This is a genomic window from Dactylosporangium sp. NPDC005572, assembly GCF_040605515.1.
Taxonomy (GTDB): Bacteria; Actinomycetota; Actinomycetes; order Mycobacteriales; family Micromonosporaceae; genus Dactylosporangium.
In genome coordinates this window covers 1-57,671 of sequence record NZ_JBEXCY010000029.1, presented here as the reverse complement: position 1 = coordinate 57,671, position 57,671 = coordinate 1, and the positions used below count along the sequence as shown (strand labels likewise).

Here is a 57,671-nt window from a genome sequence, read left to right as displayed (position 1 = left end):
TGGGCGGAGTTTCGCAAGCACGTGATCCTCGAGGACGACTCGATCCTGGTGCTGGACAAGCCGGTCGGCGTGTCGGTGATGGGTGAGCGCCACGAGTCCGACCTGGTGCGGATGGCCGAGGAGGCGGGCGAGCAGCTCTTCCCCGTGCACCGCATCGACAAGGTCACCTCCGGCGTCGTGCTGTTCGCGAAGGATCTCGCGGTACACGGGGGGCTCACCCGGCAGTTCAACAAACGGACGGTCGACAAGGCGTACCTCGCGATCACCCGCCCGGGTGGGCTGCCGCCCGCGGGCCGGATCGACCTGCCGCTCAGCGTCGGCCGGAAGAACCGCGTTCGTATCGCCGCGCCCCGCGAGAGCATCGTCGCCGACCTTACCGCCGGCACCTGGACCGTGCCGGCCGGCGAGGTGTTCGAGCACGTGCCGACGTACCCGTCGGTGACCACGTTCGAGGTCCGTTCGCAGACGGCCGCGACGGCGCTGATCGAAGCATATCCATTGACCGGGCGGCGCCACCAGATCCGGGTACACCTGGCCTGGATCGGCCACCCGATCGTGGGCGACCCGCTGTTCGACAAGCACGCGACCGGCCGGACGTACCTGCACTCGTGGCGTCTGGCCTTCGACCTGGGCGGCCGGCGGGTGTCGGTCGAGGCGCCACCCTCGGAGTCGTTCCTGGCGCCGATCGCCTCCGGTAACTAGCCTGATGTCCATGACTCCTTACAAGCTCGATGCTCGCGCGTGGCAGGAGAGCTGGGACCGCCAGCAGGAGGCGTACCTGCCGGACCGCGAGCACCGCTTCACGGCGATGCTCGACGTCGTGGACGCGGTGGCGGGCGACGCGCCGCTGCGGCTGCTCGACCTGGCCGGCGGGACCGGCTCGATCAGCCTGCGGGCATTGACCCGCTTCGAACACGCCGAGGTGACGCTCCTCGATCTCGACCCGGCGCTGCTGGCGATCGCCGCGGCGTCGCTCGGCTCGCGGGTCACCGTCGTGACCGCCGACCTGCGCTCGCCCGGCTGGGCCGCGCAGCTGCCGCACCGCTCGTACGACGCCGTGCTCACCGCGACGGCCCTGCACTGGCTGGACCCGGCGCGTCTCACGGCGCTCTACGCCGAGCTGCCCGGGGTGCTGCGCCCCGGCGGCGTGTTCGTGAACGCCGACCACATGCCGGACGCGTCGCTGCCGGCGCTGAGCCGGCGGATGGTCGAGCGGGCCGACGCGCGGCGGGAGGCGCGGTACGCGGCGGGCGCGGTCCTGCCGTGGCGGGCCTGGTGGGACCGGGCGGCGACCGACCCGGTGCTGGCGCCGCTGGTCGAGGAGCGGAACCGGATCTACGCGACGCCGCACTCCAGCAGCGAGTTCCTGCCGCCGGCCGCGTGGCACCTGGACGCCCTGGTCGCGGCGGGTTTCACGGAGACCGGCATCGTGTGGCGCGGTGGCGCCGACGCCGCCGTGGCGGGCGTTCGCTGACGCACTTGCTAGAGCCAGCTCCACCATGAGGGGTAGGGCTGGCCCTACCGCAAAGACTCTACTCAGCGGGCTGGGGCGCGGGACGCGGATTTCATAGCGTCTTGTCCATGACCGAGACGCTGATCCGCACTCGCGTCCCAGCGCCGCCGACCCGCCGGTTCGGCTGGCCCGCAACGCTCGCGCTGCACCTGCTGCCGTCCGGGGCGACGTTCGCCGCGGCGATGGCGCTCGGCCCCGTCATGCGCTCGCTCGACCTGCCACCGCAGTTCGCCCTGACGCTGGCGTTCGCGTTCGTGCTGACCCCGATCGAGCTGGCCGTCCTGTTCCACGCGACGGGCGCCCGCTCGGTGCGCGACCTGCTCCGGTCGCTGCCCTTCCAGCGCAGGCTCCCACTCCGCCTCTACGCGATCACCATCCCGAGCCTGATCGCCGTCGCGGTCGGCCTGGTGATCCTGCTGGAGCCGCTGGAGCGCGCGATCCGCTCGGTGTACCCGTCGGGTTGGTTACTCCCCGAGGACTCAACGGCGTTCCCGACCGCCATCATGGTCGCGACGCTGCTGTTCACGCTGCTGGTCGACGGCCTGGTCAACCCGGCGGTCGAGGAGCTGTACTTCCGCGCCTATCTGCTGCCCCGCCTCCCGGTCCGCGGCGCCCTGGCCGTGGCGACCTCGGCGGCGCTGTTCGCGGCGCAGCACTACTGGCAGCCGGAGAAGTTCCTGTTCATCTTCCTGGCCCAGCTCCTGCTGACGGCGGTGATGGTGCGTTTGAACAGCATCCGCCTGAGCATCGCGGTCCACTGCACCTCCAACTCGCTGGCCATCCTGCTCGCCCTGGCAGCGGTCCTCTCCTGACGGCACACAGGGTTGGGCCCGACCGGGGGGCGGGCCCAACCCGGACGCTCCCAACCCCGCCTACCGGAGTCGCTCGCGTCCGCTTTCGGCACGCTTGCTCTCGGTTGCCGCCGGCCTGGCCGCCCCGCACGCACCGCGCCTGCCCCTCGCCCACCTGGGTTCGCGTCCCTGCCCGCGCACACCGCGCTTGCCCCCTCACCGCCGACCCGAGCCCGCGTGCCGGTCCGCATGCGCCGCGCCTGACCCCTCGCCGCCGACCCGAGCCCGCGTGCCGGCCCGCATGCGCCGCGCCTGACCCCTCGCCGCCGAGCCGGGGTCGCGTGCCGGCCCCGGGTCGCGTGCCAATCTCGCTGGTCGGGCCACGTGCTGCTGGGCGATGTTGGTGGGCGCGGTGTGGGCGCCCTCCGCACCCAAACGGCGATCACCGCGCCACCCGCCCATGATCAAGGGAAGAATGTGGCTGTCATGGCAGCCAGATGTTTCCCATGATCATGGCGGCGGCGGGTCGTGGCCGGATTGCGGCAGGCGTTGGGCGAGTTCCCCGCAATCCGGAGCGCGCGAGGGTGGGCGTCTTCGGAGCGGCAGGCGGGTGGGTTGGACCTTGATCGATGGCGCGTGCTGGTTGCTATGGCAGCCAAAGAGCGCCATCGATCATGATGCTCGGCGGGCCAGGGACAGCAGGTCGTCCACGGACCACTGGTCGTAGGCGTGGTCGCCGTACTTTGACGCTTGGATCGTGCCGTCCGCAGCTATCAGGAAGTCGGCCGGCAGGCCCCAGCGGCCACCTTCGGGCATCAGCGTCGGTGGGCGTTCGCGGCCTCGCAGCAGGGCCCACGTGCTGCGGGACACCGCCCGGGCGATGTGGGGCCAGACCCTCGGGTTCAGCAGTGCGCGGCGGGAGGACTCGACGCCGAACTCCCGGTACAGACGCTTCGTGGGATCCGGGATCACCGGAAACGGCAGGCCCTCCACGTGCTCGCGCAGGGCGGCCGCCGTCGAGTGGAAGACCACCACCTCGCGGACGCCCGCCGCCTCGATCTCGGCGTGGCGGCGCACGATCGAGCGCAGGTGGAGGTTGCAGACCGGGCAGCCGGCGAAGCGGCGGAACTGGAGGTGCACCAGCGCGGCCGGGTCGGGGACCGCGACCTCAGCGCCGGACACGTCGTGCAGCAGGCGGGACGATACGGACAGCAAAGCCAACCCCCCGAGATCGTAAGCGTACAAGATACTCCTACAACCGTAAGCGTATCTTGTACGCTGTCAAGGCCATGCCGAGACCTCGTTCGCTGACGCCCCAGGGGATCGCCGCCGCGGCGCTCGCCGTCCTCGACCGGGACGGGACCGGCGGGCTCACCATGCGGGCCGTGGCCCAGGAGCTCGGGGTCAGCACGATGGGGCTGTACCGGTACGTCGCCGATCGCGAGGAGCTCGAAGGGCTCGTCGTCGAGCTGGTGCTCGGCGCCGTCGACCCGGTGCCCCCGGCCGGTGGCAGCTGGCAGGAGCGGATCGCCGTGCTGGTCGAGCGGGTGCGGGTGGCCGTCGGGGCGCACCCGGCCGTGGTACCGCTGACGATGACCCACCGGCACCGCTCACCGGCGATCCTGCGCTGGTCGGAGTCCGTCGCCGGGCTGCTGACCGAGGCCGGCACCGGGCCCCGGCAGCGGGTGGTGGCGCTGCGCGGGCTGCTGGCGTACGTGATCGGCGCGATCCAGCTCGAACACCTCGGCCCCCTCGCCGGGCCCGGCACGGTCGCGATCGCGGGGCTGGACCCCGCCGAGTTCCCCAACATGCGCGCCACGGCGCTGGAGGCGAGAACCGTGCCGCCGGACGAGGAGTTCCGCGGCGGCCTGGCGCTGCTGCTCGCGGGGATCGGATCATGACCGACGTGCGGGACGCCACCTGCGTCGCCTGTCCGGCGCAGCGGCTGGGGGTCGGGGCGTTCGACGTGAGCGACCGGCCTCGCGTCGAGAGCCGGTACGACCCGGACCTCGGCTACCGGGTCGACCGCGCGAGCGGCGCCCCGACCTGCGTGCACCCCTACCGGGTGGGCCTGCCGCCGGGCCGGTACGGGTCGGCCGGGGTGCCGCTGCCCACCGCGGACGACCGGCCGCAGCCGGCGCCGACCGACGAGGACCTCGTGCTGCCCGACGACGTCACGCTGCTCGAGGCGTGGTTGATCGCAGTGGTACGGCGGGCGCCCGCACCCGAGCTCGCCCGCGCACTACGGGCCGCCGAGGAGCGGGCCGCCGCCCGGTTCGGCACCGAGGCGACGGTGACCGCCCTCCGCCGCGTGCTCACAGCCTGACCAGCGCCTCACCGCCGGGGACTACGGCAATCACCAGCGCGGTGACGTTGTCCCGGCCGCCGGCCGCGAGCGCGTGGCCGACGAGGGTGCGCGCGTCGTCCAGCGGGGTCGGGCCGCGCAGCCGGACCCGCAGGTCGTCGGCGCTCGGCAGGTACCGCCAGAGGCCGTCGGTGCAGAGCAGCAGCGTGCCGGGCACGTGCGGGCGGTGGCTGTGGACCTGGGGCCGGGGTGGCGGGGCGCCGGCGCCGAGCCACGCGGAGATCGTGTCCAGCGTGCCCGTGTCGTCGTCGGTGAGCGCCATGCCGGGGCCGGTGGACGGCAGCCAGTATGCGCGGCTGTCGCCGACACCGGTGGCCCAGATGCCCGCCGGTCCGGCGATGCCCGCCACATAGGTGCAGCCGGGCCCGTCCAGGGCAGCGACCGCGGCGCCCGCCCGTACCGCCGCGTCCTCCAGTGCCTCTTCGGGCAGTGCCCCGGCGGTCAGCCGGGCCGCCAGCCGCTCGGCGCCGCACTCGGCGGCGACCTGGGCGGCGCGCTCGGGGCGCGGCGTCATCGAGATGCCGTCGGTGACCACACCGACGGTCCAGGGGCCGGCCGTGGTGAGGGCCATCGCGTCGGCATTGACCCCGCGGCGCAGGCCGCGGTCGGTGACCGCCGCGGCGCCGTCGAGCGAGGTCTCCAGGCGGGCCCGGTGCAGCGGCTGGGCCTGGCCGCAGTCCCAGCAATAGCCGTCCGGTGCGACGGTCCCGCCGCACCGGACGCATGCCATGCGCGAAACCTACACCCCGTAGGTCTCGCAACGGTTGCCCGCGTTGGTGTTGTTGCCCTTGCCGACGTAGGCGCCGTCGGTACCGGCGCCGCAGTCGACGGTGTCGTTGCCGCTGCCGGTGCCGATCCGGTCGTTGCCGGCGCCGGCGTTGATCGTGTTGTTGCCGTTGCCCGCGTCGATGATGTCGTCGCCCGCGCCGGTCACGACGGTGTCGTTGCCGGACGCGGTGGTGACGACGTTCGCGCCGTCGCCGGCGTTGATGACGTTGTTGCCGCCACCGGCCGCGATCCGGTCGTTGCCGGCGCCGGTGGTGATCGTGTCGTTGCCCGACGCCGCGGTGATGACGTTGTCGCCGGCGCCCGCGGTGATGACGTTGTTGCCGCCGCCCGCGTCGATCCAGTCGGCGCCGTCCGCGGTGGTGATCGTGTCGTTGCCCGGGCCGGTGGTGATGCAGTCGGTGCCGCCCTTGCCGGCGACCACGTCGTTGCCGCCCCGGCCGAGGATCAGGTCGTTGCCGGCGGTACCGGAGAGCTGCTCGTTGCCGGTCCCGCCGATCACGACGTTCTGGATCGCGATGCCGGCACACGCGTCGGCGGGCTGGCTCGCGGCGCGGATCGCCACCGGGCCGGCCGACTGGATGCCGGTGAGCGCGTTGGTGTAGGTGACCGAGCCGCCCGCGGCGACCGTGATCAGGATCGGCGTCGACTTGACCGGGACGGTGACGACGGCCGGTCCGCCGGCGAGCGTGGCGAGCGGCGCCTTGACCGAGTACGCGCCCTCGACCAGGGCGATCGTCGCCGTGCTGCCGGTGAGCTGGAACAGCGCCGGTTCGGCGCCCGGGCCGACCGTGACGGTCAGGTTCGCGTCGACGTGGATCGCGCGGCCGTTGCGGTTGACGATCTTGCCGCCGGTGAACGTGTCGTCGCCGGTGTCGACCAGGTCGTCGATGCCGTCGCCGTCCGAGTCCGGCACCGTGCACGGCAGGGTGCCGGCGCGCAGCGCGTGGCCCTCGTCGTTGGAGTCGTCGGCGTACACGACCGGCTTGCGGCCGGCGACGCACGCCGACTGCGGCGCGATCGCGAAGCCCTCGTTGTTGTAGTTGGGCATGCCGGCCGGCCGCTCGTAGAGGTTCGTGAGCGAGTATCGGCCGAAGGCGTCGAGATCGAAGGTCGCCGTGCGGCCCTGGCAGGTGTCGTCGCAGACCACCCACAGGTGCGCGGTCTCCGGCTCGAACTGCAGGTCCATCACGCCCGCGAAGCCGCTGACGATCGTGGCGACCCGGGTGAAGGCGCCGCCGGCCTGGTCGAGCGCGTAGCCGTAGACGGTGCCGTTGGCCTCGACGCCGACGAAGAAGATGCCGCCGCCGTGGTTGGGGTAGGTGGCCGGGTCGTACTTCGCGCCCGTGTGCTCGTCGACGAAGCCGCCGGCGGTCAGCACGGCGTCGGGCACGAACGTGATGCCCTCCAGCCCGAGGTTGGCGCCCACGACCGGCAGGTCGGCGGTGAGGTTCCACTCGGCGGTCGCGTTCAGCGACGAAGCGCCGTCCACGACGGCGAAGCGCTCGATCGCCGGCCGGCTGACGCCGCTGTTGGCGTTGTTGCGCTCGGTCGAGACGAACACGCCGTTGTCCGTGACCGTCACGCCCTCGGCGTCGAGGTCACCGGTGCCGTCGCCGTAGTGCAGCGCGGCGGTGAGCGTCGGGGTCCACCTGGTGCCGTCGAAGGCGAGCCGGTACAGCGTGCCGGGGCCGTTCTTGACGGCCCAGAGGGTGCTTCCCTGGTACGTCAGGCCGCTCATGTTGCCGCCGAAGACGTTCGCGTCGTCGACGGTCGTGATCTCGCTGCCGCCCGGCCAGGGCGACGCGGGCGTCTGCCCGGGGCAGGCGTTGGCCGCGCCCTTGGTGGGGGCGGTGGTCGTGGTGAACCCGGTGCCGCAGCGGCCGTAGGTGGTGGTCGCGTGGGCGGTCCACGAGTAGGAGTCGACCAGCGTCACGCCGTCGGCGAGGAAGAGGCGGGCCGAGTCCGCGCCGCCCAGGCCGTACGACACCTCCACGTCGAACGCCGCGAACCCGCCGGCGGCGAGCACGGTGCCGGCCGGGATGGCGAAGACGTGGGTGTCGTCGTTGTCCTTGAGCACCCAGCCGGACACGTCGGCCGGGGTGGCGCCGGTGTTCGCCAGCTCGATCCAGTCGCCCGGCGTGCCGCCGTTGGACTCGACCTCGTTGATGCGCACCGGCACCGAGCAGTCGTTGACCGCACCCTTGGTCGGCGAGGTCGTGGTCGTGAACCCGGCGCCGCAGCGGCCGTAGGTGGTGGTCGCGTGCGTGGTCCACGAGTAGGAGTCGACCAGCGTCACGCCGTCGGCGAGGAAGAGGCGGGCCGAGTCCGCGCCGCCCAGCCCGTACGACACCTCGACGTCCAGGGCGAGGTAGCCGCCGCCGGCGATCGTGGTCCCGGCCGGGATCGTGAAGACGTGGGTGTCGTCGTTGTCCTTGAGCACCCAGCCGGAGACGTCGACCGGCGCGCCGCCGGTGTTCACCAGCTCGACCCAGTCGCCGGGGGCGCCGCCGCTGGACTCGACCTCGTTGATGCGCACCGGGACCGAGCAGTCGTTCGCCGCGCCCTTGGTCGACGACGTCGTCGTGGTGAACCCGGTGCCGCAGCGGCCGTACGTCGTCGTCGCGTGTGCCGTCCAGGAGTACGCGTCGACCAGCGTGGTGCCGTCGGGCCGGAAGAGGCGAGCCGAGTCCGCGCCGCCCAGGCCGTACGACACCTCGACGTCCAGGGCGAGGTAGCCGCCGGGCGTGATCGTCGTTCCGGAGGCGATCGTGAAGACGTGGGTGTCGTCGTTGTCCTTCAGCACCCAGCCGGAGAGGTCGACGTCGGCGGGGCCGGTGTTGAGCAGCTCGACCCAGTCGCCCGGGGAGCCGCCGTTGGACTCGACCTCGTTGATCACGACGCCCGAGGCGTCCTCCGCCGCGGCGGGAGCGGCGGTGCCGAGTAGCGGCAAGGTGAGCGCGGCCAGTGCCGCGACGAGTAACCGTGGTGTGCGCACCTCAGGAGCGTCGGATACATCGGCGACCTCGGCGTGAACAGATCACGAACACCATGGATGTACGCCGGAGATATATACGCGAGTTATACGCTCGGGGTATGGTCGAAACATGAGCGTTCCTCTCACGCTGCTCGGCCTGATCGAGCGCGAGCCCAGCCACGGGTACGACCTGAAGCGCGACTACGACACGTTCTTCAGCCGCGGCAAGCCGCTGCCGTTCGGGCAGGTCTACGCGACGTTGGGGCGCCTCGCCCGGGACGGGAAGGTCGTCATCGGCGAGGTCGAGCCGGGGGTCGGGCCGGATCGCAAGCGGTATGTCATCACCGAGCTCGGGGCGACCGAGGTCGACGCCTGGCTGACCGAGCCGGTCGAGGCCGAGCCCAACCTGCAGTCGGTGCTGTTCACGAAGGTCGTGCTGGCGCTGATGCTGGGCCGGCCGGCCGAGGAGTACCTCGACAGCCAGCGCGCCACCCACCTCAAGCGCATGCAGGAGCTCACGACGGTCAAGCGCGGCGGCAACCTCGTCGACGCGCTGCTCGCCGACCACGGCCTGTTCCACCTGGAGGCCGACCTGCACTGGATCGACACCACGATCGCCCGGCTCGACGCGCTCCGGAAGGTGGTCCAGCGATGATCGAGGCCCGCGAGGTCGCCCTGTCCTTCGGCGAGACGCCCGCGTTGCGCGGCGCATCGCTCCTGGTCGAGCCGGGTGAGATCGTCGCCGTCATGGGCCCGAGCGGCTCCGGCAAATCGACGCTGCTGCACTGCCTGGCCGGCATCCTGGTGCCCGACGCCGGCGAGATCCACTTCGACGGCCGCCGGGTCGACACGCTCGGCGAGACCGAGCGCAGCGTGCTGCGCCGCGACCGGTTCGGGTTCGTGTTCCAGTTCGGCCAGCTCGTCCCGGAGCTCACCGCGGAGGAGAACGTCGCGCTGCCGCTGCTGCTCGGCGGCGCGAAGCGCCCGGCCGCGCTGCGCGAGGCCCGGCCCTGGTTCGAGCGGCTCGGCCTGGCCGGCCTGGAGCGGCGCCGCTCCGGCGAGCTGTCCGGCGGGCAGGCCCAGCGGGTCGCGCTGGCCCGCGGCCTGGTCGCCCGGCCCGGCGTGCTGTTCGCCGACGAGCCGACCGGGGCGCTCGACTCGCTCACCGGCGAGCAGGTCATGGACCTTCTCGTCGCCTCGGCGCGCGAGCAGGGCACCACCGTCGTGCTCGTGACGCACGAGGCGCGCGTCGCCGCGTACGCCGACCGCCAGGTCATCGTCCGCGACGGCAAGGTGAACGCGCTGGTGCACTCATGACCCGGTTTGCGCTGCGGTTGTCGCTGGCGGGAGGACGAGAGGCTGCGACCCGGCTGGTCATCATCGCCGCCGCGGTCACGCTCGGCGTGGGCATGCTGCTGGCGACACTCGCGGGCATGAACGCGGTCGGCGCGCAGAACCTCCGGTACGCCTGGCTGAACACCATGACCGCGCCCAGCTCCACCCAGGGCTCCGGCGCCGAGCTCTGGTGGCTCGCGCGCCAGGACTACTACCACGGCGAGACCATCGGCCGGATCGAGGTCGCGGGGCCGGCCGCCGATTCGCCGGTACCGCCGGGAATCCCCCGCCTGCCGTCCGACGGCGAGTACTACGTCTCCCCCGCGCTGGCGAAGCTGCTGGACACGGCGCCCGCCGCCGAGCTGGGCGACCGCTTCCCCGGCCGGCGGGCCGGCGTCATCGGCGACGAGGCGCTGCCGTCGCCCGACTCGCTCATCATCGTCATCGGCCGGCCGGCGGCGACGCTGGAGCAGCTCGGCGCGGTGAAGGTCAACCAGATCATGACCACCGACCCGAGCGACTGCACCCGCTGCATCGTCGGCATCAACCAGGACGGCATGACGCTCATCCTGTCTGTCGTGGCCGCCGCGCTGCTGTTCCCGGTGCTCATGTTCATCGGCACCGCGACCCGCCTCGCCGCCACCCGCCGCGAGCAGCGCTTCGCCGCGATGCGCCTGATCGGCGCCACCCCGCGGCAGATCGCGCACATCTCGGCCGTGGAGTCGACGATCGCCGCGCTCGTCGGCACGGCCGCCGGGTTCCTGCTGTTCGCCGCGGTCCGCCCGGCGCTCGCCCTGGCCCCGTTCACCGGCGAGCGGTTCTTCCTCGGTGACCTGTCGCTGACCCCGCGCGACGTGCTGCTGGTCGCACTCGGCATCCCCGCCGGCGCGGTCGTGGCGGCCTGGCTGGCGCTGCGCCGCGTGCAGATCTCCCCGCTGGGCGTGACCCGCCGGGTGACCCCGAAGCCGCCGGGCGCCTGGCGCCTGGTCCCGCTCGTCGCCGGGGTGGCCGAGCTGGCCTGGTTCATCGGCCGCCGGCCGGACACGTCGAACGAGCAGATCCTCGCGTACCTCAGCGGGTTCGTGCTGATCCTGATCGGGCTGGTGCTGGCCGGGCCGTGGCTCACCATGCTCGGCGCGCGGGTGCTCGCCGGCCGGGCCCGCCGTCCTGCCGCGCTCATCGCCGGGCGCCGGCTCGCCGACAACCCGAAGGCGGGCTTCCGCTCGGTGAGCGGCCTGATCGTGGCGCTGTTCATCACCGCGGCGGCGACGGGGGCGATCACCACGTACGTCGCGAACCGCGGCCAGCCCCGCACCGACTCGATCGCGGCGACGTCGCTGTCGGTCACGTTCTGGGCGGAGGACGGCCCGCAGCCGACCGCGGCCGACGTCCCGGCCGGTCTCGCGAGCATCCCGGGCGTCAGCAGCGTCACGCTGGTGCGCCAGGGTCCGGACGTCCCCGGCCCGACCGGCCTCGTCACCTGCGCCGAGCTGGACCGCCTGCAGGTGTTCGGCGCCTGCCCGGCCGGCGCGACGGTCGCGTCGGTGTGGCGTGACCTGATCGGGCCGCGGGCCTTCTCGCTCCGGGACGACGTCGTGTGGGAGGCGTCGCCCGTGCCGGCCGCCGAGTTGGAGCGGCTGCCGGTCCAGTCCGTGGTCGTCAACACCACCGACCAGGCGGCGTTCGAACGAGCGCGGACGATGCTCATTCGCGCATTCCCGGCCACCCCGTGGTTCCCCGCCTCGGTCGGGGAGTGGGAGGCCGACTCGGCGCGGCTGCTCGTACAGTTCCAGCAGCTCGCGAACGTCATCATGCTGTGCAGCCTGCCGATCGCGGGCTGCAGCCTGGCGGTGAGCGTGGCCGGCGGGCTGAGCGATCGGAAGCGTCCGTTCAGCCTGTTGCGGCTCACCGGGGTACAGCTGAACACCCTGCGCGGCGTGGTGGCGCTGGAGACGGTCGTGCCGCTCTTCCTGGTCGCCGCGGTCGCGATCGGCATGGGCCTGCTGGCGGCGCACCTGTTCCTGCGCGCGCAGCTCGACTACACGCTGCTGGCCCCGCCGCCGTCGTTCTACGCGATGGTCGCGGGCGGGCTGCTGGTGTCGCTGGCGATCATCGGCACGACGCTGCCGCTGCTGCGGCGCATCACCGGCCCGGAGACGGCACGCAACGAGTGACCTACCAGACGTCGCCGTCGCGCCAGTCGCACGCGATCAGCTGCGTGACGTCGATACCGGTCCCGGCCTCGACCGGCAGCACGTAGGTGCTGTCATCGTCGTCGGGGGTGCGGGTGAGCCCGCCGGGAGCCAGGACCGCGGTCGGTCCCTCCCAGCGGACCCACCCGCGCCTCCGGTAGAACTCGCCGGCGCCCTCGGACGCCGACAACGCGCCGATCATGTACGCGCCGCGGACGATTCGCTCAACCTCGTGCATGACCCGCGCACCGTAGCCGTGTCTGCGCGGATGCGCGGCGACCGCCTCGACGTAGCCGGCGCGCAGCGCCCGGCCCTGGTGGAGCAGCCGCCGCTGCACGACGGCCCCGTGCCCGACGAGCAGGCCGTGCTCCTCGACGAGCACGTGCAGCCCGCCGAGCGCATGCTCCAGGTCGTCCTCGCCGAACTCGCCGTCGAATGCTGTTTCGAGCAGTTCGCGGATCCGGCGGTACTGCTGAGGCGTCAACGACGAAGTGTGCACAACGCTCACCATGGGAACCTCCGCTTCGTCGGCGCGGCGACCCGCGTGCAGTAGGCAAGGTTCCCACGGGCGGTCACCGTCTCCGGGTGCCGGTGGCCCAGCAGGCGCTCGTACTGGGCGACCACCTGAGCGAACAGGTCACGGGCCCGGGCCGCGTCCCCCTCCTTGGCGGTGCACAGCGCGAGGGCGTTGCGGGCGTCCACGGTCCTGCGGTGCTCCGGGCCCAGCGTCCGCTCGAACGACCCGACCAGCGCCGCGTACTCGTCCCGCGCCCGCCGCGTGTCGCCGGTCTCCGCCGCGGCGTACGCGAGGTGGGTGCGGGTGCCCACGGTCTGCGGATGGTCGGTGCCCTGGACCCGCTCGCGGACCGCGAGCACCTCGGCGTAGAGGTCCCGCGCCGTTGCCTGGTCACCGGTCTCGCTCACCCAGTAGGCAAGGTTCTCGCGGATGTTCACGGTGTCGGGGTGCCCGGCGCCCAGGACCCGTTCGCGCACCGGCAGCAGCGCCGCGATCATCTCCCGCGCCCGCACCGGATCCCCGGCCTTCCCGACGCAGGTGGCCAGGCTGGCCCGGACCGCCAGCGTGCCCGGATGCTCGGGGCCGTGGACCCGCGTCTTGATCGGGAGCAGCGCGACGTACAGGGCCCCCGCCCGGGCGACGTCCCCGGTCTCCGCCGTCCAGCGGGCGAGCCCGCCCCACGCGGTCAGCGTGTCCGGATGCTCGGGGCCGAGGACCCGTTCGCTCACCGGGAGCAGCGCCGCGAACAGGTCCCGCGCCCGGGCGGCGTCGCCGGCGGCACCCACGCAGGCGGCCAGGTTGTTGCGCAGCAGCAGCAGGTGCGGGTCCTCGGGGCCGAAGACGCGCTCGTACGCGGGGAGCAGCGCCAGGTACATGTCGCGGGCCGCCGCGTCGTCGCCGGCCTCGCTGGTCGCGGCGGCGACGCTGTTGCGGGTGGTCAGGGTCTGCGGATGCTCCGGGCCGTAGATCCGCTCGTACACCGGGAGCAGCGCGGCGTACATGTCCCGGCCCAGCGCGGAGTCGCCGGCCTCGCCCGTCAGGTGGGCGAGGTTGCTCCGGACGGCAAGGGTCAGCTCGTGCTCGGGGCCCGCGGCGCGCTCGCACACCGGGATCAGCGCCGCGGCCAGGTCGCGGCCGAGCTGCGGGTCGCCGGCGTCGCCCGTCTTGAGGGCGAGCTGGTTGCGCGCCGCCAGCGTGTCCAGGTGCTCCTCGCCCAGCCGGGCGGTGTGGGCGTCCGCGAGCTCCTGCCAGACCGCCCGGGCCGTGGCGGTGTCGCCGTCCTCGCCGATCGCCTCGGCGAGCCGCCACATCGCGGGGTCGAGGAGGTCGAGCACGGCCAGGGCGTGCGGCAGCAGCTGCACGCAGGCCCGCCGGGCGGCCGGCCCGGTCACGTTCTCCGGGACGGCGGCGCGGACCAGCGCGGCGGCCGTCGCCTTCCATCGCCCACGTTCGTCCGGGTCGAGCTGGTCGAGCGTGAGCGCCTGCACGAGCCGGTGCACCGAGACCGTCGCGCTGGGCGGGCCGATCAGGCTGTGCCGGCGCAGTCCGGCCACGGCGTCGTCCAGGGCGAACCGGCCCGCCAGCTCGGGCGGCCGCCGCTCCTCGAGGAGCAGGCGGTACGGGATGTCCTCCGGGGCCAGGCACGACAGCAGCCGCAGCAGCGTGATCGATCCCGGGCTGCTCGCCCGCAGATCCTCGAACGCGAGCGTCCAGGTCGCGATCACCGGCGTCCGGTGCTCGCTCGGCGCCCCGCGGCCGAGCAGCCCGGCGCGGTCCTCCCGCAGCAGCGTCAGGTACTCGGCCAGGCTCCGCCCGGTCGCCGCCACGTACCCGCCGGCCTGGGCCAGCGCGAGCGGCAGCCCGCCGAGCTCGTCGGCGAGCGCCCCGGCCGACACCAGGTCGTACTCGCCGGCCTGGTTCAGCAGGAACTGCGCCGCGACGCTGCGCGGCAGGCCGTCGAGGTGGATCGCCTGCGCGGCCGGCCAGTGCCCGTCCCGGGTCGTGACCAGCACGTGGCCGTTGCCCTTGGGCGGCGGCAGCCACCGCCGGGCGGCGGCGTGGTCCCGCACGTTGTCGAGGATGAGCAGCCACGGCTTGTCGCGCCGGGCCAGCGCGCCGTGCACCCGGGCGACGGGGTCGGAGCGGTCCAGCAGTCCCGCCGGGTCCAGGAGCTCGGCGAGCTCGTGGTACTGCTGCTGGAGCGACGTCGCCTCCTCGGCGTGGAACGTCCAGACGAGGTCGTAATCGGTGAGGTGGCGATACGCGTACTCCAGCGCGGTCGTGGACTTGCCGATCCCGCCCAGCCCGCTGAGCGCGACCAGCGGGAGACGCTGCTCGATCTCCGCCAGTACCTCGTCTCGGCCCACGACCGCGCTCGGGCGCGGGTCGAGGCGCAGCGGGTCGCCGGCGCCGACCCGCTGCTGGTAGAGCAGGGTGCCGACGGCGACGCCGCCGCGGTCGGCGGTGATCGCGGTGCCTATGGCGTTGCCACCGGGGACGGTCAGGCCCGCTCCGTGCCCGGCACCGGAGGGTTTCCGGTGGTCACCGCACCCTGGATCGTGCCGGCGGCCACGCCGCCGTGCGAGGCCTGGATGTGGATGTCGCCGCCGGCCGCGACGGCGGACCCGGTGGCGGTGACGGTTGCGTCGGCGAACAGCTCCCGCAGCGCCTCGGCCGCGTCCGGGTCGGCCCGCAACAGGTCCCGCAGCCGCGTGGTCCAGGCCGCGGCGACGTCCCGCCGGGTGTCCGGTGTCAGCGCGGCCGCGTCCTCGTCGAGCGTCTCGAGCGCGATCTGCTCGGCCCGCGCGTCACCGCGCCCCAGCAGCCGCGCCACCCGGCCTCGTACGGCCTGCCACCCGTCGGCGGCCATCGCACTGACGAGCGCGGAGGCCGCACTCGTCGCCAACGCCACCAGCCCAGCATCCACGCCGTTGCCTCCCGTCAGCCGCCGTCCGCCTTCACGGTAGCGGCCACGATCAAGCGGCTAGACTTCCGTCATGGCGCCCACCTGCATACGCAGCCCCTTTTCCGAGGGGTAGTAGCTCAGCTGGTGAGAGCAGCGTCCTTATAAGACGCCGGTCGCGGGTTCAAGCCCCGTCTGCCCCACCCTTTTCGGTTCATCGCGGCGGCCGTCTCCTCGTGGTCGCTCAGGTCGCCAGCGGGGCCGCGCCGAACGACACCGAGAAGCGTTTGCACCAGATGGTGACGCTCTTGTACTGCCGGAGGTCGGCCGAGGCCGGGATCGTGTACGTCTGGTCGCCGCGGTTGCCCTTGAGCCTGCCCAGTTCGAGCCATTGGCCGTCGTCGAACACGGTCCATCCGTCGCGGCCCTCGGTGACCGGCTGGTCGGTCAGCCAGACGCGCAGGTCGGGGCCGTCGGAGGTGTCGAGGCCGGCGATCTCCAGGCGGTGGGTGCCGTCGGGGAGACGGATGATCCGGGCGGTACCGCTGGTCCGGTGCTCGTGGGTGACGAACGCGCCTTCGGCGAGCAGGAGCGGCCCGTCGGCGGCCGCGCTCGTGGGCCCGCTCGTGGCCTCGGCGGTGGCCGGCACCGATGTCAGGGCATCGTCGATCGTCGTGCTGGTCAGCAGGCGCCACGGCGCGAACCAGTACAACCCGAATGCCAGGGCCACCGCGAGCACCACAGCGGCGCCGGTCAGCGCACGACGTCTCATGCCTTCGAGTGAACCGATCGCTCGGCCGGGTGGCCAGATGCCGGACCCTTACCGGCCGCTTACGGACGGCGAAGCCGGGTAGGCGAGCCGCCATGACGACGACCATGCCGATGCTCGAAACGTACCCACAGCCGATCGACGTCGACCGCAACGCGCTCGCGACCGCGATCGACGTCATCGCCAACTGCAGCCAGACGTGCACCGCGTGCGCTGATGCGTGCCTCGGCGAGGAGACCATCGAGCGCCTGGCGAAATGCATCCGGCTCGATCTCGACTGCGCCGACGTGTGTGCGGTGACCGCGCGGATGCTCAGCAGGCACACGGGCGCCGACGTCTCCGTCATCCGGGCGCAGCTCGAGGCGTGCGCCGCCGTCTGCCGGGCCTGCGCCGCCGAGTGCACCAAGCACGCCGCCATGCATCAGCACTGCCGGATCTGTGCCGAGATGTGCCGGCGCGCCGAGCAGGCCTGCCGGGACCTGATCTCGCTCGCGATGTGACGTCGCGGTCCGAACTCGCTCGCTATGTGACCTCGCGGTCCGAACTCGCCGGCGATGTGAGCGAGAACGCCCGGTGAACCCGTCGGCCGCGGCATAGGCTGGGCCGCTGTGGCCGACGGGGCGACTGGAAGCACCACCCTGTGGCGGCGCGATGTGACGGCGCCGCTGCGCGCGTTCGTGCGCACCGAGGCCGGCAGCGCCGGGGTGCTCGTGACGGCGATCGTCGCTGCGCTGGTGTGGGCGAACGTCGATCTCAGCTCGTACAACCAGTTCTGGAGCACCCAACTCAGCGTCCGGCTGGGCCGGATGGAGCTCGCGCTCGACCTCCGCACGTGGGTCAACAGCGGCCTGATGACGCTGTTCTTCCTGGTCGTCGGCCTGGAGGCGCGGCGCGAGTTCGACCTGGGCGACCTGCGCGACCGCCGCCGCTTCCTGCTCCCGGCGCTGGCCGGCGTCGTCGGCATGCTCATCCCGGTGGGCACCTACCTGGCGGTGAACGCGGGCGGCGACGGCCTGGTGGGCTGGGGCGTGGCGATGTCCACCGACACCGCGCTGGCGCTCGGCCTGCTCGCGCTGCTCGGTCGCGGCGTGCCCGACCAGGTCCGGGTGTTCCTCCTGACGGTGTTCGTCGTCGATGACCTGATAGCGCTGGTCATCATTGCCGTGGCGTACTCCGAGGACATCTCGCTCACGCCCCTGCTGCTCGCGGTCGCCGTCTTCGCCGCGGTCCTGGCGCTGCGCGCGCTGAGCGTGCGGCGCGCGTCCGCGTACGCCGCGCTGGGCACCCTGCTCTGGCTGTGCCTGACGGAGAGCGGCGTCGATCCTGTCGTGTCCGGCCTGGCGATGGGCCTGACCGCCACCGCGTACACGCCCGCGCGCAACGCGCTCGAAGCGGCGAGCGGCCTGTTCAAGCTGTTCCGCGAGCAGCCGACCGCCGAGCTGGCCCGCACGGCGAGCCTGGGCCTCACCCTGACGCTGTCGCCGAACGACCGCCTGCAGCGCCTGTGGCACCCGTGGAGCAGCTACCTGATCGTCCCGCTCTTCGGACTGGCCAACGCCGGCATCGCCATCGATGGATCGTTCCTCGCCCGCGCGTTCACCTCGCCGATCACCCTCGGCATCATCGCCGGCTATGTCCTCGGCAAGCCCGTCGCCGTCGCCGGCACCTCCTGGCTGGTGTCGGCGATGTCCAGCGGCCGGGTGCGCCCCGCCGTCGGCTGGGCCGGCGTGCTGGGCAGCGGCACCATCGCCGGGATCGGGTTCACGGTCGCGCTGCTGATCGCGAGCCTCGCGTTCGAGGACCGGCCGGACGAGCTCGCCGAGGCCAAGATCGGCGTCCTGACGGCCGCGGTGCTCGCGTCGACGCTGACGTGGCTGGTGTTCCGCATCACGGCGCTGCTGCCGAAGCACCGCCGTGCGCGAGCCCTCCTCGGCGACGTGGAGCAGCTGGTGGACCTCATCCCGGCGGTCGACCAGGAGCGCGACCACGTGCGCGGCGCGGCGAGCGCTTCGGTGACGGTGGTCGAGTACGGCGACTTCCAGTGTCCGTACTGCGGGCAGGCCGAACCCGCCGTGCGCGAACTGCTCGCCGACGCCGACCTGCGGTACGTGTGGCGCCACCTTCCGCTCACCGACGTGCATCCGCACGCGCAACTCGCCGCCGAGGCGTCGGAGGCCGCCGCCGCGCAGGGCGAGTTCTGGGCGATGCACGACCTGCTGCTCGACCGTCAGGAGGAGCTGCGGCCGGCCGACCTGCTGCGCTACGCCGACCAGCTGGGCCTGGACTCGGACCGCTTCCACGAGGATCTGATGCGGCACGTCCACGAGCCGCGGGTGGCCCAGGACCTGGAGTCGGCCGATCTGAGTGGCGTGAGCGGCACGCCGACGTTCTTCATCAACGGCCGCCGCCACTACGGCGCCTACGACATCACGACCCTGACGGCGGCCGTGAAGGAAGCTCGCGTTCGAGCGCTGCTGCAAGCGCATCCGGCTCGTCCGCGTAGAAGCGGATGACTTTCTCGTCCACGGTGGCGACTTCGACGTTCGTCTGTCCGGAGACGACGAAGGACGTCGTTGTCCCCTCAACGAGCCGCATCTTGTTCTCGGCGTGGTACCGCTTGCCGACCCGCACTGTCGCGACGTTCTCCCACGGTACGAACTCCTCGACGAAGAACGCGTGCCGCACCCGGATCCCGTCGGCGTCCACGGTGTGCGGGTTGACCTTGTACCCGGCGAGCACCCCGAACATCCAGATCAGCCCGTAGACGGACAGCACGTCCACGACGAGGCGGACCACCGGCCACGGCAGGATGAGGTGCAGGGCGACGGTCTCGACCGCGGACACGATGATGAAGGCCCAGAGCACCGCGTTCAGCGGCCTGATGTAGGTGTACCCCGGGTGCGGTGTGCGGCGGATCCAGCGGTACAGGCTGAGCCACATGCGTCCCTCGTAGGCCATCCACTTGCTCACAGTGCCCCCTTGATCCTGCGGACGATCTCGTCCAACCCTTGGGTGAGCGATTCGAACTGCGCTTCCGGCATCCCGTCGAAGAGCAGGTCGGTGAACTCGCGCTGTTCCTGTTCGAGCCGCTCGACGACGGCGGTTCCGGCGGCGGTGAGCTCGACGAGCGTGGCCCTCCGGTCGGTCGGGTGCGGCGCTCGCCGGACAAGTCCGGCGGTTTCGAGCCCGTCGACGAGCCCGGTGATGTTCCGTGGCGTGACATTGCGGGCTTCGGCCAGTTCCCGCTGGGTGATCGGCCCGCGCTCCCGGATCGCCCAGAGCACGCCGGTCCGGCCGACGCTGAGGTGGTCCTGCTCGAGCCGCTTGCCCATGTCCTGCTCGAGCAGCACGACGAGCTCCAGGACGAGCCCGAGTGCTCGTTCGCGATCGGCCTGACCACTCATGTTTTCGTGAGCCTCCTACATGATGCAGTGACTTCACTATACGGTACGACCGCGGCAACCTTTCGGCTGTGGGCCTCCGTCCCCTGAGTAGGAACATCGAGGAGGCATGCGTGAACGCTGACCAGGAAGCGGAGTACCAGGCGTTCGTGACGGCGCAGCTGGAGCCGCTGCGCCGCACGGCGTACCTGCTCTGCCGCGACTGGCACACCGCCGACGACCTGGTGTCGATCACGTTCGGCAAGCTGTACCGGCACTGGCGCCGGGTCAGCGCGGCCGAGAACGTCAACGCGTACGTGCGCGGGGTGCTCACCAACGCCTGGCTCGATGAACGGCGCCGGCCGTGGCGGCGCGAGGACTCGGTCGAGACCCTGCCCACCGAGCCGGCGCTGCCGGGCGCCGATGCCGGCGTGACCGAACGACTCACCCTGTTCGAGCTGCTCGAGCGCCTGCCGGGCCGCCGCCGCGCCGCCATCGTGCTGCGCTTCTACTGCGACCTGTCGATCGAGGAGACCGCGGAGATCCTCGGCATCAGCGCCGGCACGGTGAAGAGCCAGACCTCGAAGGGGCTCGACGCGCTGCGCCTCCTTGCCGCCTCCGACCGCATGCTTAGGGAGACCTCATGACCTATCGCAGCATCTTCGACGAAGCGATCTCGGCCGAGCCCGGTCCTCCGTCGAGCGTGGACTTCCAGGCGATCGTCGCGCGCGAACGCCGCCGGCGCCGACGGCTGGTCCTCGGCGCCGGCACCGTCGCGTCGGGCGCCATCGCGGCCGTCACGGCCGTGGTGGTTGCCGGTGGCCACCCGCCGGCCACCGGCGCGGCCGCCCCGCCGCCGCCTTCGGTCATCGCCAGCACCACACCGACGTTGACAGCGGATCAATGGAACGCACGGGAGGCGGCCCGCCTGACGACGGTGGTGGAGGCGAAGCTCCGCGCGCTGCTGCCACCCGGCGTCACGTTCCTCGACAGCGGGGTCAACGGCAAGGCGACCAACCCCTTCGAGGTGGTGCCGTACCCGCCCGACGACCTACCGCCCAACACGTACGCCAACAGTTTCGTCGTCGGCCCGAACATCCGCGACGCCGCCGGCACCGGCAACGTCATCGTGTACATCCACAAGCAGATGACCGCGACCCTCAAGGGCCGTTCGCCGCAGCCCCAGACCTCGTGCATCCCCGAGTTCGTGGCCGCCGGCTGTCACGCCGAGACCGGTCCCAACGGCGAGATCCTGCTCATCACGCCCCGGTTCCACGACGAGCACGGCTCGAAGATCGCCCGGATCGACGTCACCAAGCCCGACGGCACCGAGATCACCATCGACGTCCGGAACTGGGCCGACGGGTCGGTCGAGGGACAGATCGGCGCACCACAACGACCGGACCTGCCGCTCACCGTCGAAGCGCTCGTGGAGCTGGCGCTCGATCCGGGCCTGGTGATCCAGGCCTGAGCAATCCGTGGGGGCGGGCATCCTTCATCACTGGAGGTGCCCGCGCCTGGTCCGCGGCGTCGTCGGCGTGCGCCGCGGCGGGAGCAGACGCACGACGCGGCGCCGCAGCCGCAGCGCCATCGACACGGCGAGGGTCACCGCGGCGGCCGGCGTGGGCAGCCCCGCCGCGGTGCGCACGCCGGGGTCGAGCAGCGCCGCGACCACGGGCCGGACCAGCGGGCGCAGCAGCGCCGGTACCCGGCCGCGCGCCATGGCCAGGGTCCGCTCGCTGCACAGTCGCCCGGCGTCGGTCGGAGCGAACCCGGCCTCGCAGCCGGCAAGGTGGGCGGCCAGCGCGTCGTACGTGCGGGGCAGGTCCCGCACCCCGATGCGGCGGCCCAACTCGGCGTAGAACGTGACCAGCGCCGTCCGCTCCCCGCCGGTGACCGGCCGCCAGCCATACCGGTCGAGCCAGCGCACCAGCGTCACGGCCAACGCGGCGAGCGCAAAGCCGTTGTCCGCGGCGGTCACCGGCGTGCCACGATGGCCCCGGTTGACGAAGCGCAGCACGTCACGCCCACGCGGCGCGTCGAAGCCGTGCTCGACCAGGTCACCGAACGCCAGCGAGGTGACTTCGGCCCGGTTGAACAGCGCATCGGTACTGCCGACGACCGCGGCGACGGGCGGGTTGGCGTACAGGTGCCAGATCATCAGCCGACCGGCCATCCGCACGTCCCAGGGAAACTCGTGGAACATCAGCAGCCTGGTGATCTCGGCGTAGTCGCGCACCGGATCGAGCCCGGCGATGCGGTCCCGGATGGCAAAGCGACGCACGCCGCCGAGGATAGGCACCTCGCCAAAACGCGGCGCCGCGAGTTAGCGGTCGATGAGGTGTTGGACGGCCGCGCCGTAGCGGCGGATGACCTCGTCCGGTTCCGCGGCCACTTCCGGGGTGTCGAAGACCCGGATGGCGGCGGCGAGGCCGGTCAGCGCGGCCACGACCAGTTCCGCTCGGAGGCGGGCGTCGGCGTCGCCGCCGAGGTGCTCGGTGAGGGGTTCCAGGTAGCCGGCGATGAACTGCCGGCGGACGCTGTCGGGGTCGGGGGCGGACAACCGCAGGACCAGTGCGCGGGCGAGCGGTTCGATGGCTTCGCGCTGTGACCGGGTGAGGAGGTCTTCGACGAGGCGCGGGCCGAGCTCGGACCGGGGGACGTCGGGCAGCGGCGGCGGGATGATCCGCGCGGAGCGCAGGAACAGTTCGTGTTTGCTCCCGCCGCATTTCATGACCATGGCGGGGGACAGGCCGGCGCGCGCGGCGATGTCGCGGATGGTGACCTGGTCGTAGCCGCGTTCGGCGAACAGTTCGGCGGCCGCGGCGAGAATGGCCTGGCGGGACGTTCCCGGTGCCGCGTCGTCGCTCATCGGACACCTTCCTGGGGTACCGCTCCGGTGGCTTCCCGGCGGGCCTGGGACGGGCGGAGCGATCCATTGTCCCGCCCGGTCCGCAGCCGGACGTCGACCACGCGCTCGGCATCCCAGACTGTCACGGCCCGCGCCTCGGTCGTGGCCCACGGTGTCACCACGGTCAACACGTAGCGACCGCTCGACGGTAGCGGCATCTCGTACCGCCCGTCGACGGCGGTCTGGGTCGCCTTCACCACCTCGCCGCTGAGCCGGGTCAGCGCCACCGTCGCGCCGCCGACCGGGCCTTGGCCGTCGGAGACCTCGCCGGCCAGGGTGAGCCGGTCGTTGAGGACGACGGGTTCGATGTCCTGCCCGGCCTGCAGGTCGGCCAGCCGCGACTGCGGCGCCAACCCCTCGGCGGCGGTGACGACGAGGTAGGGCCCGGCGCAGGGGATCGCGAGCGAGAAGCGCCCGGACGCGTCGGCCTCGCTCCAGTCGACCGGCTGACCGGCCGGCGTGAGCAGGGTGACCACGGCGTTGCGGACGGGGTTGCCGCAACCGTTGACCACGCGGCCGCGCACGACGGCCTCGTGGCTGTGGTCCTCGGTGGCCTCGTGATCGAGGGGCTGTTCCGCCATCCGGAACAGCGGCAGGGTGAGCAGCCCGGCCAGGATCGACGCCCCGGCCGCAATCCAGAACATGGTGGCGAACGCGCCGGAGCCCGGGAACACCCCGCCGTCGATGCGGATCACCACCGTCGTGGTGACCGCGGCCAGGGCGGCGCTCGAGGTGGACGTGCCGACGGAGCGCAGCAGCGAGTTGAAGCCGTTCGCCGACGCGGTCTCGCTCGCGGGGACGGCGCGCATGATCAGGCTCGGCATCGCGGCGAACGTCATCGATGTACCCACACCGACGAGCATCGAGCCGGCCACGATCTGCCACAGCTCGTGGCTGAGGAAGACGCGGACGACGTACGCCCCGGCCATGGTCAAGGCGCCCGCCAGCAGGGTCGTCTGCGCGCCGAACCGCCGGGTGATCGACGCCGACGCGGGCGCCATCGCGCCGAAGACGAGCGCGCTCGGCGCCATCCACAGCCCGGCGTGGAGGATGTCCAGGCCCAGCCCGTAGCCGGTCTTCGTCGGCTGTTGCAGCAACTGGGTCGTACCGAGCATGTTGGTGAACATCGCGAAGCCGGTCAGGACCGAGGCCGTGTTGACCAGGAGCACCGCCGGTCGCGCGGCGACCCGGACGTCGACGAGCGGGCTGCGGACGCGCAGTTCGACGGGCAGCCACACCGCCACCAGGGCCAGGCCGGCCAGGGCCAGCAGAATGGTCTGGTAGGACAGCCAGCCCCAGTGGGAGCCCTTCGACAGCGTGAGCAGCAGCGCCGTCACCGCGGCCGACAGCAGTACCGCTCCCAGGTAGTCGAACGATCCGCGGGTACGCAGGGAGGATTCCGAAACAACCAGCGCCACCGCCACGAACAGGGCGGCGCCGACGGCGACGCTCACCCAGAACACCGCGTGCCAGTCCATGTGCTCGACGATCAGCCCGGACAGCGGCAGCCCGGCCCCGGCGCCGATGGCGAGCGTCGCGCTCATCACCGACACCCCGAGCGGCAGCTGCTCCCGCGGCAGCTCGTCGCGCATGATGGCGATCCCGATCGGGATGAGCGCGACGCCGACGCCCTGCAGGGCCCGGCCGGCGATGATGAGCGGCAGGGCCTGGCTGACCGCGCCGAGCAGGGAGCCGGCGACCGTGACGGCCAGCGCCACCAGCATCATGCGCTTCTTGCCGAACATGTCGGCGAGCCGCGACAGCGTCGGTGTGGCGACCGCCCCGGCCACCAGCGTCGCGGTGACCAGCCACGACGCGTTGTCGACCGTCGTGTTCAGCAGCCGCGGGAAGTCCGGTAGTACCGGCAGCACGAGCGTCTGCTGCAGCGACACGGCGGTGCCGCACAGCGCCAAGGTACCGAGGACGACCGCGCCGCGCGTCCTCCCGGCCGCGTTGCCGTCCGAGGTGGGGATGGGCCGGTCCACAGACACTCCTCAACCCGCAAGCGCGGTGAACGGGTGTTCACGCAGGTCGAGTCAATCATTGACGCCCGCGGGTGGCCAGGCCCGGCGGACGCGAAGTCCGCCACACATGCCGCCGGCGGCAACGTGTCCATCACCGTCCCGGGCAGCCGCCGGTCCTGGTCGTGGTGGCGGCCAGCGGGTTCTGCGCGATCCAGTCCGCGACCATGTCCTTGACGACGGCGTCGTAGAGCGCCTTCGCTCGGTCCGGATCGGGCATCACCACGCTCTCCTTGTTCACCATCGCCGACCCGCGGTTCGGGCTGACCAGCATGGTCAGATCGCTGCTACCGAGATTGCGGAACGCGAACGCCGTATCGGCGAGGGAGAAGTCCTTGTCGACGGTGATGGCCTTCGCCACCGACTTGAGAAACGCGTTGAGCTTGATCGGGTTTCGCAACGTGTCGGTACTGATCGCCTTGTCCAGCAACGCCTTGAGGAACTCCCGCTGGTGGCGCATCCGGGTGAAGTCGCTGTCCGGGAACTGCTGGCGCTGGCGTACGTAGTCCAGTGCCGCCGCGCCGTTGAGGTGGTTCACGCCCACGGGGAAATGCCGGTAGGGCTCGGCGATCGACGTGAAGGCGCAGTCGTTGTTCAGGTCGACGCCACCGAGCGCGTCGGTCACCTGCTGGAACCCGGCGAAGTCGACCAGGATGACATGGTCGATACGCACCGATGTGTACGCCTCCACGGTGCGCACCGCGAGCGGCACGCCGCCCCACGCGAACGCCGCATTGATCTTCGCGTCCTTGTTGCCCAGACGCGAGTTGGTCGGGCTCTGCGGAATGTGCACGTACAGGTCCCGCGGCAACGAGATCAGGTACGCCTTGCCGTGGGCCGCGTCGATGTGCAACAGGATGATCGCGTCCGTACGCCCCATTCCCGCGCTGCCCCTGCGGTCCGGGTTGTCGGGATCGCGCGAGTCGCTGCCCAGGAGCAGGAAGTTCATGGCGCCGACGACCTCGACCTGCGGTCGGGTCGCTTCCTGTTGCGCCTGCTCGGCTTGTGTCTGGCCACTCGTACCGAATGCGTCGGTGCGCCGGATGTCCGAGTCGATGCTCCTGTAGTACAGGAACGTTCCGCCGGCAATGAGACCGAGGAGCAATGCGATCGTCGACCCGATCACGATGAACATCAATCGACGGCGGTTACGCCGCTTCGGCTTGACCGGCCGTCCGTCGTCGCCACCGCCGCGCTGATCCGGCACGACAGCCTTCTGGGCGGGTACTTTGGCGCGGCCGATGCTGTACGTCTTGCGCTGTGTCTCGTTGGCCATCGCGCTGCACTACATCGCCGGCTCGGTGGCGCCGACCGCGGAAGCCACAGCGGGTCCGGGCGAGTTCGGCGTGACCGACGCGGGAGTCGGATTCCTGCGTTGCATGTTGCTCCTCTTTCGGTGGTGCCGTCTGGTTGCGCGCAGGCCCGACCGGACGTGGATGGCCCGCATGACGTCACTGGATGAACGCTCGGGCGAGAAGATCGTTGAGCCGCCCGGCACCCTGCGGTATGGCTGATCGCCAGCCAGTCAAAGCAGACCATTGCGGATGGAGGGGTCGACCCACCCAATCGGGATGAACGCCAGTTGAACGGCGCTTGTCGCCTCACGCCTGTGCCACGACCACAGGCGGGCCGTCAGCAACCGGGCACCTCACGGCCGGCCTCACTGCACCGAACCGGACGAGGCCATCGCGGCTCAAGCTGTCCTTGACGGCTCGGCGTTGAACACGCATCGTCGTCGTCAGCAGTCACATAGACACATTTGCCGAAACGGGAACGGGCAGCGGCGCACAGCGTGTATCAAGGTTGCCGTCAACACACCGACACGCGTCCTTGCTGCCGAACTCGGCAGCGAAATATACTCCGGCGAGGTCGGCACCCGGCTCGCCTACGGCAAAGCCGGCGTCGGCGGCATCTTTCCCCGACGAGCCGACACATTCGCCGCACCACCGGTGACCAGCATCTACGTCGTGCTCACGCATCGTACTGAACTGATCGCCGGATTCGGCCCAATCGCCATGATCTCGAGAATCTAAGTCAATCATAATGGTTACCTGTTGATGGCTTAACGAAAACGCGAACGCAATTCACCTGGTTCGCGGCGCGCCGGACGGTCAGCTTGACCATATCGACGCGGGTCGCCCATACTTGGCGTCAAATTGTTACCGGGCGCTTCGGCGCCGCACAGCGGGGACGGCGCGACGTGCGGCTCCGCAGTACGAGAAATCGGCAGGCGATGGCGGGCAAACATTGGAGGCCGAATACACGGTCGGCATCCGGGCGGCTTCTCAACGTGATGCAGTATGCGCGTCGGGCGTCCGAATGGTGGCGGGGTTTCGAGGCACGGCGCCAGGCGGCCCTCATCGATGAGATCCAGCCGCACATCTCCGCCGCCCGCCGGCTCGCCTACCTGCTGTACGGCGACTGGTTCGCCGCCGACGCGGCCCTGGGTCGCGCGGTGCGCCGGCTCGTGCCGCCGTGGCGGCGCTGGTGGCATCGTGGTGTCGACGTCGACACGTTGCTCGGCGACGACCTCGTCCGCCGGTACGTGGTGGAGCGAGGCTCCCGTTTCATCGAACTCCGGCGGTGGCTGCCCCGACGCCGGGTGCAGGTCACGCGCGCGCATGATGACCCCGCCGTCACCCAACCGCTGCTGCTCGCCACGCTCGAAGAACTCACCGCGCGGCAGCGGGCGGTGCTCGTGTGCCGGCACTACCGCGGAATGGACCCTGCCGTGACGGCCGGGCTGCTGGGCAGCAGCGAAGTCGACGTGGTCACCGACCTGATGACCGCCAGCGGCATCGTCACCACCGCGTTCCATCCCCACGCCGCCGGATCCGGCAAGACGGAACCCGTCGTTCTGACCGGCGAAGTGGTCGAGGAGAGCGGAGTAGCCGGTGGCCGACGATGAGAAACTGCGACGATTGCTGCGCGACGTAGCGTCCGCCCCACCGCCGGCCGTCCGGTTCCCCCTCGGAACCCTGATTCGGGCCGCGTGGCGGCGGGTGCTGCTCGTCGCGCTGCTCGTGGCGCTGGTTGTGGTGATCGCCGTGGTCGTCTGGTGGTGAAACGGCGCGGCGCCGCCGCGGCCCCGGAGGACGGCCGCCTATGTTCGCGTACGGTCGTCTGGCAGCATCGCAGCCGATGCAATCGGATCTCGTACCCGCGGCGCCCCGGCCCGTGAGATGGCGCAGGCTGGGTTCTGCCTTCTTCACCATCGTGACGCTGTGCGCGGCCGCGGCGCTGCTGTCGTCGCCGTTCTCGGCGCCACCGGAGCTCGTCGGGGACGGTATGCCGACGGGGCGTCAGCAGGTCGGGCTGAACGCGGATTGGCGGTTCCTCCAGGGCGACCGGCCGGGTGCCGACGGGATCGGTTTCGACGACGCGGGCTGGACGCCGGTGAGCGTCCCGCACACCTGGAACGGCTCCGACGGCCAGGACGGCGGCGCGGACTACCACCGCGGCACGGGCTGGTACCGCCGGCACTACACGCCCGCGGCGGACTTGGCGGGCAAACGGCTGTGGCTGCAGTTCGACGGCGCGAACAGTGTGGCCGACGTCTGGGTCAACGGAACTCACCTCGGCCAGCACCGGGGCGGCTACGCGAGGTTCAGGTTCGACGCCACCGGGGCGTTGGTGCCGGGTCGGGACAACGTCATCGCGGTACGGGTGAGGAACACCCCCGACCCCGATGTGCCGCCACTGAGCGCCGACTACACGTTCTTCGGGGGAATCTATCGCGAGGTGCAACTGTTGGCGACGGACGCGCTGGCCGTCGACCTGCTCGACAGCGGCGGACCGGGCGTGTACGTGCGACAGCGCAGCCTCGGCAGCTCCGCGAAGGTCGACGTGTCGGTCCGCGTTCGCAACAGCAGTGAGCAGCGGCGCGAGGTCATCGTCCGGACGACCGTCACACGCACGGACGGCGTCGCGGTCGCCGGGGCCACCAGCACAATCCGGCGGGTCGCCCCGGGCGCCGTCATCCGAGTCGTCCAGCCGATCACCATCACCTCCCCGCGGCTGTGGCGCGGCCGCGCCGACCCGTATCTCTACCGAGCGAACGTCGAGATTCGCGACGCTGCGACCGGCAACGTGACGGATGCCGTGACCGAACGGTTCGGGCTGCGCACCGTGTCCATCGACCCCGACCGCGGCCTGTTCCTCAACGGCGAACACCTGGCGCTGCACGGCGTGAACCGGCACCAGGACCGGCTCGGCCGAGGTTGGGCGCTGACCAGCGCCGATCACAAGCTCGACTTCGACATCATGGACGAGATGGGCGTCAACGCGTTGCGAACCGCGCACTACCAGCAGGATCAGAAGGTGTACGACCTCGCGGACGAGCGCGGCTACCTGGTGTGGACGGAGATCCCGCTGGTCGACTCGATCACCGACAGTCCGGCCTTCAAGACCAACGCCGAACAGCAGCTCCGTGAGCTGATCCGGCAGAACTACAACCATCCGTCGATCATGTTCTGGGGCATCGGCAACGAACAGCATGCCGACGACCCCGCGACCAACCGCGTCCTCGCATCCCTCGCCAGGCTGGTTGCCGCCGAGGACCCGGACAGGCTGTCCGTGTACGCGCACAGCACCGCGGTCATCGACGGCGGCCTGACCGCGCACTCGGCCATCACCGGATACAACCGCTACTACGGCTGGTACTACAGCTCGGTCGACCAGCTCGGCATCTTTCTGGACAACCTGCACCGAGAGCAGCCGGAACAGCGAATAGCACTGAGCGAGTACGGCGCCGGCGGCAGCATCGTGCAGCACGAGGCCGACCCGCCACCCCCGCAACCGACCGGTGCCTGGCACCCCGAGGAGTATCAGGCCCTGCTCCACGAACGGTACTGGGCGCAGATCAGCGCCCGCCCGTATCTGTGGGGAAGCTTCGTATGGAACATGTTTGACTTCGCCGCCGACCAGCGCGGCGAGGGCGACACCCCCGGACGCAACGACAAGGGTCTGGTGACCTATGACCGGGCCACCCGCAAGGACGCGTTCTACTGGTACAAGGCCAACTGGACCGCGACGCCGTTCGTGTACATCACCAGCCGGCGCTGGGTCGACCGGACCGACCCGGTCACGAGCGTCAAGGTGTACGGGACGGCCGACAGCGTGACCCTGAAGGTCAACGGCGTCCAGGTCGGCGCAGCGACCCCGCTGACCGGTCACGCCTTCACCTGGCCCGACGTCACGCTGGCACCGGGCACCAACACCATCGAGGTGACCGGCGCCTATGCCGGAACGGCGTACACCGACACCGCCACCTGGACACTGACAGTTCCGTGATCCTGCTCGCCGGGCAGCACCCGGGCATGAGCCACACCGCCGCGCCCGGCTCAACCCGCCCTTCGCGCATCGAGCGGCGTAGCGCGCGTCTCGTGTCGACATCCTGACGGCCGAGTCGGGTGACACCGGACCGGCCGTAGCATCATCGGATTCCGCAATCGTGGACCGGAGGCCGGGTGTGCCGCGCTGGGACGGCTTCTTCGCCAATCTGACGGGCGCGTTGATCGACCTGGTGATCCAGATATTCGCGACGTTCCTGACCGCGGCCGGGGCGGTGGCGATCCTGCGCGGCCCGGCCGACGGCCTCCTGCTGTCGCTGCTGCTCCTGGCCGGCGGGCTGGGCCTCCTGGCGGTGCTGATCACCCGGACCGTGCGCGGTACCTACGTCATGGGGGTGCGCGGCTTCGGCTCGGTCGACCTGGGGGTGAGCACCGTGTCGGTGCCGTACTTCGTCCTCGACCTCGGCTGGCTCGTCTTCGGCGCGCGGTGGCTCCACGCCTCCCTCACCGATCCTCCCGCGCCACCGGACCCGTACTTCGACCTCGGCGGGCCGGCGACGATCCTGTCGGTCGAGGCGGTCCTGCTCGGCCTGCGGATACGGAGCCGGCTCCGCGATCGGTGAACGGGCTGCGATCAAGCGTTACGCGCGGAGCAGCTTCCCGGCGGTGACGGCGTACCAGGCGAAGGCGACCGTCGCGAGGGTCCGGTTGACCAGGCCGCCGATGCCGGCCGCGGCCATGGGCGACGCGGGGTTGAGCACGAAGAACGTGGCGATGAACAGCGCCACGGAGACCACTCCGGTCCAGGTGGAGTAGCGGGCCAGGCCGCGCCAGCCGGGCACGCGACGGAACACCCGGCCGCCGTAGAAGGCGGCCACCACCGCCGACACCATGACGATGAGGAACCCGAACAGGAAATGGAACAGCCCGGTGGCCGGATTGGCCGGGAACACGACGGCACCCACTGTGCCGACGGCGCCGGCCCCGATGGCGACGGCTCCCCAGCTCGCGGTGCCGGCGCCGACGAGGGGTGCCATCGCCTGGCGGAACCCGACGGCGTACCCCAGAAGCAGGATGCCGAAGAGGAGGAAGTTGGCGTTCTGGAGCCAGGCGTTCTCGCCGACGCCGAGGTCGCTGATGGCGTCGGTCCGGGCCGAGTAGCCGGGACGGAGCCACCCGGCCAGGGTCGCGATGGTCAGGAAGAGGATCGGACCGGCGAGGCCGGCGGCGAGCAGAAAGCGCGAGGTTCGCATAGTTAGTCCTCCATTGTGGATAGGGCGAACCGCCGGGCGCGGTCGTGCAGTGCCGGGTCTCGCAGGTGGGGTGGGAGTGGCTTCGTCGTCCCCTTGCTTTCGTAGAGCCGGCCGGTGTCGGTGGGATCGAGGGCCAGCCGGGCCGGGGTCCGGGCGGCCTTCTCGGGCGAAGCCTGGCGCTGCATCACGCGTACCAGCGGCCAGATGTAGCGCCAGGCCGGCACGGCCTGCGGGGTGAGTGCCTGGACGCCCGGAGTCCAGGCCATGCCCGGGTTGACCGCGTTGACCCGGGCATCGACACCGAACTGCCGGGCGAGGCTCATCGTGGCGAGCAGGCTCAACTGTTTGGCCTGGGCGTAGGCCGCGATCGCGGTGTAGCGGGCCGGCCCTGTGAACGGGTCGCCGGTGTGCATCGTGAACGCACTCGACACGACCTGGACGATGTGCACGTCGGAGGCAAGGGCCGGCCGCAACGCCTGGGTGAGGACGACCGGACCGAGGTAGTTGAGGGCCAGGGTCGCCTCGTGGCCCTCGTCCGTCAGCACCCGCGTTGCGAACGCGCCGCCGCCGACGTTGTTGACGAGCACATCGAGCCGGGGAACGTCCTCTCGGAGGCGGCGGGCCAGGTCGAGGTTCCCGCGGACGGTGGCGTGGTCGGCGGGCAGGAAGGTCGCGCCGAGGTCGGCCGCGACCGCCGCGCCACGCTGCTGGTCGCGTCCGGTGATGAGGACGGTCGCCCCGGCGGCGCACAGCTTGGCCGCGATCTCGCGGCCGATGCCGGCCGTGGCCCCGGTCACCAGCGCGATCATGACGATCGGGGGCGGCTGGCCGGCAGCAGCAGGCTGACCGCGATCAGCCAGACCAGCCCGCCGAAGCGCGCGATCGGCAAGGTGGGCGCGGCAGCCAGGGTCAGCAGGGTCAAGGTGGACAGTTCGGCGACCGCGGCCAGTACCACCCCGGCGATCGCGACCGGCCGGGCGATACCGAGCAGCAGCATGGGGATGCTGACGCCGGCGAACAGCAGCCCGAGGAAGGCCACGAAGCCCGGCCCGCCCGTGGCGAACGCGAGATCTCGCAGCGCCCCGGCCAGGGGTGGACTGTCGGAGGTGCCGGCGGCGGTCCAGCTCACCAGTCCGGACAGCGCGGCCAGGCCGCTGGCGAGCACCCCGCCGACCAGCGCGATGGCCGAGCCGGGTGCGGTGATGCCCAGCGCACGGAGCCGCCGGTAGGCCGCGGCGCTCCAGATCGCCAGTGGCACGGCCGCGCCCAGACTCAGGAATGCCGACAGCCGAAGGGCGCCCGCGTGGGCCTGTACGTAGGCGAGAACGTCGGCATCGGCCGCGTCCGGCCGGGGGACGCCGGCCGCGACGGCGATGCCGGCGATGGTCAGAACGGTGAAGGCCAGGCCCGGGATGATCAACGGAGGGCCGGACTGCGGTCGCGACATGTGGGCTCCCTAATTGATGTACGCATAGGTACCATATACGAGTGTGTACGATTTACCAACCGCTAGGATAGGCCGGTGCCTGACCGAGAAGATCGATCGTGGGGCGGCGCAGCGTTCCTGCTCGCGCAGTTAGGCGCCCACGCCACAACGGCGTTCGCGCAACGCGTGGCCGAACTGGACCTGACACCGCCTCAGGCCGGGCTGCTCCGGATGCTCGCGCAGGTGCCGGGCCAGAGTCAGCAGACGTACGCAGAGCGACTGGGCATGCCGCCCAGCCGGTTCGTCACCCTCGTGGACACCATGGAGCAGCGCGGTCTCGTCGAGCGCCGACGCGGCGAGCCCGACCGCCGCGCGTACGCCCTGTACCTGACCGACGACGGGCAGGAGTTGAAACGCCGCCTGGACGCGATCGGCAGGGCGCACGAGGATGACCTGTGCGCGGCACTGACCACAGTGGAGCGCGCCACCCTGCGCGAGCTGCTGACGCGGATGGCGCAGCAACAGAACCTCACCGCCGGGGTCCACCCCGGCTACCGGCAACGCCGGGGCTGAACGGCGGTCGACCGAGGCGCTGCCCTACGTCTCATGTGGAGATTCGCCGACCCGCCCGTACAACCCGTCCATCCTGACCCGCAGGACAGCGGCCTCGGCGTGGCCCAGCTCGGTCATGATGCTCAGGGCGTGCCGCCACGCCCGGCGGGCCGAGCGGTGGTCCCCGGTCGCCAAGTGGGTGTCGCCGAGCCGGGCCAGGGTGGCCGCGGTCGCCGACCGGTCACGCAGCCGCCGGTGTCCGCTCACGGCCTGCTCATAGCAGCTGACCGCCCGCCGGTGGTCGCCAAGCCGGTGGTGGATGAACCCGATGCTGTCCCACGCGTTGGCCTCACCGATCTGGTCGCGCGCCTCCCGCAACATCGCCACGGCCCGCCGGCAGTTGGCCAGCGCCTCGTCGTAGCGGGCGAGCCTGGCCTGGCTCCACCCGACGCAGTTGAGCGCTCGCGCGTACCCGACCTGGTGGTCGAGCGCCCGGTACAGGTCTCGGGCCCGGCCCGCGTGGCGCAGCGTGGCGGTGTAGCGGCCCTGCCGGTCGTAGGTCCAGCCGAGTCCGAGATGGGCGCGCGCCTGCCCGGCCCGGTCGCCGGTCTCCGCGCACAACCGTAGGGCCTGCCGCAGGTGCTGGCGGGCGCGGTCGTAGTCGGCCAGCGCGGCGTGGGCACGGGCCAGCCCTTGGTGCGCCTGCATCCGCGCCACCTGGTTGTCGAGGCGGACCGCCGCGCGCAGTGCGGTGGCATGGGCGGCGGCCAGGTCATCCCAGCGTCCGCTGCGCAGGTAGGCCTCCTCCAGGGTCCACGCCAGACGCCACACGTGGCCGTCGAAACCGAACCGCTCGGCCAGGCCCGCCGAGGCGAACAGGCAGGCACCTTCTCGGGCATACCAGGACTGGGCCTGCTCGGCGTCGGCGAAACCCTCGGGCTCCACCCCGGAAACGGGATCGTCGGTGTGGATCGGATCGCGGTTGGGGTTGACCAGGGCAGCCGCCGCCTGCCCGGAATGCAGTTGGTGGTCGAGCAGGCGGTGGACCGCCGCTAGCCGCTGCGCCTCGGTCTCCGCGGCGCCCACGAGTTCGCTCGCGTAGGCCCGCAGCAGATCGTGGCGGGTGAACCGGCCCGGTGCCTGCTCCGTGACCAGGTGCGCGTCCGCCAGCTCGCGCAGCAGGATCTCGGTGTGCGGCCGTGCGGCCCCGGCAAGGCTCGCTGCGGCCGCCACCCCGACCTCCGGACCGGGATGCAGCCCGAGCAGCCGGAACAGCCTCGCGGCCGGTTCGCTGAGGGTCCGGTACGACCAGGACAGGACCGCCCGGAGATCGGTGGCCGGGTCGCCGGCGGTGAACCGTGCCAGGCCGCCGCTCGCCTCACGCAGCTCCGCGGCGAGCGCGCTGAGCGGAAAGGCGGGATGGGCTGCGGCCCGCGCCGCCGCGATCGCCAGCGCCAGCGGCAGCCTCGCGCACCTGGCTACGATCTCCCCCGCCGCCTTCGGCTCACCGGCGACCCGCTCACCGCTGAGGCGCCCGCTGAGCAGCTCACCGGCCTCCTCCTCGGTGAACAGCGCGACCCCCACGGGCCGCGCGCCTTCGATCGCGATGAGGCTGAGCAGCGGATTGCGGCTGGTCACGATCGTCAGTGACGCCGCGCCGGGCAGCAGCGGGCGGACCTGCTCGGCGTCGCGGGCGTTGTCCAGGACGACGAGCATGCGCCGGGTCGCGAGCAGGCTGCGGTACAGGCCGGCCTGCGCCTGCGGGTCGGCCGGGAGGCGCCCGGCCGGGACGTGCAGGGCGTCGAGGAAGCCGCGGATCGCGGTGGCCGGGCCCATCGCCTCGCCCGGATCGAAACCGCGCAGGTTCACGTACAGCTGGCCGTCGGGGAAGTGACCGCAGACCCGATGTGCCCAGTGCACGGCGAGGGCGGTCTTGCCCACCCCCGCGGTGCCGTTGATCGCGGCGATCCCCGCAGTCCGGAACGGCTCCGGACCGGTCGGCGTGATCATCGAGTCGAGCAGCGCCAGCTGCTCCACCCGCCCGACGAACGGGACGACATCGGCGGGCAACTGCCGGGGCGGCTCCGGCCGGTGGACCACCTCCCGGGGCGGGGCGGGCTCGGCCTGTCCCCGCAGGGCCAGCCACTGGGCCCGCCGCAGATCGGGTCCCGGCTCGATGCCCAGCTCGGTGACGAAACGCTGCCGGACGGTGCGGAACACCTCAAGGGCGTCGGCCCGCCTGCCGCAGCCCTGCAGCGCCGTCATCAGCTGCCAGGCCAGGCGCTCCCGGAACGGATTCTGGGCGACCAGCGGGGACAGCTCGGTGACCACCTCGTTGTGGAGCTCGAGGCGCAGGGCGTGGTCGATCCGCGCCTCCAGCGCCGCGAACCGCTCCTCGGCCAGACCCGGACCCACCGACGCGGGCAGCCAGTCACCGGCGACATCGGCCAGGACCGGGCCGCGCCACACCGCCAGAGCGGCCCCCAGCAGCTCGTACGCCTCGGCGGGCCCGGCGCCGCGCGCCCGGTCCACCAGCGACCGGAACCGGTGCAGGTCGATCAGGTCCGGGTCGGCGGCCAGGAGGTACCCGCCGCTCGACGTCGTGATCCCGGCGCCGCCGACCTCGGCGAGCAGCCTGCGCAGGCCGGCCACATTGCCCTGCACGGCGTTACGAGCCGAGGCGGGTGGACTGTCCCGCCACAGCGCCAGCTCAAGCCGGTCGACCGGCACCAGCCGGCCCACCTCCAGGGCCAACATGGCCAGCACACAGCGCTGCTGCGCGGTGGTCGGGCCGAGCAGGCGGGTGCCGTGCCACACGCCGACCGGGCCCAGCAGACGGATCTCGGTGCCGGTCATCCGTGTCCCCTCCCGGTCGGTCGCTGATCAGCAGGCTGACCTGCCATTTCATCGCGATCTCAGGACGATCTCAGTCCGCGTGGCGAGTATGCCTCACATCATCATGATCATCTGCCGGGCCTCGGTACGGCGGATGTGCATCACCATCTCGACGCGACCGATGCGGTCGTAGCGAAAGGACAAGTTGTGAAGACCCTCCTGCGCAGGTCGATGGTTCGCCTCGGCCTGGTGGGCCTGGTGACCGCGCTGGCGCTCACCCTGGCCCCGAACGCGGCCGTCGCGGCCTACCCGACCAACCCGTACAACGCCCAGAGCGCCTGCGGCGGCACCGGCTGGACCCAGCTGGCCACCAAGCAGCTGACGTTCTACTACTACGGCGTGGTCCGCAACGCCGCGAAGATCTATGTCATGTACCGCGCGGGCTACAACTGCGTGGCCACCATCGTGCAATGGGAAGCGGGCACCGCGTCGCCCGTCGTGGCCGAGATCGACGTCGAGGGCGACGGCAAGGGCTGGATCCAGGACAGCGGCGAGTTCAAGTACTACGCCGCGGTCAAGGCCTACGCCGCAGGCAAGTGCATCCGCTGGGGCGGGGCTCACAGCCCCGAATACCTCGTCCAGTCCCAGTCAGAGTTCCGCCAGGAGGTCTTCACCTTCTGCGGCTGAACCCCGCATGGTGGCCCCGGGCGAACCCCGGGGCCACCGTCGGTGCAAGACGGGCCGATCGGCGCCATCGCGGTGCACCACCCGCATTCACCCGGACAGGAGAATCTGGGCGAAACCTTCATGTTCGGGTTCGGGTCCGCCGCAGAGGTTTAAGGATTCCTCAGTAAGGCCGGAGTACGAGAGGAATCCATTGTGACCACGGACCTCAACCGTTTCGATGCGATCGAACTCGCCGAGCTGATCCGCACCAGGAGGGCTTCATCTGTCGAGGTGGTTCAGGCGCACCTCAACCGCATCAAGGCCGTGGATTCGAAGATCAACGCTGTCGTCACGGTCGTGGACGGTGCACTGGACGCCGCGAGGGCGGCAGACGAGAAGCTCGCGGCGGGTGCGAAGGTAGGGCCGCTGCACGGTGTGCCGTTCACGGTCAAGGACTCGTTCGACACCGCCGGCGTGCTCACCCAGCGGGGTTCACCGATCTTCGCCGGACGTATCCCGGATACGGACGCCACCAGCGTGGCGCGCATGAAGCGCGCGGGTGCGATCCTCTTGGCGAAGACCAATCTCCCGGAGTTCGCGTACTGGATCGAGTCCGACAACCTCCTGACGGGCCGGACGAACAACCCCTGGGACCTCAACCGCAGCGCCGGCGGTTCGAGCGGCGGGGAATCCGCGGCGATTGCGGCTGGGATGTCACCGCTCGGAATCGGAAGTGACCTGTCCATCTCGGTACGCGGGCCGGCGGCCGACACCGGTATCGCGGCCCTCAAACCAACGCACGGACGCATACCGATGACGGGGGTCTGGCCGCGGGAGCCGCGTCGTGACTGGCACGCCGGCCCCATGGCCCGCACCATCCGCGACCTCGCACTGGCGTACTCGCTGCTGTCCGGTCCTGACGGCGCCGACGGCTTCGCGACCGTACCGCGCGAGTTCGACGCCGGCGTGGGCGCCTCGCCGGACCGGCCCGTCCGCGTCGGCTGGCTGGTCGACTCGGGACTCGGTCCGATCGACGCCGAGGTCGCGGCAACTGTTCAGCAGGCCGCGGATGCCCTGCAAGGAGCGGGGATCCGAGTTGATGCCGTGAGCATCCCGGCGCTCGAGCGGGACAACCCCCTCGAGCTCTTCACCCGGCAGCACGTCATGGAGATGAAACCGGCGATGCGGGAGGTCACCGCGGGTCACGAGGACCAGATGTTCAGGTACTCGAGGACCATGCTCGCCACACCCGACACCTCCGTGAAGGACTACGTCTCGGCCGAACAAGGCATCGAGCGGCTCCGGGACGGTTTCGCGGAGTACTTCCAGCAGTACGACGCGCTCCTGCTCCCGGTCACGACGATCCCCGCGCACGCGCACGGCCTCACGCAGTTCACCCTCGACGGCCGGACGATGGAGGCCTTCCACGTGAGCTCGACGACCGTACCGTTCAACCTGACGGGACTCCCGGCCCTGTCCATGCGATTCGGCACGAGCAGCGAGGGCATGCCGATCGGTGTGCAACTGGCCGCCAGCTGGTACTCAGAGTCGACCATCCTGTACCTCGCCACGCTGCTGGAATCCTTGAGCCCGGTCCGCGACCAGCACCCCACGCTCTGACGGCCGGCCGAGGTGGTCCGCTGAGGCCGCAGTGTCGGTAACGGCTGACGGTGCCGCGCGCTTGTGACGGGAGTTCGTTTGTCGTGACTCGCCTGTCGACGTGCGCGTACCGACTACTTCGTTGCCGAGCGGGCTCGAGCGTTGACCCTCGTCGAGTGGGGCCCGGAAGGCACAAATCTACCTTGGGTGCTCGGCAGCCAACTCCGAAAACATTGTCATCCGTGGATGGGGGGTACCCGCTTTGCTGCGCCATCCATACGATGCGCCGAGCCATGGGTCTTCCGGGGCGCGACCCGCAGGGTGGTTACGGCAACCCGCAATGGGTATCCGAGGCCCTGGAGATACGCGAACCGCAGAAGCTTTACGGCCCTGCGCTGACACGTAGAATTCACGGAGGGGTGACGATGGAGATCCGACAGGCCGACACTGCGGTTGTGTACACAGATCCTCAGAACGACGTACTGAGCGAAGACGGAACAAGTTGGGCGGCGGTCGGGGCCAGCGTGACGGAGAACCGGACCGTCGAAAACATGGAGCGTATCTTCAAGGCCGCGAAACAGCACGACTACAAAGTGTTCATCTCACCCCACTACTTCTATCCCCCGGACCATGCCTGGCAATTCAACGGCCCGCTGGAGACCGAGGAACTCGAGACGCGCACCTTCGACCGGCCCGACCCACTCGAATTGACCGGATTCGCGAATTCTGGAGCGGACTGGCTGGATCGTTTCAAGCCCTACATCGAGGACGGCAAGACGGTCGTCGTCAGCCCACACAAAGTGTTCGGACCGCAAAACAATGACCTTGTACTGCAACTGCGCAAGCAAGGCATCAACAAAATCGTCCTCGGCGGCATGCTAGCGAACATGTGTGTCGAATCGCATTTGCGCGAGTTCCTCGAACAGGGCTTTGAGATCGCCGTCGTCAGGGACGCCACCGCGGGCCCTCGGCATCCGGACTGGGGCGACGGCTATCAGGCTGCCGTCATCAACTACCAGTTCCTTGCCCATGCGGTGCTATCGACCAATGAGGTCGTCGACAAAATGGCCCGATAGCGCTGGCGAAGAACCGGCTCAAGCGCATCCGGTACCGCCCCGCCCTCCGGCCGGCTTCGTCACTCACACCGGCCCGACCCTCGACCCCGAACCGCCGTAACCCTGACCATTCAACCTCTGTAGCAGCGGATTCGACCTGTCAAGCAGGGACGACGAGCAGAAGGTCTCCACGTACGTCACGTACGTAGTCAACATCTGGCGCAACGGCGCAAGCAGCCTCCATCCGATGCACGACGCCATCGGCCGACACCGGCAGCAACGGCCCGCGTGCGGCCGCTGCGCGGGGCCGGTCAGCCCGTGGCCGCATGCCCGACGGTGTTGACGGGAACCGCGGTGAATCCGGTCCGGGCGGCGCGAGTGTAGGAGTCGGAGCCCGGAACCTCGGCGAGCCTTCCGGTGAAGGGCTGCCCTTCCGCGCCCCAGCAGCCGGCGTTGCTGAGGATGACCTGCTGGTCGACAAGCGGCGCGACCCGCAGCGTCGTGCCGGTCGGCCAGTTGGTCAGCCGCTGCGGCCAGACGATGCCGAACAGCGCGCCGGCGTCGGCGCCTGGGATCGGACCGGACGGTCCCCTGGCCGCGGACAGCCAGACCGTGGTGCGGTCGGCCACCGGTGGACCGGCGAGCGTTTCCACGCCGTCGAGCACCATCTCCGCCTGTACCTCCGGATCGGCAGTGCTGCGTCCGGTCAGCGTGCCATGCGCAAGGACAATTGAGGCTCCGGCCTGACGCGCTCGCGCGAGCGTTTCGGTCAAGGGCATGGCGCCGCAGCCGTCGGCGGCCGCAGGGCCGGTTGGCAAGGACGGTGGAGATGACACGTGTTCGGCGCCGGTCTGCGCGGCTTGCGTGGTGGGCGCTTGCGGCGTGTCGGCCGACCAGGCCAACGCGGTCACGACCACCGCGACGGCGATGCCAGAGACCGCCCCGCCGAGGACCATCCGACGTCTGCGCTGGACCCGCTGACACGATCATGGCGGTACGCGCGCGACCTGCCGTTTCATGGCATTCGAAACGTTGGTTACCGTCGCAGACGCGGGTTCGTGTGCTCGATGGGCACGACATCATTCTATGCCGATAGATTTCCTGCTGTGGGCTGCCCGCGCATCGCACGATCCCCACTGTTGCCTGGTCTTTCCCACGACGGCAGTGCAGCCGCGGGATATCCCATCGATGCGGTCTTGGCGCGGCGGCAGACAGGCAGTGTCATGCAACATTGAGTGGCCAGAGCAGCCGAGATCCCCTGCGTGCCACTACACGACGAAGCCTTCTCAGGAAGCCTCAATCGAGCGGACGTACTCGAACGCGGGACCTACGGGTTAAAAGTCCGAAGTGGACGATCAACTGGCTAAAGTTCAAGCACAGCCACGAAAATTCCGTGCAGGACACAGGGCGCCCGAGTTGATCCGGCGACGTCCGTGCTGGTCAGCGGGCAAAGCTCTCCGCAAACACCGAATCCCACTTTGCATCGCAGGCGAAATTCCTGCAATGTCCGCTTCGGTCCGCACCAGGTCGCGAACATCCGAGCAACCGGCGAGCAACCGATCATGTAGAAGCCACTGCCGAGTCGCACGCTCATGTTTGATATGCAGGTGAAGTCCGGGCATGCCTTGTCGGTGACCGGGTGCGCGACCGGTGGACGGCCGTGAGAATGACAGGCAATGCGCTGCGCCGCCGCGTGCCAGACCTCGTCGTCCTCGACGGGTCGTCGCGCAGCCCGGCCAGCCAGCGGCCGTGCGAGCGAGACGTCCAGCCGTCTCTGCCAGGTCGATGATCGGAGTGCTGCTTCGCATGACATACCAACTAGCGGCAGTCGCCTAGCTCTGAGAGGTCCGGTCCGATCGGGTCAGTGGACGTCAGCAGCTTTAGCGGCAAGCAGGTCTGAACCCGGTAACGCGTCCGCGACGGGAGACATCAGACGCGTTACCGGGTTCGCCGTGCTAGGGCCGTTTGAACTGCGTCAGCGTCACCGGTGCGGGGGCCAACTGGCTGCCGGCCGCCGAGGACGAGGACGAGGACTGGTAGAAGGTTCCGACCACGTCCACGACCACGTCGCAGTAGCCGCCGGCGTTGAAGATGTTGAACTTGTCGTCCGCGCCGATCATGGTCTGCACCGCGTTCGGCACGACCGATCCGGCCGTCGGGTTCAGGTTGGACGTACCCGGCCTTGCCGCTCCGGACGGCCAGACCGTCAGGTACGTGGCCGAGGTCGGCTGCACCGCGGTCACATTCGTCGCCAGCGCCCACGTGTCGACGGTCGCGATCAAGGCCGGGGGCTTGATCGATGCCGTGGCGCCCGGCCCGAGCCGCGACGGCCAGCCACCCCCGCTGCGGGTGTCCACGATCCGGGTCGGCACGATCGGCGTGAACCGCAGCCCGCCGGGCAGCGTACCGTCGTCGTAGAACCCGACGATGTCGACGATGATGTGCGCGTTGGTGCTGGTGTGGACGCCGATCGACGGCAGCCCGCTGGCACTGCCGCAGTTGTTGCAAGGCGTGGTCGGGACCACCGCGAAGTTCGGCACGGTGGCGTTCGCCGTGTAGTTCAGTGTCGACGTGTTGGGCAGGCCGCCCGTGTACCCGTTCCAGGCCGTCAGGTAACCGCCCCCGGTCGGGTCGGTGGCCGTGACGTTGACCGCGAACGCACGCACGTGCGGGTCGATGCTGCTGTCCCAGGAAGCGACGGAGTTGATGTAGTTCCCGGCCGGGACCCGGCCGATCCCCCAATCCCGGGTATCGGTCAGACGGACCGGCTGAGCCAACGGGTGATACTGCCCGCCCGAGTAGACCGAGCAGCAGTCGTGGCCCTTCGTGTAGTAGCCGAAGACGTCCGCGATGATCTGCGCCGGGCCGCCAGCGTTGTACAGATCCACCTTGCCGTTCGCGCCGACCTTCACGGTGACCGAGTTCGCCCCGGTCCAGCCCTTCGCGTAGTTGATCGACGAGGCCGTCGGCCGGGCCACACCGGACGGGTAGACCGTGACAAATCCCGGGCCGGTGGGCTCGGTGACCGTCACATTCAGCACCACCGTCGAGGCGTCGGTGGGCACACCACCCGCACCGGTGATCTGCAGGCTCACCGTGCCGCCGTTGCCAACCGCACCCTTCGGCGCTCCCACGCCGGAGCGGGTGTCCATGATGCGGTACGGCGACATCGGGTAATAGGTGTCACGATCATTCAGCACCGTAGGCGGCTTCGGCGCCGAGGGGTTGATGGGCTGCCAGGAGGGAAAGCCCCAGCTCGAGGCGAGCCAGACCGTCTCGGTCTTGGCTGCGATATCGAAGATCTCCGTGCCCTGGCCGGAAGGCCCGCCGTTGCTGTAGTACGCGATGCGAGTGCCCGACGGGGACCACACCGGAACCGCATGAGTCTTTCCCCCCGCGGCTCCCGTGGTGGTGAGCTGGGTGACTCCGGAGCCGTCGATCGCAGACACGAACAGATCGGTCCCGTACGTGGACGTGCGTCGACTGAAGACGATCTTGGTGCCGTCCGGCGAGATATCCCCGTCGGATGCGTTGTCGAGCACCTTGTGCGCAGTACCGGCCGTCTTGTCGTAGAGCCAGACCTGCTTTGGCGACGAGGTGCATGAGCGCGTGAATGCGATCAAGTTTCCGCGAGCGAGCGGACGAGTGTCAGCGCATCCCGTGTCCGTTGCGAACAGCGGGGTCTTCGACCTGCTGCCGAGCACCGACGCGACGTAAAGCTGTTGATAGCTGGTGGTGATGCTCGAATAGTCATCGAACACCAGCTTGGTGTTCGAGTCGTACCACGTGGGACTCTCTGAGAAGGCGGTGTCCGGGATCCACACCTGGTTGGTGCCGTCCGGGTCGCTGACCACGAGACTGGCGGTTCCGGCGCCATTGTGCCAGGCGATGCGGCTGCCGTCGGACGACCAGGTCGCGAATAGCGCCGAGGACAACGCAGTCGGCACGTGCTGTCCCGTTCCGTCGGCGTTGCCAATGTACGTGCCGGCGTTCGATGACGTCGCCAGAAGACCATCGGTCCCCGGCTCCGTGGCGTACGCGGTGAGGGGCTGAAAAGCAACGAAACTCCCTGTCACCGCGAGCACGGACAGGGCGATCGCAGTGATGCGACGTGAACGCATTGTAATGAAACCCCCGCTTGAGGCGAATGTGCGGCTGCCGCGCGTCCCGCGCATGAGCAGCCGCCTGAATCTTGCGACCTGCACCGCGCGACGTCAATGTCAGCCGACATGGAGAGCCCGACAGGCCACTCTCGCTTTGCTGCCTAGGAGTATTCGTTAATCAGTCCATTGAGGACATCTCTGCCGTGCGACGCCCTCCTCGAAAGCGAAGAAGGCGCCGCCTGGGGTCACGGACCGATCTGGGGCGTGCCGGCCGTCGGGGCCGTCACCGTCGGGAAGTTCATGCCCGCCAGCGGATCGAACGTCCCGGCCTCGTCCACCACGACGTTCGTCGAACCCCCGGTGTTGTACACGTTGAATCGGTTGCCGCTGCCGAGCCCGGTGATCGCCGCGTTGGCGCGGATCTCGCCGGGGTTGAGGTTGAGGGTGCTGGACGTCGGACGGGTTGCGTCGGCCGGCCACACGCTCAGGTACGTGTTCGTCGTGGGCTGGACGCCGGCGATGTTGAGCGCCACAGCGTGCGAGGCGGGGCCGGTGACCGTGATGAAGCTCGCCGAGCCGATCGCCTTGCTTTGGCGCCACGAGCCAGGGCGAGCGGCAGCAGCACGCCGATCGCGGCGACCGCCAAGGCCTCGCCCACCGGCCGCTCGCTGGCCACCAGGTAGCCGGCGCTGTTGCCGACGCATCCCGCGGCGCTCCGGAGAAAGTCGGGTGATTTCGATCTGATCCATGATCCATTGGGTGATGGGTGGGAACTTGCTGCTGCGCCTGGCCTACCTCGCTGCGACGATCACCTTCACGCTGCTGCGGCTCCTGCCCATGAGCGACCGTGACAAGGACACCGAGATCCTCGCCCTGCGCCACCAGCTCCTCGTCCTGCAACGCCAGGCCGGCAAACCCGCGTTCACCGACGCGGATCGTGTGGTGCTCGCCGGCCTGCTCCACCACCTCTCCAAGCAGCGGCTATCCCAACTCCTGCTGCTGGTACGGCCGGACACGGTCCTGCGCTGGCACCGTGACCTGCTCAAGCGGCGCCATGCCGCGACCTGCGCACCGAAGCGGCGCGGACGCCCGCCCACGGTCCGCTCGATCCGCGCCCTGGTCCTGCGCCTGGCCCGCGGAAACTCCTCATGGGGCTACCGCAGAATCCGCGGTGAACTCGCCGCCTTGGGCATCAAGGTCGCCGCCTCGACTGTCTGGGAAATTCTGCGCGAGCACGGCGTTGCGCCCGCGCCGCAACGGCAGAGCACGACCTGGGCCGACTTCCTGCGCAGCCAGGCGGACGCGCTGCTGGCGTGCGATTTCTTCGAGACCCGCACGCTGACCGGGACGCGTCTGTACGTCTTCGCGGTCATCGAGCACGCCACGCGGCGCATCCGGATCCTGGGCGCGACCGCACATCCCACCGCAGCATGGGTGGTGCAGCTCGGGCGCAACCTCGTCATGGGCCTTGAAGACGTGGACAGCAGGGCCAGGTTCCTGGTTCGTGACCGAGACTCCAAGTTCACGCAGGCCTTCGACGCTGTGCTGACCGATGCCGGACTGCGAGTCGTCAAGAGCGGTGTCCGGATGCCCCGGATGAACTCCATCATGGAGCGCTGGATACAGACCTGCCGACGGGAACTGCTGAACCGCACCCTCATATGGCACCAGCGCCATCTGCTCCACGCCTTGCGGGAGTTCGAGTCGTTCTACAACGGGCATCGACCGCACCGGGCCCTGGATCAAGCCGCTCCGCTGCGCCCGCTGCCCGAACCGATCACCGAGCGAGGGCGGATCCTGCGCCTGAAGGTCCATCGACAAGGTCGACTTAACGGAACCCTTCACGAATACCAACACGCCGCTTGAACAGGGCGAATGATTTATCGGCACCCGCAAAGTCCGGCAACAACTGCGACAACACCAACTCCGCCGACGCAGCATTCCCCTGATACTTCGCCATGCGGTCCATCACCGCCAAACCAAGACCAGACACATCGATCAACCCGCCATGATGGCCATAGATCGCTACCGCCAGACGACCCAACCCACGCTCGGACGCGATCCGACAACCCAACGCCTTGTGATCAATCCCAACCGGCTGGTCGGTACCACCAACAGCCTGCAACTTCAGCTGCCAATCACACCCCGCCTTCCCCACATCGTGCTGGCGGTAGCCGAGGTCGAGCGCGCCCTGCCGGCGCCCGGGCCCGCCGAGCGGGAGCGAGTCTGGTTCGCCGTGGTGTTCGGCGCGGCCGGTCTGCTCGTCCGGCTGGTGGTCACCGGCGCTTCGGCCCGGGCGGATCGTCGCGGCCGGCACCCACGCCGAACTCCCGCGCCAGGAGGGCCGTTACGCAGATTTCCGGCGTCTGCCGGACTCGTCGGTCGGGGCACACGCCGGGCGACACCGGTGGTAGAACACATTTATGATCTCCAACTTCGCCCGCGGTGTAGCCCGCGGGGCGTTGACACTGGCGGTGACGGCCGGCACGGTCGTCGGCGCCGCATCCGCGGCCCAGGCCGCGGAAGCCACGGCCGGCAAGCTGTCGATCTCCGCCCTGTCGTTCGCGCAGCCGACTGTGAACTCCACCGCCGGAGCCGTCGCCGACGACCTCACCTTCACCGTCAAGAACCAGAACCAGCACGCGACGACGGTCGTAGGACACGTGACCATCCGCATGCACGATGTCGCCCAGAATGCGTACATCGGGCACGAGCAGGTGGTCCAGTTCTCCTACGGCAACACCTGCTGCGGCCCGGTCCGGTACGTCTCCGGCACCCCGCAGGAGTCTACCTACACCTACACGTTCGTGGTGCCGCAGTATGCCAGCTCGTCCGCGGTGACCTGGGACGTCACCAAGATCACGCTGGACGACGGCATCGGCGACTCAGCCACGTTCGGTGCGGCCAAGCTCCAGCCCTTCGGCGCCTCGATCGCGACGACCGCCCTGCCGGACACGAGCGGCCCGTCCCTGCAGTCGGTCTCGCTCTACCAGAACAGCGCCCCGATGCGGCCCTTCGTCTACGTGGGTGCGGGCAGCGCCGAGGTGGTGTACAGCTTCGACGTCCAGGACTGGCAGTCGGGCTTCTGGAAGGGCAGGATCAAACTCGCCGGGCCCGCCGGTCAGAGCGTGACCACCCAGTTCGAATACACGACGAGCGACTGGAGCACGGGCGCCTCCTGCGGCATTTTCAGCGGCGGTAGCGCCCCGTACCAGTTCCAGTGCGGCATCGTCTCGACGCTGCCAGCCGGCGCGGCCGCGGGCAATTGGCGGGTCGCGCAGATCACCCTGTTCAGCAACTCGGGCGCACAGTCGACCTACAAGAACCCGCAGTCCCAGTCGGTCACGGTGACGTCGGACACGACGCTCAGCGCGAGCGGCTTCAGCGTCAGCCCCAACCCGGTCGACAACTGGCGCAACGACGTCACGAGCACCCTGACCTTCACGGTCACCGGGGCGACGAAGGGCATCTCCGCGGTATACGTCGACACCGACAACGGGTGCCCCCAGTGGGGCGCTGCCTCGGTCGCGGCCGACGGCACCGTCTCCGTGCCGCTGCGGATGTACACCTCCAGCGACGGCTGCACCATCACCGGCATCGCCATCGTGGACGGGGCGGCGAACGCGGCGGTCTACGGCAGCCGCTACCTCAACGCGCCGGACCCGGGCCTGAGTATCTCCCGGATTCCGGACACGACCCCGCCGCACGCGACCAGCGCCACGCTCAGCCAGACCTCGGTCCCGTTCAGCCAGCTGAGCTCGACCTATGTGCAGCTGACCATTCACGCCGACATCCTGACCGCCCCGATCAACGGGGTCGGCTACTACATGTACGACGCGAACGGCAACGTCGTCAGCCAGGCCTTCGGCGGCACCGGTCAGCTCGCCGACGGCAGCGTCACCACCTCGCTGTGGCTGCCCTACTGGCAGCTCACCCCGGGCGTCTACACCATCGGCTTCGACCTCACCGACGCCGGCGGCCTGCGCAGCTTCTACGGCCTGATCGGCGACCCCCGCAGCCAGCCCGTCCCGGGCGGCCCGCTGGTGTTCACCATCACCGACGACTCCGCCGCCGCCTGACCCGACCGACGAGCCCGGCCGCGTCCCTCTGCGGGGCGCGGCCGGTCCCGTTTCACGGCCGGACCCGCCGGACCGCGAGAGCAGCCGGACGGGCACGCCGCGCCGCTCGGCGCCGTCGGCGAGTTCGTCGACGAACCTGTGGGGCTCGTAAATTCGGTTCGGAGCTGTGACGTGCCGTTTCAGCGCGAGGTCCGCCCCGCCGTGAGCGCCACCATGGAGGCATCCTGTCGACCGAACGGGCCGATTGCACGGCCCCCTTGCTGGGCGGGCAGTGGGGATCTGGGCGACCCTTGCCGCCTTTGCCCTGGAATCGGATGACCCACTGGCTGCGGCTCTGCCCGGCCTGGCGGCGGCCAGCGCGGCGGCCCGCCGATGAGTCGATGGGTTGGTTGCGCTTGCGGCAGGTGACCAGGCGCGAGCCTGCCCCGGACATCTGACTCCGCATCAACGATGCCGTGGCTGAGTCCGGCAAACGGACATCGGCTGACCGGCAATATGAGCTGTCAACACCGGCGGGTGGCGTTACGATGATCTCTGCTGTGCTCGGAAAGTGCTCGGTGAGTCGATGGCACCGCTTGGTACCGGTTGACACCGTCCGGTACTGGTTGGTACCGGCCCCATCAGCCGCGGATCCGTGTGCTCCATGTGTGCTCCACCGGTCGCCGCCATCGGCGTTGTCAGCCGCTGGTACCGGGTGGGACGCCCTGTCATCCGTTGGTACGCGCTGGCAGGTACCCTGGTGACTCGCGCCCTCGTAGCTCAGGGGATAGAGCAACGGTTTCCTAAAACATGCTTCTGGCGGGCGGTCCGGACGCTTGAGCTGCCGCTTCACAGTGCGCAAGCGGGTTTCTACAGTCGCAACTCCGCATTGTCTGATCGGCAAACTGAACATCGGTAGATGTCGATGTTCACTGTGTCGGCACTCAGGTCGACCCGCAGAGGCCGGGACGGCGCGATGAGCGATGAGCGATCATGGTCGGATGGATTTGCGCCTGACCATTCCGTCGCCTTGCTGGGCGACACCGATGAACACCCAGGGCTCCGGCAAAGGTCGTGTTGGTGTCCGGCTTGAGGTGATTGGTGTAGACGTGCCTCGCCTGGAGGCAGCAAGACGGGCATGACCTCTTCGGAAGATCATCAAGGTTCCTACGCCGATCCCGCTGGGGATCGACACAGACCGGCGGCCGTCCGAGGCGTTGATCCGCAGACTGCTCCAGCCCGTCGACCCGCGATCTGCTCGCCGCCGCGATCGGGACCTGGCTCGCCACAAGGATTCCCGAGCCGGCGCCCGGCTCCAGAAGGGCGATCGCCGCGGACGGCAAGACCATGCGGGTCTCACGCACCCGCCACGCCGCCGCCCGGCACGTCCTGGCCGCCGCGGACCAGCACACCAGGTGCTCAGCGGGCTGTTCGCCGCATAGGCGTAGCCGTCGAGCTGCTGCGGATCGACCGTGAAGAAGTCACATACCAGCATCGTGTGCGCCTGGGCAGCCAGGAACTGCCGCCAGGTGGGTCCGGCCCGGCACGGTGCCGGGTCGACGCCTGCCCGGCGCAGGATCTTCCAGACTGTGCTCGCCGCGATCTGGTAGCCCAGCCGTCCCAGCCCGTACAACGCGCCCGGCGAACGACGGACGGTCGAGCCTGGCGCGCTGGCCGAGGTCAACGCCGCGGCGGCGGACCCGGATCAGCGGCCGGTGTTCCGCCACCCGGCGACGACCTCTTCGTCTAGATCGTCTATGGCGAGCATTGCCGCGTCGAACTACGCGGCGGCGAGCGAAAAGCGCGCGTCACGTCAAGGGCCCGCCCGGTCGTCCGGGAACCTCCGACCCAGTCGGGATGCATACGGCAGCATCTCTGCGTACGCCGCCCGTCCGGCTGTTCGCGCCTCGCCCAGGAGCCTCGCATAGGTCGCCGACACGTCGTCAGACTGGAGGATAGCTGCCACGTCGGAGGCTTGTCGGTCGACTTCTGCATCGAGCCTGGGCTCCGATAAACCATCGCCTGCCACATTGTCCAGGCAGCTCCACGCGTTGAAGGAGGTAAACATCAGGCGTTTTGCGCGCTTGACGACCGGCTCGTCGAGTGGCTCTATCAGTTGCAATGCCATGCCAACCGCGATGGACTGGTAGTACTCAACAATCATGACGTCATCGCCGAAGAAGAGTCGATTGAACCTCAGCAGCGCCTTCGTGTCGTCCGGATCGCCATGGCCGTCACCAGCGAGTACAGCATCCAAAAACCGATCGAGGTGAATGGCGATCGGAAGCTGCCCGACTTTGGCAACCTCAGCCAGCCGCGTGGCACTGAGGCCGCCATACATCCGCACCTGCTCTGGCGACTGGAGCGCCTCCAGCTGTGGAAGCCCGTTCGTCATTGCCACTCTCTTTCGCTACCGAGGCGGCCGGGTATCGAGCGGAGACCCTGGGCGCACCATCAGTCGATAGTCTGAGTAGCCTGCCGTATTCGACGAACGAGCGCCCACCTGACTTGGCACCAGACCCCACTCCTCCCACAGCTCAAAGCATCCTTCGTGTCGTGCGAGACACATGTTAGTCGAGGATGCCACCTCGATCGGCCAGTACCCGCGTCGTATCATTTCTCCGTTCAGCACCTGTTCACCATGACCGGGACCGTCGATGTATTCCTCACCGTTCTGGAACGGATTCGTCCCACCGCGCCTGCTGTCCCATTCTTTGGGTAGACCAGGTTGTTCGGTCGCAATCCAAGTCCGATCGTCGGCCGGATCGGTGCTGCCGATCGGCCGTACACGCGCCACCGCTACCGAAGATTTGGACTTGTCGCGAGTACCGTAAAGCTCCTCCGCCCTGTCCAGGGTTTCGCCACAGTTGTGAACCAGGACGGCTACGTTCGCGACGATGACGTAGTAGGTGTGGAGGTCGGCGATGGTCAGATTCAGCATCTCGGCGACGCCGACGCGGTTGGCAACCGCAACAATCGTCGCGACTGACCCGTCGGCTGTACGTACGCGGTCGCCCCGCTTCAGATCTTGCGCTGCCGTCCAGGCATCGGAGGTCTCGTCCCAGAACGGGTGCCGCCAGGTGGTTTGCAGCACCTCGGTCTCGTCTGCATCGCCGCGCTCAACGGTGATCGTGAGGTCGGTGAGGTCGGTGTCCTGGTTGCTGTGTAGAACCTCGACACGCTTCGCCTCGAGCGAACCCGTATCCGGGTTCGCCGCGATCACCCAGTCGCCGACCTTGACGTCCTCGATCCGTTTCGTCGAGCCGTTGGCCATGAGCACGTGCGTCGACGGGTCGAAACTGTTCTTGCAGTCAGGGGCTCGGTGACGTCCCACGTAGTCGCCCGACGAGCCGCCCGCACCTCCGCGCGATGCACTGCCGCCGCGCGACGGCGAGCCGCCGGAGGCCGTTGATCCCCCGCCTCGGCCGGAAGGCGCCGACGCTCCAGGTCGGCCACCGCCGCCGGCCGAGGAGGCTCGGGTCGGGTTGGGCAGGTTGGCCTTGCTGCCTCCGCCGCCGAAGAGTTTCGGCATGGCGGCGCTGGCGCCCTTGCCCATGTATTTGCTGGCGCCGCCGGTGAATTTGTCGACGCCGGCGCTCAGAGCGCCGTCGAGGCCACCCTGGATCATGGTGTCGGCGAGGCCACTCCAGGAGAACTCGGCGTCACCACGGCCGACGTCGATCATGTAGCCGGTGCCGGACGACAGCGCCCCGGCGACCGCGCCGGCGACGATCAGGCAGCCGACGCCGGTGGCGCACAGCGCGCCGACCGCGACCGTCGCCGCGATGCTCACCGCCGCGGTAGCGATGAACTTCCACGGGTCCTCACGGATCGCCTTGACGGTGTTCTTCACCGTGTCGCCGATGGCTTTCCCCGCGGCTTTCGCGGTGTCTTTGACGCACTTGGTCACGCCGCCGGACATGCATTTCTTGACGTCGTTGACCTTGTCCCTGACGGCGCTGACCTTCTTCTGCACCCACTTCGACGATGAGTCGACGACCGCCTTCGTGGCCTTGACCGCCTTGTCGGCCACCCAACTCGATGCGGCCTTGACGTCCTGCCACGCCTGACCGGAGGCAACGTAGTTGAAGGCGCTGGTGGCGGCGTTAACGGCCGGGGCCGCCACTGATTTCACCGCGTTCCAGGCGCTCTTGAGCGAGAAGCCCCAGTGTCCGGTGGGGTCGGTTGTGGTCAGTGGGTTGCCGTCGCCGTACTGGTAGCGGTTGGCGTTGATCGAGGCCGGGACCGGGTTATTGGAGGCGGTGTCGCGGGTGTCGAACTGGCCGGTGTCGGTGTTGTACCAGCGGGCCAGCATGTTGACCCGGCCGGTGGCCTGTTCGGTGAACTCCGACTGGTAGCCGAGGCGGCCGATCAGGCCGGTCTTGGCCAGGACCGTACCGAGCGGGTCATAGGCCGCCGAGCCGGTCAGACCGGAACTGGTCGCGCTGAACTGCCCGACAACGTCGGTGTGCAGGTCAGTCCACACGTACCGCGGGATCGTTCCGCCGCCGTCGGCGGCACCGAGCAGCTCTCCGGCCGGGCCTCGGGCGTATTTGGTGGTGCCGTCGTCGGCGAGGTCGTTGCCCAGGCCGCTGTACTTGAACCCGGCCTTGACCGCCCGGCCGACCGCGTCGTAGTCGTACGTCCTGTTTCCCCCGGCGGCCTGCTGGGTGATGACCTGCCCGAACGCGTCCGCGGTGGTGTTGTAGACGCCGCCCGGGCCGGAGGTGACGCTGAGCGTGCCGCGCGGGGTGTAGCTGTACGAGGTGCCGCCGCTCTGTGACAGCAGCCGGTTGCGCTGGTCGTAGCTGAACGTCTTCGCACCGTTCTGGGTCCGGTTGCCCGACGCGTCGTAGGCGTAGTTCGTCGTCGTCGAACCAGAGGTCCACGACGTGAGCCGGTCGGCGAAGTTGTACGAGTACGAGTTGACCGACGCACCCGTGAACCCGGTGGTGGTCTTCTTGGTGATGTTGTTGTTGAGGTCGTACTCGTAGGCGATGTTGCCTTGGGTGACAGTGCCGTCGTACGACGTGACGGTGTCGTTGGTCACCCGGTGCAGCAAGTCGTACGTAAACGTCCGCTTCTTGTTGTTCGCGCCGTAGGTGATCGTCGACGGCTGGTTCATCGTGTTGTACGCGACCGACAGGTTGATGTTCGTTGTCGCGTTCGCCGCCGTCTTGAGCCGGCCCGCCGTGTCATACGTGAAGTTGGTGGCGCCAGCAGCGTCGGTGCGTGACACCATGTTGCCGTCGTTGTTGTATGTGTACGCGGTCGCGTCCGCCGGGCCGGTGATGCTCAGCGGCAGACCACGGTCGTCATACGTGACGGTGTTCGTCCCGCCCGGTACGGACAGCGATGTGATCCGGCCGGCATCGTCATACCCGAACGAGCGCGCCACCGTCGACGCTTCGGCGCCGGTGCCGGACTGGCCGGTCACCTGGTTGAGATCGTCGTACGTATTGGTCAGTTGCACACCGCCCGGCAACGCCTGCGTGACGGCACGCCCGCCGGCGTCGTAGACCGTGGTGTACGTCCGATCCGCCGCAGCCGGATGCGCCGACGTTGCCGGCTCGATGTACGACTCTGGCAGACCCCACGTGTTGAAGGTCGTCCAGAACTGGTTGCTCCGCCCGTCGGTGAACCGGGTCTGGTGTCCGGCCGCGTCGTAGCCGAACGACGTGTTGATCGAGGTTGTGGCCGTGATCGGCTGCGTCTCGCCGTTCACCTGGTTCAACGCGTCGTACGTCAACGTCGTGGTGTTGCCGCGGCCGTCCTTGACGGTGCGCAGGTTGCCGTTGTCGTCGTACCCGGCGAACTGCGACGCGAGGACGTTGTTGGCATTGTCGAACTGTCGGGTTCGGGTTGTGCGGCCGGCACCGTCGTAGAGCATGTCGGTCGCCGTGTTGTCGGCGTTCTTCACGATGATCGGACGGCCGAGCCCGTCGTAGGTCGTCGTCGTGATGTTCCCGGCGCCGTCCTTGCTCGTGACCGGTTCACCGGCGTTGTTGTAGGTCATCTCGGCGGTGACGAGGCCGGGTGAGGTGACCTTCCGCAGCCACGGCCCCGCCGCAGGCTGGGTGCCGTACACGCCGGTGCCGTAGTCGTACGTCGTCGTGTTCGACACCGTCGTGGGCTGCCGGACAATCTGCGTGCTGGTCAGTTTCCGGCCGAGGTAGTCGTACGTGGCGGTGGTCTTCGCGCCGGTCGGGTCGACGGTCTCGACGAGGTCACCGACCTTGTCGTACTTCGCCGTCGTGATCTTGCCGGTCGGGCCGGTCACCTTGGTGACGTTGCCGAGGGTGTCGTACTCGTACGCGGTTGTCTTGCCCAGTGGGTTCGTCGTGGACGTGACCCGGCCGAGCTTGTCGTACACGGTGGTGCTGCTCGCGTCGACGATCGGCGACCCGCCCGGCGGTGTGTAGGACGGCAGGATCGTCTTCCAAGGCCGTCCGTTCGCGTCCATGCGGGCCTGGGTCACGTTGCCGAGCGGGTCCTGCTGCTCGACTGCCTCGCCGAAGGCGTTGTACCCGACCTTCGTCGTCGGCCGCATCACCAGACCGGTCGTGCCGTAGCTCTCGACCGTCACCGACGGCGCCTGGGACTCGGTGAGATTTCCGTCCTCGTCGTACTTGTACGAGGTGGTGTTGCCGTTCGGGTCCACCATGTCCGTCACCAGCCCACGCTGGTCGACGGTGTAGTAGGTGGACAGCTCGGGCGAGTTCGCCACTGCGGTGTTGGTACGGCCGTTGCCGCTGCTCCACAACGTGTTGACGTCGCCGTCGGTCAGCGCCCGCTGGTAGACCTGGACGTTGTCGATCGAGCCGTTGAAGCTGTCGGAGATGCCGCCGACGTTGGCGCCGCCGATCTCCAGGCCGCCCGTCGAGTTGAATGGGGTCGGGTTGCTGGAGTCGGTGCCGCGGACGTTGTTGACGTAGATGGACATCCGCTTGGTGTTGCCGTCGAACACCCCGACCAGGTGCACCCACTGGTTCGCCACGAGGGCGTTCGTCGACTTCGCGCCGTAATAGGTGGCTGGGCTCGCCGAGTCGGACGATGGCATGTGCAGCGCCCAGCCGCCCCAGTATTGGCTGTACTGCAGGAAGAAGGCGCCATGGTTGTTGCCGGTCTGCGCTACCGCTGTCTGGAAACCCGTGATGGAGTTGAGTTTGACCCAGGCCGACACGGAGTAGGAGCCGGTCGTGTTGAGCACCGGCGTCTCCGTGTCCAAGGAGCCGCCGCGGAAGTTGGCGTACCCGCCGCTGACTGTTGGTCCGTTCACCAAGTCGGCGGAGTAGGCCTCAATGTGGTGCTGTGAGCCGGACATGTCGGCTACGAAGTAGGAGTTGTTGGTCGGTGACTGGCCCCCCATGGTCCACCAGCCGACCGGCCCGCCCGCGGCGTCGATGGCGGTCCGTTCGGAGGTGAGCCGGCCCATCGCGTCGTACGTGTTGCGGGTATCGGCCAGCACCGTGTTCTGATTGCCGGCGGTCTGCCGCGTGCGGATGACCCGATCGTCGGCGTCGTAGACGAAGTTCGTGGAGCGCGTCGTACCGTCCACGACAACCGACTGCGACATGACGCGTCCGGCGTTGTCCACTGAGAAGTCGGTCTTGGTGGCGCCGTTGTTCTGGATGGTGCTCTTCGGGTGGCCGCCGAAGTCGTAGGTGTGTTCCCGCACGACGGTGGTTTTGACGCCGTCGGTCTTGGTGACCCGCTTGAGGCTGCTGTCGTCGTAGTACTCGTATTTGGTGGTCCAGTCCATCGCGTCGGTGGTCGTCGCGAGGTTGCCGTTGGCGTAGTAGGCGTTGGACGTCTCCTGAACGTTGGTGCCGTCCTCACCGGTGGTCGTGCTTGTGAGCAGTTTGCCCTCGGAGTCGAACGTCTGCGCGACGCTCTGCAACCGGTCCCCTGACGGGCACGGCGAACCTGCCGCCGGGCTGCTGTCGCAGTTGACCATGCTGTTCTGTCGGCCGTAGGCGTCGTAGCCGTACAGTGTCACCGCACCCATCGGGTTGACGCTCTTCACCAGCTGGCCATAGCCGTTGTATTCGCTGATCACCACCCGCGACGAGTCGCCGCCCGTCAGGTCGCTCACCGTGCGGGACAGCACGTTGCCGTCCGCGTCGAACGTGTCCGTCGTGCGCGTCGTGTGCACGGCGCCGGTCACCGCGTTCGTCGTGGCTGGCTCGGTGATCTCCACCGGCTGCCCGTCGGGGTCGTACGTATAGGTCGTGATCAGTCCGCTCGGGTAGCCCGGCGCAAGCACCTTCTGCTGCTTGACCCGCCCGAGTCCGTCGTAGGTGAACTCGATGACCAGCCCGCCCGCGTCGGTGACCTTCACCGCGTCGCCGGCTGCGTTGTAGTCGGTGCGCTGCACCGCACCACCGGCCGACGTCACGGTCAGCGGGAGGCCGGGTGGGGTGAACCCGCCACCGATCGCGGCCGTGGTCGCGGTGGTGTACGTCAGCGTTGTAGTGCGGCCGGTTGGGAAGTCCGCGACCGGCGGGCCGGTCATCGTCAGCCGGTTGCCGGCCGTGTCGTACGTGAAGCTGTTCTGGCCGCCCAGAGCCATGTCGAATGACCCGGTGTCGCCGTACACCGAGATCAGCTGATCATTGCGCCCGTCCGGGGCCAGGTTGACCGTGGTCGCGTCCGGCCAGTACGTGAACAGCTTGTCCTGGCACTCCAGGCCGACATCCTGATTGCTGCAGGTGGTGACCCGGATGGTGTTGCCGCGCACGTCTTTGGCGGTCTCGGTCTTCTGCCCGAGCGGGTCGTAGACAACGTTGACGAAACCGCCGACGTCGTAGCCGTACGACGTGGTGTTGCCGAGGGTGTCCGTGCTGGCGATGAGCCGACTGGTGTTGAGTGCGTCGTAGACCTTCCGCGACGTCTTGTTCCCCGGGTCGGTCGTCGTCACCGTCGTCACCGGCGTGAGGGTGGGGCCTGCGCCGACCTGCGCCTGCTTGGCACTCTGGGCTGCTTTGAAGTGTGCGTCGACCTCGGCGGCGCTCAGGCCCTGGCGCTCGTAGAACGCGAACTCCGCGATGTTGCCCTGGAAGTAGCTGACGGTCTGCGTCGACCCAGGCCACAGGTGGGTGGTACCGGCACCGATGTAGGCGTACTCGAAAGACAGCGGCTCCATCCAGCCGGACTTGGTGCCCACCCGGACGTTGTCGAGGTACAGCGTCTGCGTGTCAGCGCCAATGGAGCCGTTGTCCGGGCCGGTCGCCGACAGCACGACGTGGTGCCAGTTACCATCGTTCACCTTCGTCGTCGAGGTAATCGGGGATACCCCGTCGCCGGTCCAGAAGCTGCCGCGTAGGTAACCGTCGCCGCCGACGTACAGCGCCGGCACCCAGCCGCTCTCGGCCGGGTTCGGCCCGTCGACAGCCACCCGCATGTAGCTGTAGAGCACGCCGCTGGAGGCGTAGTTCGCCGGCGTCTTGAACCACAGCTCGATCGAGTTGGGCCCGTAGTTCGGCAGCGCTGCCTGCGACTGGTCGTAACGCAGATACGAGCTGGTGCCGTTGAACGCGGCACCGTAGCTGTCGCTGAACGGACTCGTGGTGTTCGGCTGGGTCGTGTTGAAGGTGACGTTGTTGTACGTGGCGTTGTGGATGCTGCGGACCTGGCTGACGGCCTGGGTCGGCAGGCTGATGTCGTTGAGCCGGAAGTACTCCCGGGGCCGCGAGCCGAGCACCGACGAGGCGTAGACCTGGCTGGAGCCGCTGACCGTGGGCTGGCCGACCTGCCACACGCCGCCGGCCTCGTCGGTGACCTGGTTGACGCGGCCGGAGACGGAGTCGTAGCCGATGATGGCACGGGTGCGGCCGGCGTTGCTGGTCACCTTGGTCATGGCCGGCGTCGGGTTCGTGCCGGAGTTGTAGAGCATGGTGACGTGCTGCTGTGTGAGCGGCTTGTTGTAGTAGGCGGCGTCGGCGATCTGGCCGTTGAAGAACGTCGCCGTCGGCGTGGTCAGCGTGCTGCCGGGCCAGGCGTTGCTTAGGTAGCCGGCGCCCAGGTAGGCGTTCTCATCCCCCCGGTTGTGCATCTGGATGGTGCCCGCCAGCGTGCCGACGAGCGAGCCGTCGAGATACAGCTGCTGGCTGCCGCCGTTGCCGGCCAGCACCGCGTGGTGCCACTGGCCGTTGTTGACCGCCGCGGTGGTGACGATGGTCGAGGTGGAGCCCATCCAGAACGACCCGCGCAGTTTGCCGGTGTTGTCGATGTAGAGCGCCGGGTTGATGGTGTTCGTGGTCGTCGCGCCGGGCGCGACGACGTCCTTCTGGTACGAGAACAGCACGCCGTTGGTGGCGGTGGTCTTGAACCACAGGCTGATCGACTGGTACGAGCTCTCCGTGGCCAGCTTCT

The 57,671-nt window shown here is 69.7% G+C and carries 46 protein-coding genes and 1 tRNA gene (1 of these 47 running past the window's edge); 24 read left to right on the top strand and 23 right to left on the bottom strand.

Annotated elements, in window-relative coordinates:
* The 3 genes from ABZS66_RS17235 to ABZS66_RS17225 form a co-directional block, all read left to right on the top strand.
* On the top strand, positions 1-702 hold the 3' portion of the coding sequence (locus ABZS66_RS17235; RefSeq protein WP_354758595.1) for an RNA pseudouridine synthase. 3 nt of this gene lie to the left of the window's left edge; the window shows 702 of its 705 coding nt (coding positions 4-705); the start codon falls outside the window, past its left edge; its stop codon occupies positions 700-702.
* Positions 703-712: 10 nt separating this feature from the next.
* Positions 713-1,474 (top strand): class I SAM-dependent methyltransferase, encoded by a 762-nt coding sequence (locus ABZS66_RS17230; protein WP_354758593.1) that lies wholly within the window; start codon positions 713-715, stop codon positions 1,472-1,474.
* Positions 1,475-1,581: 107 nt separating this feature from the next.
* The gene (locus ABZS66_RS17225) at positions 1,582-2,325 is read left to right on the top strand and encodes a CPBP family intramembrane glutamic endopeptidase (protein ID WP_354758590.1); all 744 of its coding nucleotides are present in this window, start codon (positions 1,582-1,584) and stop codon (positions 2,323-2,325) included.
* A 651-nt stretch (positions 2,326-2,976) separates the two neighbouring features.
* Here the strand turns inward: ABZS66_RS17225 and ABZS66_RS17220 are convergent.
* Positions 2,977-3,525: a peroxiredoxin-like family protein gene (locus ABZS66_RS17220; protein WP_354758588.1), complete on the bottom strand. Its 549-nt coding sequence runs from the start codon at positions 3,523-3,525 to the stop codon at positions 2,977-2,979.
* A gap of 68 nt (positions 3,526-3,593) precedes the next feature.
* Between ABZS66_RS17220 and ABZS66_RS17215 the strand changes: the two genes are divergently transcribed.
* On the top strand, positions 3,594-4,205 hold the full coding sequence (locus ABZS66_RS17215) for a TetR/AcrR family transcriptional regulator (protein WP_354758586.1): 612 nt from the start codon (positions 3,594-3,596) through the stop codon (positions 4,203-4,205).
* Positions 4,202-4,630: a hypothetical protein gene (locus tag ABZS66_RS17210; protein WP_354758584.1), complete on the top strand. Its 429-nt coding sequence runs from the start codon at positions 4,202-4,204 to the stop codon at positions 4,628-4,630. The genes ABZS66_RS17215 and ABZS66_RS17210 overlap by 4 nt, the downstream gene beginning before the upstream one ends.
* On the opposite strand, the gene ABZS66_RS17205 is transcribed toward ABZS66_RS17210, so the two are convergent.
* On the bottom strand, positions 4,620-5,399 hold the full coding sequence (locus ABZS66_RS17205) for a protein phosphatase 2C domain-containing protein (RefSeq protein ID WP_354758581.1): 780 nt from the start codon (positions 5,397-5,399) through the stop codon (positions 4,620-4,622). The two genes, ABZS66_RS17210 and ABZS66_RS17205, sit on opposite strands and share 11 nt — an antisense overlap.
* A 9-nt stretch (positions 5,400-5,408) precedes the next feature.
* Positions 5,409-8,453 (bottom strand): lamin tail domain-containing protein, encoded by a 3,045-nt coding sequence (locus ABZS66_RS17200; RefSeq protein ID WP_354758579.1) that lies wholly within the window; start codon positions 8,451-8,453, stop codon positions 5,409-5,411.
* 109 nt (positions 8,454-8,562) lie between these two features.
* On the opposite strand from ABZS66_RS17200, the gene ABZS66_RS17195 reads away from it, so the two are divergent.
* The 3 genes from ABZS66_RS17195 to ABZS66_RS17185 are packed head-to-tail and all read left to right on the top strand — an operon-like array spanning position 8,563 to position 11,941.
* The gene (locus ABZS66_RS17195) at positions 8,563-9,087 is read left to right on the top strand and encodes a PadR family transcriptional regulator (protein ID WP_354758577.1); all 525 of its coding nucleotides are present in this window, start codon (positions 8,563-8,565) and stop codon (positions 9,085-9,087) included.
* Positions 9,084-9,749, top strand: coding sequence for an ABC transporter ATP-binding protein (locus ABZS66_RS17190; protein WP_354758575.1), 666 nt, complete (start codon positions 9,084-9,086; stop codon positions 9,747-9,749). Before ABZS66_RS17195 ends, ABZS66_RS17190 begins: the two co-directional genes overlap by 4 nt.
* A complete protein-coding gene (locus tag ABZS66_RS17185) occupies positions 9,746-11,941 on the top strand; it encodes an FtsX-like permease family protein (protein WP_354758573.1) in 2,196 nt (731 codons plus the stop codon). The genes ABZS66_RS17190 and ABZS66_RS17185 overlap by 4 nt, the downstream gene beginning before the upstream one ends.
* A gap of 1 nt (position 11,942) precedes the next feature.
* On the opposite strand, the gene ABZS66_RS17180 is transcribed toward ABZS66_RS17185, so the two are convergent.
* From ABZS66_RS17180 to ABZS66_RS17170, 3 genes are all read right to left on the bottom strand, one after another.
* A complete protein-coding gene (locus ABZS66_RS17180) occupies positions 11,943-12,443 on the bottom strand; it encodes a GNAT family N-acetyltransferase (RefSeq protein ID WP_354758571.1) in 501 nt (166 codons plus the stop codon).
* A gap of 20 nt (positions 12,444-12,463) precedes the next feature.
* Positions 12,464-14,842 (bottom strand): tetratricopeptide repeat protein, encoded by a 2,379-nt coding sequence (locus ABZS66_RS17175; protein WP_354758569.1) that lies wholly within the window; start codon positions 14,840-14,842, stop codon positions 12,464-12,466.
* A gap of 134 nt (positions 14,843-14,976) precedes the next feature.
* The gene (locus ABZS66_RS17170; RefSeq protein ID WP_354758567.1) at positions 14,977-15,402 is read right to left on the bottom strand and encodes a hypothetical protein; all 426 of its coding nucleotides are present in this window, start codon (positions 15,400-15,402) and stop codon (positions 14,977-14,979) included.
* Positions 15,403-15,507: 105 nt separating this feature from the next.
* On the opposite strand from ABZS66_RS17170, the gene ABZS66_RS17165 reads away from it, so the two are divergent.
* Positions 15,508-15,581: transfer RNA gene (locus tag ABZS66_RS17165), tRNA-Ile, on the top strand.
* Positions 15,582-15,622: 41 nt separating this feature from the next.
* Here the strand turns inward: ABZS66_RS17165 and ABZS66_RS17160 are convergent.
* Positions 15,623-16,150, bottom strand: a complete 528-nt coding sequence (locus ABZS66_RS17160; RefSeq protein ID WP_354758565.1) for a DM13 domain-containing protein — start codon at positions 16,148-16,150, stop codon at positions 15,623-15,625.
* A gap of 92 nt (positions 16,151-16,242) precedes the next feature.
* On the opposite strand from ABZS66_RS17160, the gene ABZS66_RS17155 reads away from it, so the two are divergent.
* Together ABZS66_RS17155 and nhaA are read left to right on the top strand one after the other, a co-directional pair.
* Entirely contained in the window at positions 16,243-16,647 is a 405-nt protein-coding gene (locus tag ABZS66_RS17155; RefSeq protein ID WP_354758563.1) for a four-helix bundle copper-binding protein, read from the top strand.
* Between the two features lie 108 nt (positions 16,648-16,755).
* The gene (nhaA, locus tag ABZS66_RS17150) at positions 16,756-18,660 is read left to right on the top strand and encodes a Na+/H+ antiporter NhaA (protein ID WP_354758561.1); all 1,905 of its coding nucleotides are present in this window, start codon (positions 16,756-16,758) and stop codon (positions 18,658-18,660) included.
* Here nhaA and ABZS66_RS17145 read toward each other — a convergent pair.
* Positions 18,575-19,117, bottom strand: coding sequence for a hypothetical protein (locus ABZS66_RS17145; protein WP_354758559.1), 543 nt, complete (start codon positions 19,115-19,117; stop codon positions 18,575-18,577). The genes nhaA and ABZS66_RS17145 overlap by 86 nt on opposite strands.
* Positions 19,114-19,497, bottom strand: coding sequence for a MarR family transcriptional regulator (locus tag ABZS66_RS17140; protein ID WP_354758557.1), 384 nt, complete (start codon positions 19,495-19,497; stop codon positions 19,114-19,116). Before ABZS66_RS17140 ends, ABZS66_RS17145 begins: the two co-directional genes overlap by 4 nt.
* 164 nt (positions 19,498-19,661) lie before the next feature.
* On the opposite strand from ABZS66_RS17140, the gene ABZS66_RS17135 reads away from it, so the two are divergent.
* Together ABZS66_RS17135 and ABZS66_RS17130 are read left to right on the top strand one after the other, a co-directional pair.
* Positions 19,662-20,174 (top strand): SigE family RNA polymerase sigma factor, encoded by a 513-nt coding sequence (locus ABZS66_RS17135; RefSeq protein ID WP_354758555.1) that lies wholly within the window; start codon positions 19,662-19,664, stop codon positions 20,172-20,174.
* Positions 20,171-20,998: a hypothetical protein gene (locus ABZS66_RS17130; RefSeq protein ID WP_354758553.1), complete on the top strand. Its 828-nt coding sequence runs from the start codon at positions 20,171-20,173 to the stop codon at positions 20,996-20,998. The genes ABZS66_RS17135 and ABZS66_RS17130 overlap by 4 nt, the downstream gene beginning before the upstream one ends.
* 27 nt (positions 20,999-21,025) lie before the next feature.
* Here ABZS66_RS17130 and ABZS66_RS17125 read toward each other — a convergent pair whose 3' ends face one another.
* From ABZS66_RS17125 to ABZS66_RS17110, 4 genes are all read right to left on the bottom strand, one after another.
* Positions 21,026-21,811, bottom strand: coding sequence for an oxygenase MpaB family protein (locus tag ABZS66_RS17125; protein ID WP_354758551.1), 786 nt, complete (start codon positions 21,809-21,811; stop codon positions 21,026-21,028).
* Positions 21,812-21,853: 42 nt separating this feature from the next.
* Positions 21,854-22,399: a TetR family transcriptional regulator gene (locus ABZS66_RS17120; RefSeq protein ID WP_354758549.1), complete on the bottom strand. Its 546-nt coding sequence runs from the start codon at positions 22,397-22,399 to the stop codon at positions 21,854-21,856.
* The gene (locus ABZS66_RS17115) at positions 22,396-24,423 is read right to left on the bottom strand and encodes an MFS transporter (protein WP_354758547.1); all 2,028 of its coding nucleotides are present in this window, start codon (positions 24,421-24,423) and stop codon (positions 22,396-22,398) included. The genes ABZS66_RS17120 and ABZS66_RS17115 overlap by 4 nt, the downstream gene beginning before the upstream one ends.
* 130 nt (positions 24,424-24,553) lie before the next feature.
* Positions 24,554-25,735 carry an LCP family protein gene (locus ABZS66_RS17110; protein WP_354758545.1) on the bottom strand — a complete coding sequence of 394 codons (1,182 nt, stop codon included), beginning with the start codon at positions 25,733-25,735 and terminating at the stop codon, positions 24,554-24,556.
* Between ABZS66_RS17110 and ABZS66_RS17105 the strand changes: the two genes are divergently transcribed.
* From ABZS66_RS17105 to ABZS66_RS17085, 5 genes are all read left to right on the top strand, one after another.
* Complete coding sequence (locus tag ABZS66_RS17105; RefSeq protein WP_354758543.1) at positions 25,728-25,973, top strand: hypothetical protein; 246 nt, start codon at positions 25,728-25,730, stop codon at positions 25,971-25,973. The genes ABZS66_RS17110 and ABZS66_RS17105 overlap by 8 nt on opposite strands.
* A gap of 776 nt (positions 25,974-26,749) precedes the next feature.
* Positions 26,750-27,367: a hypothetical protein gene (locus ABZS66_RS17100; protein WP_354758541.1), complete on the top strand. Its 618-nt coding sequence runs from the start codon at positions 26,750-26,752 to the stop codon at positions 27,365-27,367.
* Positions 27,354-27,524, top strand: coding sequence for a hypothetical protein (locus ABZS66_RS17095; RefSeq protein ID WP_354758539.1), 171 nt, complete (start codon positions 27,354-27,356; stop codon positions 27,522-27,524). The genes ABZS66_RS17100 and ABZS66_RS17095 overlap by 14 nt, the downstream gene beginning before the upstream one ends.
* A 112-nt stretch (positions 27,525-27,636) precedes the next feature.
* Positions 27,637-29,751 carry a glycoside hydrolase family 2 TIM barrel-domain containing protein gene (locus ABZS66_RS17090; RefSeq protein WP_354758537.1) on the top strand — a complete coding sequence of 705 codons (2,115 nt, stop codon included), beginning with the start codon at positions 27,637-27,639 and terminating at the stop codon, positions 29,749-29,751.
* 178 nt (positions 29,752-29,929) lie between these two features.
* A complete protein-coding gene (locus tag ABZS66_RS17085) occupies positions 29,930-30,373 on the top strand; it encodes a hypothetical protein (protein ID WP_354758535.1) in 444 nt (147 codons plus the stop codon).
* Between the two features lie 18 nt (positions 30,374-30,391).
* Here ABZS66_RS17085 and ABZS66_RS17080 read toward each other — a convergent pair whose 3' ends face one another.
* The 3 genes from ABZS66_RS17080 to ABZS66_RS17070 are packed head-to-tail and all read right to left on the bottom strand — an operon-like array spanning position 30,392 to position 32,450.
* The gene (locus ABZS66_RS17080) at positions 30,392-31,003 is read right to left on the bottom strand and encodes a DUF998 domain-containing protein (protein WP_354758533.1); all 612 of its coding nucleotides are present in this window, start codon (positions 31,001-31,003) and stop codon (positions 30,392-30,394) included.
* A gap of 2 nt (positions 31,004-31,005) precedes the next feature.
* Positions 31,006-31,800 (bottom strand): SDR family NAD(P)-dependent oxidoreductase, encoded by a 795-nt coding sequence (locus tag ABZS66_RS17075; protein ID WP_354758531.1) that lies wholly within the window; start codon positions 31,798-31,800, stop codon positions 31,006-31,008.
* Between the two features lie 8 nt (positions 31,801-31,808).
* Positions 31,809-32,450: a DUF4386 domain-containing protein gene (locus ABZS66_RS17070; protein WP_354758529.1), complete on the bottom strand. Its 642-nt coding sequence runs from the start codon at positions 32,448-32,450 to the stop codon at positions 31,809-31,811.
* 75 nt (positions 32,451-32,525) lie between these two features.
* Here ABZS66_RS17070 and ABZS66_RS17065 point away from each other — a divergent pair, with 75 nt between their 5' ends.
* Positions 32,526-33,002 (top strand): MarR family transcriptional regulator, encoded by a 477-nt coding sequence (locus ABZS66_RS17065; RefSeq protein WP_354758527.1) that lies wholly within the window; start codon positions 32,526-32,528, stop codon positions 33,000-33,002.
* A 24-nt stretch (positions 33,003-33,026) separates the two neighbouring features.
* Here ABZS66_RS17065 and ABZS66_RS17060 read toward each other — a convergent pair whose 3' ends face one another.
* Entirely contained in the window at positions 33,027-35,837 is a 2,811-nt protein-coding gene (locus ABZS66_RS17060; protein WP_354758525.1) for a BTAD domain-containing putative transcriptional regulator, read from the bottom strand.
* 186 nt (positions 35,838-36,023) lie between these two features.
* Between ABZS66_RS17060 and ABZS66_RS17055 the strand changes: the two genes are divergently transcribed.
* From ABZS66_RS17055 to ABZS66_RS17045, 3 genes are all read left to right on the top strand, one after another.
* Entirely contained in the window at positions 36,024-36,503 is a 480-nt protein-coding gene (locus ABZS66_RS17055; protein ID WP_354758523.1) for a hypothetical protein, read from the top strand.
* Positions 36,504-36,695: 192 nt separating this feature from the next.
* Entirely contained in the window at positions 36,696-38,102 is a 1,407-nt protein-coding gene (locus ABZS66_RS17050) for an amidase (protein WP_354758521.1), read from the top strand.
* A 272-nt stretch (positions 38,103-38,374) separates the two neighbouring features.
* Positions 38,375-39,157 carry a cysteine hydrolase gene (locus ABZS66_RS17045; protein ID WP_354758519.1) on the top strand — a complete coding sequence of 261 codons (783 nt, stop codon included), beginning with the start codon at positions 38,375-38,377 and terminating at the stop codon, positions 39,155-39,157.
* Positions 39,158-39,447: 290 nt separating this feature from the next.
* Here the strand turns inward: ABZS66_RS17045 and ABZS66_RS17040 are convergent, their stop codons facing one another.
* The 3 genes from ABZS66_RS17040 to ABZS66_RS17030 all read right to left on the bottom strand — a co-directional run bounded on the left by ABZS66_RS17040 (position 39,448) and on the right by ABZS66_RS17030 (position 43,772).
* Positions 39,448-40,092 (bottom strand): hypothetical protein, encoded by a 645-nt coding sequence (locus tag ABZS66_RS17040; RefSeq protein ID WP_354758517.1) that lies wholly within the window; start codon positions 40,090-40,092, stop codon positions 39,448-39,450.
* Positions 40,093-41,091: 999 nt separating this feature from the next.
* A complete protein-coding gene (locus ABZS66_RS17035) occupies positions 41,092-43,257 on the bottom strand; it encodes a hypothetical protein (protein WP_354758515.1) in 2,166 nt (721 codons plus the stop codon).
* Between the two features lie 227 nt (positions 43,258-43,484).
* Positions 43,485-43,772, bottom strand: a complete 288-nt coding sequence (locus ABZS66_RS17030; protein ID WP_354758513.1) for a hypothetical protein — start codon at positions 43,770-43,772, stop codon at positions 43,485-43,487.
* A gap of 214 nt (positions 43,773-43,986) precedes the next feature.
* Here ABZS66_RS17030 and ABZS66_RS17025 point away from each other — a divergent pair, with 214 nt between their 5' ends.
* Positions 43,987-45,105, top strand: a complete 1,119-nt coding sequence (locus ABZS66_RS17025) for an integrase core domain-containing protein (RefSeq protein WP_354758511.1) — start codon at positions 43,987-43,989, stop codon at positions 45,103-45,105.
* On the opposite strand, the gene ABZS66_RS17020 is transcribed toward ABZS66_RS17025, so the two are convergent.
* Positions 45,068-45,556, bottom strand: coding sequence for a hypothetical protein (locus ABZS66_RS17020; protein ID WP_354758509.1), 489 nt, complete (start codon positions 45,554-45,556; stop codon positions 45,068-45,070). The genes ABZS66_RS17025 and ABZS66_RS17020 overlap by 38 nt on opposite strands.
* Positions 45,557-45,662: 106 nt before the next feature.
* Between ABZS66_RS17020 and ABZS66_RS17015 the strand changes: the two genes are divergently transcribed.
* A complete protein-coding gene (locus ABZS66_RS17015) occupies positions 45,663-47,318 on the top strand; it encodes a hypothetical protein (RefSeq protein WP_354758507.1) in 1,656 nt (551 codons plus the stop codon).
* 1,792 nt (positions 47,319-49,110) lie between these two features.
* Here the strand turns inward: ABZS66_RS17015 and ABZS66_RS17010 are convergent.
* Together ABZS66_RS17010 and ABZS66_RS17005 are read right to left on the bottom strand one after the other, a co-directional pair.
* Positions 49,111-49,692, bottom strand: coding sequence for a hypothetical protein (locus ABZS66_RS17010; RefSeq protein ID WP_354758505.1), 582 nt, complete (start codon positions 49,690-49,692; stop codon positions 49,111-49,113).
* Positions 49,693-49,707: 15 nt separating this feature from the next.
* Complete coding sequence (locus tag ABZS66_RS17005) at positions 49,708-57,666, bottom strand: LamG-like jellyroll fold domain-containing protein (RefSeq protein WP_354758645.1); 7,959 nt, start codon at positions 57,664-57,666, stop codon at positions 49,708-49,710.
* Between the last annotated feature and the right edge of the window lie 5 nt (positions 57,667-57,671).

Bases quoted from the DNA above. Each gene is read 5' to 3' on its own strand.
- ABZS66_RS17230 (WP_354758593.1), top strand. From the start codon at position 713: ATGACTCCTTACAAGCTCGATGCTCGCGCGTGGCAGGAGAGCTGGGAC.
- ABZS66_RS17015 (WP_354758507.1), top strand. From the start codon at position 45,663: ATGATCTCCAACTTCGCCCGCGGTGTAGCCCGCGGGGCGTTGACACTG.
- ABZS66_RS17110 (WP_354758545.1), bottom strand. From the start codon at position 25,735: ATGGCCAACGAGACACAGCGCAAGACGTACAGCATCGGCCGCGCCAAA.
- ABZS66_RS17070 (WP_354758529.1), bottom strand. From the start codon at position 32,450: ATGTCGCGACCGCAGTCCGGCCCTCCGTTGATCATCCCGGGCCTGGCC.
- ABZS66_RS17155 (WP_354758563.1), top strand. From the start codon at position 16,243: ATGACGACGACCATGCCGATGCTCGAAACGTACCCACAGCCGATCGAC.
- ABZS66_RS17160 (WP_354758565.1), bottom strand. From the start codon at position 16,150: ATGAGACGTCGTGCGCTGACCGGCGCCGCTGTGGTGCTCGCGGTGGCC.
- ABZS66_RS17130 (WP_354758553.1), top strand. From the start codon at position 20,171: ATGACCTATCGCAGCATCTTCGACGAAGCGATCTCGGCCGAGCCCGGT.
- ABZS66_RS17225 (WP_354758590.1), top strand. From the start codon at position 1,582: ATGACCGAGACGCTGATCCGCACTCGCGTCCCAGCGCCGCCGACCCGC.
- ABZS66_RS17060 (WP_354758525.1), bottom strand. From the start codon at position 35,837: ATGACCGGCACCGAGATCCGTCTGCTGGGCCCGGTCGGCGTGTGGCAC.
- ABZS66_RS17190 (WP_354758575.1), top strand. From the start codon at position 9,084: ATGATCGAGGCCCGCGAGGTCGCCCTGTCCTTCGGCGAGACGCCCGCG.
- ABZS66_RS17185 (WP_354758573.1), top strand. From the start codon at position 9,746: ATGACCCGGTTTGCGCTGCGGTTGTCGCTGGCGGGAGGACGAGAGGCT.
- ABZS66_RS17040 (WP_354758517.1), bottom strand. From the start codon at position 40,092: ATGGTCCTCGGCGGGGCGGTCTCTGGCATCGCCGTCGCGGTGGTCGTG.
- ABZS66_RS17210 (WP_354758584.1), top strand. From the start codon at position 4,202: ATGACCGACGTGCGGGACGCCACCTGCGTCGCCTGTCCGGCGCAGCGG.
- ABZS66_RS17045 (WP_354758519.1), top strand. From the start codon at position 38,375: ATGGGTCTTCCGGGGCGCGACCCGCAGGGTGGTTACGGCAACCCGCAA.
- ABZS66_RS17025 (WP_354758511.1), top strand. From the start codon at position 43,987: ATGATCCATTGGGTGATGGGTGGGAACTTGCTGCTGCGCCTGGCCTAC.
- ABZS66_RS17215 (WP_354758586.1), top strand. From the start codon at position 3,594: ATGCCGAGACCTCGTTCGCTGACGCCCCAGGGGATCGCCGCCGCGGCG.
- ABZS66_RS17010 (WP_354758505.1), bottom strand. From the start codon at position 49,692: ATGACGAACGGGCTTCCACAGCTGGAGGCGCTCCAGTCGCCAGAGCAG.
- ABZS66_RS17035 (WP_354758515.1), bottom strand. From the start codon at position 43,257: ATGCGTTCACGTCGCATCACTGCGATCGCCCTGTCCGTGCTCGCGGTG.
- ABZS66_RS17120 (WP_354758549.1), bottom strand. From the start codon at position 22,399: ATGAGCGACGACGCGGCACCGGGAACGTCCCGCCAGGCCATTCTCGCC.
- ABZS66_RS17080 (WP_354758533.1), bottom strand. From the start codon at position 31,003: ATGCGAACCTCGCGCTTTCTGCTCGCCGCCGGCCTCGCCGGTCCGATC.
- ABZS66_RS17205 (WP_354758581.1), bottom strand. From the start codon at position 5,399: ATGGCATGCGTCCGGTGCGGCGGGACCGTCGCACCGGACGGCTATTGC.
- ABZS66_RS17195 (WP_354758577.1), top strand. From the start codon at position 8,563: ATGAGCGTTCCTCTCACGCTGCTCGGCCTGATCGAGCGCGAGCCCAGC.